Here is a 57,671-nt window from a genome sequence, read left to right as displayed (position 1 = left end):
TTGGGCCTTGCGCCGCCCGGCGTGGCAGCCGCAGGCGGGAGATGATTGGCGCGAGGTCAGTGATTGGGCCGCGTTGATTGAAGCGCTCAACCCCTTCAAGCATCCACTGTTCACGTTGGGGCGTGAGCCATTGCAGCACCTGGATGAAATCCCACCGGAGCAGTTCTGGACGCTGCGTGCACTGGATGTTTATCCGGGCAATGAACGCTGCGAAGTGATCGGCGCGCGCGGGCCGTTTTTGATCGAGGATGAGCGGGTGTTGTTCGAGCGGCGTGGGATTGATGTGCTGATCAGCAAGAACAGCGGTAGCACGGCAACGGAGCCGAAGCTGGAGGTGGCAAGGGAGCTTGGGGTGCCGGTGCTGGTGTTGAAGCGGCCCGTTCTGGCTCAGGTAGATCGAGAATTTACCACCATGCCTTCTCTACTACAGGCAATCAACACTCTCTAACCACCACAAATCCCTGTGGGAGCGGGCTTGCTCGCGAAGGCTGTGTGTCAGTCACCAAATCTATTGGCTGACACTCCGCATTCGCGAGCAATTGCGCCAGCTCAATCAATTGCGCAACGCCGAGCAATTCCTCTCGTTTCAAATAACCCGAAAAATGACCAACCATTTGGCCTTCTCATAAAAGCCGAATCCGCCTACAAACACTTCCGAACCAGCTGGCTGGCTCAGCCAAAAGCCCCCGCCCTAACCTCTCTCCTCGCGAATTCGCACCAGCATCCGCGATGGAGATGCACTGCTTTTGCAGCGCATCGCAACTTGCCATTCTGTATCCCAAGGAATACGATCAAACATGATTCGATTCAAGAGATCCGACGAGTTTCAAGAGTGGCTTGATTCGTCACGCAGCAGGCCAGCCCGCGGTCGTGTGTTGACAAGATTGGATAACGCAACGAGGGGTAACTTCGGAGACTGTGCACCCGTAGGAAATGGCGTATCAGAAATGCGCATCCACTATGGCCCTGGATACCGGGTTTACTTCACACGCGTTGATGAGGTGGTTTACCTGCTGTTGATAGGTGGCGATAAATCTACGCAAAAACGCGACATACAGCGCGCTAAAGAAATAGCCGATGAATTTGGAATAAGGAATGACTCATGACTCAATTTAAAGACTTCGACATAGCTGAGCACCTCAAGACTCCCGAGGACATGGCCGAGTACCTTGAAGCTTCTTTCGAAGAGGACTCCGGCGACGGCTTGCTGATTCGCTCAGCCCTGAACAACATCGCCCGCGCCCAGGGCATGACCCAAATCGCCCGCGACGCCGGCCTCGGTCGCGAAAGCCTATACAAAGCCCTCTCCGCCACTGGCAATCCCGAATTCGCGACTATCATGAAAGTCATGAAAGCGTTGGGCCTGAAGCTTCACGCCACCGCTATCTGATAGCACTGCGACACCAAACCACATGCCCTGTTTTTACTTATCCCCCACGATCAGGCTAAATACCCCCCTGATCGTTTAACCCTACGGATTGTCCGCCATGGCCCGTCAACGCTTTGCAATCGCCTGGATCGCCTGCCTCGCAGTGCTGTTCAACGCCTTTGCCATGCCGATGGCCAGCGCGATGCAACAGTCCCAGGACCCGGTGCAGCAGTTGTTGTGGGGCAGTTTCTGTTCCTCCAATGGTGCGAGTCTGAAGACCATCGCCCTGGGCCAACTGGAGATCCCGGCGCCGCAGCAGGACGATCATTCCACCATGCAGCATTGCTGGTGTTGCTCGGGCTCGGCGCCGTTGGTGGCGTTGCCGGGGCATGTGCCGCAGTTGTATCTCACCCAATTCAGTACCTCCCAGAGCTTGCCGTCGCCCCGGCTGCAAAGCCCGACCCCGCGCCAGCAATGGCCAAGCCTCAACCCCCGCGCCTCTCCAACGGTCTGATTTTCTTCGCAAGTGAACTGCGTTTAGAACCGTTCTGGAGAACTGCCATGCTTAAATCTTCCCTGCTTCTGGCTGCGTTGTTGCTGCCGGTGTTCAGTGCTGCCAATGCCGAGGACTACAAGGCCGGCGACCTGGTGGTCAGCGAACCCTGGTCCCAGGAGTTGCCGCCGAATGCGCCCACCGTCGCCGCGTATTTTGTGATTCATAACACCGGCGAATCCCCGGACCGCCTGCTCAGCGTCGAGACGCCGGTGGCGGACAAGGCCGAGTTGCATGAACACGTCATGCAGGGCGACCTGATGAAGATGCAGCAAGTGCCCAGCGTCGCCGTACCGGCCAAGGGTGACCTGACCTTCGCGCCGATGGCGTACCACGTGATGCTGCTCGGCCTCAAAGACCGCAGCCTGTTGGCCGACGGCAAGCAATTCCCGCTGACCCTGACCTTCGAAAAAGCCGGCAAGGTCGAGGTGGACGTGTCGGTGCAGAAAGTACCGCCGATAGCCGGCCACGAGCACAAGCACCCGTAATAGGCTGGCATTCGATGGGCGCCCCTCGCGCCAGGCTCTCCCCGCACGCCCGCGTAAGGCGCGGCGGTTGGATCAGCCTGTTCGCCATGCTGATGATTTTTATCGGTCCGCTGATTTCCCAAGCGATGCCGATGGATCATCACGCCGGTATGTCGATGGACATGCCGATGGACCACGGCGACTCCCATCACCCAAAAGCCCCTGATGAACACCACGCCCTCTGGTCCAAGTGCGGCTATTGCGACCTGCTCTACAGCTGCCCCGCCCTGCCCGGCGGCGTTTCAACCTTCACCCTGAGCAGTCCGCCGCCCGCCAACGCCCTCACCCCCGCCACGCGCCTGGGCCATGCCCGGCAAAGCATCTTCCCCGGCGCCCGCAGCCGCGCGCCACCCATCGCTTCGTAAGCACTTCACAGCGTTACTTCACCCCGGCCGACTTTAGACAGACAGCCGCAGGCTGCTGGCCGTGTTGTTTACGATTGATTGATGGAATTTGTCATGTCCAGGTTTTCTGCTGACACCCGTTTGGGATGTACTCCCGTGTTCGCCGTTCTGTGCGGCGCACTGCTGGCTCCGCTGGCTCATGCCGACGAAAATGAATTGAGCCCCACCGTCATTACGGCGATCGCCCCCAGCTCACCGCTGACTGTGATCACCAACCCGAAAGACCCGCGCCAACCGGTGCCCGCCAGCGATGGTGGCGACTACCTCAAGACCATCCCCGGCTTCGCCCTGGTGCGCAATGGCGGCACCAATGGCGACCCGGTGCTGCGCGGCATGTTCGGCTCGCGCCTGAATATCCTCACTAACGGCAGCATGATGCTCGGCGCCTGCCCCGGCCGCATGGACGCGCCCACCTCGTATATCTCACCGGAAACCTACGACAAACTCACCGTGATCAAAGGCCCGCAGACCGTGCTCTGGGGGCCTGGCGCCTCGGCGGGCACCGTGCTGTTCGAGCGCGAGCCTGAGCAATTCGGTGAGCTGGGCACGCGGCTCAACGCCAGCGTGCTGGCCGGGTCCAACGGGCGTTTTGACAAAGTTATCGACGCCGCCGCCGGTGGTCCGCTGGGCTATGTGCGGGTGATCGGCAACCAGGCACACGCTGATGACTATAAGGACGGCAACAATGACACCGTCGCCTCGCGCTACGACAAATGGAACGGCGACGTGGCTGTCGGCTTCACCCCCGACGCCGACACCCTGCTGGAACTCACTGCCGGCCGTGGCGATGGCGAAGCGCGTTACGCCGGGCGCGGCATGGATGGATCGCAGTTCCTGCGTGAAAGCCTGGGGCTGCGTTTCGAAAAGTCCAACATTGGCGACGTCCTCGACAAGGTCGAAGCCCAGGTCTACTACAACTACGCCGACCACGTGATGGACAACTACAGCCTGCGCACGCCCTCCGGCACCGGGATGATGGCCGGACCGATGGCGTCCAACGTCGACCGTCGCACCCTCGGCGCACGGATCAAGGCCACCTGGCGCTGGGCCGATGTGCAGTTGATCAGCGGCCTGGATGCGCAGACCAACGAACACCGCCAGCGCAGCAGCAGGGGTATCGATACCTACAAGGACCTGCCACGGGTCAAGGACGCCAACTTCCACAACTACGGCGTGTTCGGCGAACTCACCTGGTACGCCGCCGACCGCGAGCGGCTGATCACCGGTGCGCGCCTGGACCGCGCCTCGGCCAAGGACTTCCGGCAGAGCACCGGCTCCGGCATGATGACGCGGCCCAACCCGACCGCCGACAACACTCGCGCCGACACCTTGCCTTCCGGCTTCGTGCGCTATGAACACGACCTGGCCGACAGCCCCACCACCCTCTATGCAGGCCTGGGCCACTCGGAGCGTTTCCCCGATTACTGGGAGCTGTTTTCGCCCAACACCGGCGCGAGCGGTTCAGTGAATGCCTTCGACGGCGTGAAGCCAGAGAAAACCACCCAACTCGATTTCGGCGCGCAATACAAAGCTGAAGACCTTGAAGCCTGGGCTTCGGGTTACGTCGGTCGAGTGCAGGACTTCATCCTGTTCGACTACCGCCCCGGCATGATGGGCACCACCTCCCAGGCGCGTAACGTCGACGCACGCATCATGGGCGGCGAATTGGGCGCGGCGTACAAACTGACGCGCCACTGGAAAACCGACGCCACCCTCGCCTACGCCTGGGGCAAAAACAGCAGCGACGGCAAGGCGCTGCCACAAATGCCGCCACTGGATGCACGCCTGGGCCTGACCTACAGCGAAGATGACTGGAGCGCCGGCGCGCTGTGGCGTGTGGTCGCTGCACAAAACCGCATCGATCAGAACAAGGGCAACGTGGTCGGCAAGGACTTCGACAAGAGCGGCGGTTTTGGCGTGTTCTCGCTGAACGCGGCGTATCGCATCAACAAACACTTCAAGGTCAGCACCGGCGTCGACAACCTGTTCGGCAAGGCCTACGCCGAGCACCTGAACCTGGCCGGCAACGCCGGGTTCGGCTACCCGGCCAGTGACCCGCAAGCCATCAAGGAGCCGGGGCGCACGCTCTGGACCAAAGTCGATATGAGCTTCTAAAAGCATCACGGACATAAAAAATTAATGCCTTGCGGAGCCCCCGATGAGCACTCAAAAGATTTCCTTCTACAACCTGGCCTGGCGCTGGCACTTCTACGCCGGCCTCTTCGTCGCCCCTTTTATGGTGTTGCTGGCGCTGACCGGCATCATCTACCTGTTCAAACCCCAACTCGACCCGCTGATGTACGGCGACCTGCTCAAGGTCCAGACCGCCGAGCACGCCCTGAGCGCTGACGAGCAACTGCAACGGGCCAAAACCGCCTACCCCAGCGCCGCGATCAGCAAATACCTACCCCCCGCCGACGCCACCAGCAGCGCACAATTCGTGATGCACAACGGAGGCCGCGAAGTGACCGTGTTCGTCGATCCCTATCGCGGCACGGTCCTCGGCGAGCAGGACTCGAAATACAACCTGCAAGCCATCGCCCGCGCCCTGCACGGCGAGCTGATGATCGGCACCGTCGGTGACCGCCTGGTGGAACTCGCCGCCGGTTGGGGCGTGATGCTGGTGGTATCGGGCCTGTACCTGTGGTGGCCGCGTGGCAAGTCCTCGGCGGGTGTGCTGTGGCCGCGTTTCAACAGTCGTGGCCGGGTGCTTTGGCGCGATCTGCATGCGGTCACCGGTTTCTGGGGCGCATCACTCCTACTGGTGATGCTGCTCAGCGGCATGACCTGGACCGGTTTCTGGGGCAAGCAATACGCTGACCTGTGGAACACCTTTCCGGCGGCAATGTGGAACAACGTGCCGCAGTCGGACCAGCAGGCGCGCGTGCTCAATACGGCCAGTCAACAGACCGTGCCCTGGGCCATGGAAAACACGCCGATGCCGATGTCCGGCGACCACGCCGAACACATGAACCACGGCGCCATGCACTCAGGTCCGGCGGCGCCCACCTTGCGCTTGCAGCAGGTGGTCGACCTGGCCAACGCACGCCACGTCGAGCCCGGCTACAGCATCACCTTCCCCACCACCGCCGAAGGTGTATTCACCGTCGCGGTGTTCGCCAACGACCCCCGCAATGACGCCACCCTGCACGTGGACCAATACACCGGCAAGGTGCTGGCCGATGTGCGTTGGGAGCACTACAACCTCGTTGCACGGGCCACCGAGACAGGCGTGATGCTGCACGAAGGCAAGATGTTCGGCTGGGTCAACCAACTGATCGTGCTGCTGATCTGCCTGATGATTTTGCTCAGCGCCGTCAGCGGCGTGGTGATCTGGTGGAAGCGTCGCCCTCAAGGCGGCCTGGGCGTTCCGCCACTGCGCCATGACCTGCCGAAATGGAAAACCGCGATGGTGATCATGCTCGCCCTGGCGATCATTTTTCCGCTGGTGGGTGCCTCGTTGATCCTGGTGTGGGCATTGGACCGCCTGGTGCTGTCACGCTTTTTTGCACAACGTGAATCCGCCTCAGGTTCTGCATGAAACAGGCGAGATGCCCGGCACAGAGCCTTTCTGTAGCCTTGCGCGGACTTTGGCCGCGCAGCGAATAAGTGTTAACTTATAACACTTTCTGCGTTATCGTTGCTCGCCGCGCCCTGCGGCGAGTACTCCTCCTAGAAGACTGATCGACCGATGAACAAGTACCTTGCGTCCGGGCTGTGCCTGCTCGCTCTACATAACAGTGCCCAAGCCCTGACCCTGCCCGCCAGCCCCGTCACCGTGCCCGCTGTGGATGACGAACGCGTCGACCTCAAGACCCCGACCACCGCCGGATCGCGCTTGAACCTCACGTCGCTGCAAACCCCTGGCAGCGTCGAAAGCCAGACCGGCGCACAGATCCGCGAACGCGGCGATGCCAGTGTGCAAGACGCAATCTCCCGCGCCACTGGCATCAGCCGTACCGGCACGCCGGGCGATGGCGGCACCTCGTTGTCGGCCCGCGGTTTTACCGGGCAGGGTTCGGTGATGCAGCTGTACGACGGCAACCGCATGTACATGGGCATGGGCACCTCGACCTTCCCGGTGGACACCTGGTCGGTAGAGCGGGTGGACGTTTTACGCGGCCCAGCCTCGGTGCTGTATGGCGAAGGCGCCACCGGTGCAGTGATCAACACCGTGCCGAAAAAGCCGTTTGCAGGCGAGATCGAAAACCATATCCGCCTGGGCTACGGCTCTTATGATCGCCAGCAGCAAGCCCTGGACAGCGGCGGTTCGCTGACCGACACCCTGAGCTATCGCCTGAACCTCAATCGCCTGCGCAGCAACGGCTTCATCGACCGTGGCGACTCCAGCAGCGACTTCGTCAGCGGCGCCCTGCTCTGGCAGGCAGCGGATAACCTGAGCTTCACCCTGGCCAGCGACTACGGCGACCAGCGCCCGCAGAACGACTTCGGCACGCCGTTGATCAACGGCCAATTGCACAAGGGCCTGCGCGACAAGAACTACAACGTCAGCAACGACACCCAGCACTACAACGACCAATGGACGCGCCTGACCAGCGAGTGGCAGATCAACGACAGCGTCAGCGCCACCAACGAGCTGTTCTACCTGAAAAACCAGCGCCGCTGGCAGAACGCCGAGAACTACAACTTCACCAACGGCCAGCTCACACGCAGTGGCAACTTTGGTATCAAGCACAATCAGGAGCAGGTGGGCGACCGCCAGACCTTCACGTTCAAGCACACGCTGTTCGGCCTCGACAGCCAGACCGTGACTGGCGTGGAGTACAACCGGATTCGCTTCCGCCTGGCCAGTAACTCGCCGTTCAACGATGTACTGCCCAGCGGCCAGCCGATCGATATCAATCACCCGGCGCCTGCGCCGTTCAGCAGCCAAAACGCGTTCGCCCCGCTGTTCTCCACCACCACCAAAACCGTCGCCGGCTTCGCCGAAAACCGCCTGCAACTCACCGACCAACTGTCGCTGATCACCGGCATTCGCCGCGACTACGCCCACGTCGAACGTGAGGGCCTGCGCGATGGCAGCCAGTCCGACAAGACCCTCACCGGCAATAACTGGAAAGCCGGGCTGGTCTACGCGATCACACCCGACACCTCGGTTTACGGTCAGTATTCCACCAGCACCGACGGCGTCGGCGGCCTGATTTCCCTGAGCCCGAGCCAGCAGCAGTTTGACCTGTCCACCGCCAAGCAGACGGAGATCGGTATCAAGCAAGCCTTCTGGGACCAACGCGGCGAATGGACCTTGGCGGCTTATCACATCGTCAAAAAGAAACTGCTCACCGACATTCCGGGCGACCCGGACCATCAGCAACAAGTCGGCCAGCAATCCTCCCGGGGCCTGGAAGCCAGCCTCGACCTGCAACTGCCGCACGCCTGGGCCCTGCAAGCCAACGCCGCCATCGTGCATGCGCAGTACGACGACTTCAGCCAGGACGTCAACGGCGTGCAGGTCTCCCGCGACGGCAACCGCCCGATTGACGTGCCACGCCGTACCGCCAACCTGTGGCTGAGCAAGGCCGTGACCGACGACATCCGCGCCGGTGCCGGTGTGCGTTATGTCGATGCCCGTTATGCCGACATGGCCAACCAGAACGAGCTGCCGAGCTACACCGTGGTCGACGCCAGCGTGTCGTGGCAAGCCATGCGCAACACCACCCTGGGCCTGCAACTGAACAACCTGTTCGACCGCACCTATGCCGTCAGCCAGTACAACGACGGGCAACAGTGGATCCTCGGCGAGCCGCGCTCATTCTTCGTGACCGCGGACTACAGCTTCTGATGACTTCACTCACCCTCACCGATCTGGCCTGGACGCCGTCGGACCACGGCCACTGCCATCACCGGTTCCAGCTGCGTGATGCGAGCCTGCAGGTCGGTGCGGGGGAGTTCGTCGGGCTGATCGGGCCCAATGGCAGCGGCAAGACCAGCCTGTTGCGCTGCGCCTACCGGTTCAGCAAACCGGAACAGGGTGATGTGCGGCTGGAACATCAGAACCTGTGGAAGCAGAGTTCAAAATGGTGTGCGCAGCGCATCGCGGTGGTGCTACAGGAGTTTCCCGACGCCTTTGGGCTGCGGGTCGATGAAGTCGTCGCCATGGGGCGAACGCCCCACAAGGGCGTGTTCGATGGAGACACCTTGCATGACCGGCAACTGGTGCAAAATGCGTTGGCGTCCGTCGGCATGCAAGGCTTCGAAGACCACGCCTTCGCCACCCTCTCCGGCGGCGAAAAACAGCGTGTGATCCTGGCCCGCGCCCTGGCCCAGCAACCGCAACTGTTGATCCTCGATGAGCCCACCAACCACCTCGACCCACGCTATCAGCTTGAACTGCTGAGGCTGGTCAAGCGCCTCAACATCGGCACTCTGGCCAGCATCCACGACCTGAACCTGGCCGCCGCCTTCTGTGATCGTCTGTACGTGATCAACCACGGGCGCATCGTCGCCAGCGGTACGCCCCATGATGTACTGACCGCCGAGTTGCTGCGCGAGGTGTTTGCCGTGGAAGCACTGATCGACACCCATCCCTTGTCCGGCTACCCCCGAATCACCTGGATAACCCAACCATGATCCTGCGCTCTCTGCTGTCTTTCGCGTTGCTGTTCGGTTCTGCCCACGCGTTCGCCGAAGCGACCCATTACCCGGTCACCATCAAGAGCTGCAACCGCGACGTGACCTTCCAGGAAGCGCCAAAACACGCGGTCAGCCACGACATCAACATGACCCAGATGATGCTCGCCCTGGGCCTCAAGCCGCGCATGGCCGGCTACAGCGGCGTGACCGGCTGGAAGTCAGTCACCCCGGAAATGGCCGAGATCCTCGACGGCCTGCCGGAGCTGGCGAGCAAATACCCGTCGGTGGAAACCCTACTCAACGCCAATGTGGATTTCTTCTTCGCCGGCTGGGATTACGGCATGCGCGTGGGCGGCGACCTCACGCCGAGCACCCTGCAACCCTTGGGCATCAACGTGTACGAGCTGACCGAATCCTGTGCCTTCGTGATGAAACGCCCGGCCGCGACGCTGGAAGACACCTATAACGACCTGCGCAACCTGGGCAAGATTTTCGATGTGCAGGACCGCGCCAACACGCTGATCGCACAGATGCAGGCACAGGTCGACGAGGTGCGCAAAGACCTGCCCGCCGACAAGCCCCGCGTGTTCCTCTATGACAGCGGCGAAGACCGCGCCATGACCTCCGGCCGCCTCGGCATGCCCCAGGCGCTGATCGAGGCGGCCGGTGGGCGCAATATTCTCGATGACGTCGATGCCAGCTGGACCCGCGTCAACTGGGAAACCGTGGTGGAGCGCAACCCGCAGGTGATCGTGATCGTCGACTACAGCGAGATCACCGCCGAGCAGAAGCAGGCGTTCCTGATGAATAATCCGGCGCTGCAAGCGGTGGACGCGATCAAGAACCAACGGTTTATCGTGATCCCTTATGTGCAAGCCACGCCGGGCATCGATAACGTGCTGGCCGTCGAGACGCTGGCCAAGGGGTTCCACGGCGAATGATCAGCCGTCGCTATGCCTTGCTGCTCATCGTCCTGGCTGCGGTGCTGCTGGTCTCTTGTGTCATTTCGCTGGGCTTCGGCCCGGCGCGAGTGCCGGTGGAAGTTGTTTGGCGGATCATGGTGTACAAGGCCTTTGGCATCGGTGAGGTGAATTGGCCAGCGGGGCAGGAACATATCGTTTGGTTGATCCGAGTGCCACGCATGCTGCTGGGTGCGTTGGTCGGTGCGGGGTTGGCGCTGATCGGCGCGGTGCTGCAGGCGGTCACGCGCAACCCGCTGGCCGACCCGCACTTGCTCGGCGTGACCTCCGGCGCCACGCTGGGCGCAGTCATCGTGGTGCTGCATGTGGGTGAAATCGTCGGTGTGCTGACCTTGCCTATCGCCGCCTTCATCGGGGCATTGGCGAGCATGCTGGTGGTGCTGGCGGTAGCCAGTCGCAACGGTCGGCTGGAGAGTGATCGCCTGCTGCTGTGCGGCGTGGCGGTGTCGTTCGTAATGATGGCGGCGGCCAATCTGCTGCTGTTCATGGGTGATCATCGGGCTGCCTCAGCGGTGATGTTCTGGATGCTCGGCGGCTTGGGCCTGGCGCGTTGGGAACTGCTGTTGATTCCCGCCGCCACAGTGCTGATGGGCCTGTTGGTACTGGTGGGCATGGCCCGCCCATTGAATGCACTGATGGCCGGCGAACAGACCGCCGTAACCCTGGGCCTGAATGCGCGCAACGTGCGGCTGAAGGTATTTCTGGTGGCCTCGCTGATGACCGGCGTGCTGGTCTCCATCAGTGGCTCCATCGGTTTTGTCGGCCTGATGATCCCGCACATTGCCCGGCGCCTGGTGGGCGCCGAGCATCGGCGGTTACTGCCGGTGTGCGGGCTGCTCGGCAGCCTGTTCCTGGTCTGGGTCGATGTGGCTGCGCGCACGCTGATCGCCCCCGAAGACCTGCCCATCGGCGTGGCCACGGCGGCGATTGGCGGGTTGTTTTTTATCGGGTTGATGCGCAGGCGCTGAGATTAGAGTTCGTCTTTTGCACGCCCATACCAGGGCTCGCCGGCCTCCCCACCGACCGTTGCCCATTCGACCCCCAGCACCCCTCGCCTTTTCCAGAACGAGTCAGTGATCAATACCGACAAGCTGCCCAAACGGCACAAATGACTGACCAATGCACTGGGCGCAGGCGCAGGCCGAGCGCTAAGCAGTGTCGACTCCGCGCTCGACACTGCGGGTACGTACTTGAGCAGGCCACCCCCCCGGCAAGAGAGATAGATGCATTGGGCGTCGGGAAGATTGCTGATGTGCACAGACAGGTAACTGTTCAGGTCCTGACTGGAGACAAAATTGGGCAGCAGACTGATGTCCAGTGGTTTGAGACTGCTGGTGTACGGGATTGACTTGAAGAACGCATGCACCGCAGCAATTTTGTAGTCATGCAGGTCGTGACCCGCCGGTACGTCGAACCCGGCATGCCCAGGCCAGAAGAACCACTCAAGCGAACTGTTGCCAAGCCCGGGCCGGTCCTCCACCGGGTCAATCGCAACAAACCCCGATAGGCGCGGGGGCACCAGCAGGGCCCCCAGATACGTCTTGGCCTGAAACGGTGCGATCAACTGCTGGGCATAACGCGCGGCGTCGTCGGCAAAGAAGAACAGTGGCCCGCAGAACGAATGGAAATAGGGATCGCTGGTAAACGTGTGGGCCACCCGCTTGGGCTGCCACTGCGCAGTGACGCGCTCCTTGCGCCCCCATATTTCACTGGTGAGCCTGACTTGCAACTCACCGAGTTCAGCCAACTTGACGACATAGTCACGCACCGTCAGCGTGCCATCTCGCAGTTGCGTAGCGTCCTGACTCACCTTGCTCAGGCGTTCCGACACTGACGCCGTCTTGGGCACGCTATACCAGAGCAGTGCGCCGTCAGCACATAGCAGGTACAACGGCAACGTGTTCCCGTTACGAGGCGTGGTCATGAACTGCAGCGCTTGGGCAATCCTCGCCGGTGCGAAAAAACGCTGGGCCATTGCATCGTCAGCCGTAGCGATCGTTTCGGTCGACGCACACAAATACACGCCGACGATGGAATAACCCTGGGGTACTTTTCCATCAAGGAAAATCGCCCTCAAATTCTCATGACTATCTCTGAGCAGGGGCTGGGTGGCCATGTAAAACTCCCGCCCGAAGGCCTTGAGTACATAACCGATGGCAACACGCGCCTGTGGCTGCCAATGGCGCTGAATATGCCGCACGGCATCCAAAGCACGGGTAAAAGTCGGACCGCACGGCGCGTCAGCAACCGCCGAGATAACCTCCCATGGCTTGGCCTGATATTGATTCAGTGCAAACCTGGATCTTAATAGCCTGGGGCTACCCCACAAGGTATCGCCCTGCACCACGCGCAATTCGCCGGCGCGGACCACGCTCTCGACGAAGTCCTGAGGCAGCAGGGCTTGGGTACGCATTTTCTGTTCGGCGAAATTGTCAACGAAGTCGCCGGTGAAGCGGCCATTGAGATTCAGGCTTTTTTTGAGCTGCGCTTCATCAATAGTGTCTGACAACTGATAGCTGAGTATCGAACCGGTGGGGCCGAACACGTATTGACGTTTGATCTTAGTGGTCTGGCGCAGTAGATGAGCCAGTACCTCAGTGGGAATCATGCTTTGGTAAACGGCTTTTTGCGTCGGCGACAGCAGTATGGGCACCTCTCGCTCCGGCAACGATCGGTAGTTGGCAACGAGGGTACTGCCACCTGGGTAAAGCCCGGTAGCAATCGTAGCATCGGGGTAGACCCAACTCAGTGTCGCGCCCTGAGGAGGAATCAGCAGGGGCTCTGTCGCTACAAACAGCCCATTGACCAACTGCAGGACGACCCCGCCATACGTGCGTTTGTGCCCATTACCGACCAATGTCTGCGCGCAGCGCACGGCATCATCGGCAAACGCGAAACACGGGGTCAAACGGCGCGGCGCAATGTGTTCATAGCCGTTCCACTCAGTACCGACCAGCCCGACCTTGTCCCAGTAAAGGCTGACACGCACCACTTGCAGGTCGCCCCTGGCCGCCCAGTCCTGGATAAACGCCTGCGGTGTCTTCGCACCGGAAGCCAGTTGGGTTTTTGCCTCCCCCAGTAACCGGTCGGCCTCGCCACCCTTTTCCAGGTTTACAGGCGAGGGTCTGTACCGTAACAGCGCGCCGTCAAGCGTGGAAAAGTAAATCGCCATGCGTGCATTTTCATCCTCCAGGGCGCGAGTGAGCGCCGCCAACAATACGTCGGGCATGACGAAATGCTGTGTTAACCAGCCAGAGGCGCCCGACAGCCAGTGAGGCGACCATTGCTGCGAGCGGAATAAGGAATGCAGCCTAAACCCCTCGGGCAGTTGGTAGAGGTCCCGCCGGTGTACACGGGGAAACAGACGGTTCAGTTTGAACAAGCCTTCTACGGTGCGCGCGCCAACCACTTCGGTAGTGATGAACTGTGGCCGGCTTTCATGCTTGAGCACAAAGGCAAAGCACGCCTCTTCCGGCAACCGACGCCCCTGCACTCGCGATTGCACGTCTCGAGCCGCCTCATCGGCGCTGGTAAAGATACCGCCATAGGTTATGTAATCAGGCGGACCGGATCGTGGGGCGTAGGTAAAATTGGGCGACCAATCGCTGTAGACCACCGAGCGTGGCCCCCACAATGCATTGCCCTGAACGATCTTGAACTCCCCCGCCACGGCCAGGCGCCGCACCCAATCGCCCGGCCGGATCTCGCCGCGATCGAGGCGCCGCCCCAGGCTGTTCTCCCCGGCACCAGGGGCGATATTGGCCAGCAGCAACGCTTCCTCAGGCGACTGATTCGGCGTGTACTCCAACAGACAATCCTCAGCCCCGGACAAGTACGCCACCCGTCGATCCTGAATGATCGAGTACATCTCTTCGGTGGAAAACACCTGCAAGTTGATCAAGGCTTCGTCCCGTGACCAGCCCCGCTGTTTAACCCAATCGGGGTCGACCATCGACAGCGCCGTGTGGGAGCCGTAACGGGCATACAGCTCATAAGGCTCTGGCGGAATCAGCGGGCCTGGTTCGTTCACCGGAAAAAACAGCGTGGACGCAAAAGGATGCACGACACTTTCCAGCGGTTGGGTGATCACAAAGCGACCATCTGCGCCCCTTAGCACATACCCGCCATAGTAAAAACTGCGCTGTTGACCGACTTGCTCATGGGCATACACCGCCGCATCACGGGCGGAGAAAAACGAGTGACTCAGTGCGGCCGAGTAAAGTGGGCTCAACAACGCCGAGCGATTGTCCACCCTGCCCACTTCATGCCACAGCCCGCCGGACTGCACCACCCAAAGCGGCGTGGCGTCGATCACCCGGCGCACAAAGTTGCGCGGGCTCAAGGTGCCTGCAGCCAGTTCCGCCTGGGCGCCGTTATCATTGATCGTTCCGTCACTGGCGCGCTTGAACAGTTCGGTGGACAAGGCCGCCGAAGGTACGTTGAGTTGAAGCAGCGTGTTGTCCAAGGCGCGCATGTACAGGTCCAGCCCACGGCTCGGAGCGTGCAAGGCCTCAGTGCTTTGCCCCTGTTGAATCGCCGCGACCACCTGGGCCGGGGAGAAAAACGCACTGGCGAGCCAGCCCTCCAGGGCCGACACCTCCTCTTTGACATTCCAGGCGCTGAAGTAAATGGCCTCCAGGCGATAGTCGGCAGGCAATTGCGACGTGCCGTCAGACCCTTTTGGAAACACCGCATCCAGCGCAAACAAAGGTGCGCGCCTGGGGGATGCCAGCGTTGCCACGTAGCGTTCCTGGGTGAGGTGCTTGAGCACAAAACCGACCTGCCCCTCTGGCGCCGGCGAAGGCAGCGCGGCCATCACCGCCAGCTTCGCCTGATCAAAGACGCTTGAACACAACGGTTGCTCGGTTACCTCGGAGGAGGTAAAGGGTTCGAACACCACCCAATCCGCCGGTACGCGCCCGACGGAGCCGCCCCACCACTCGGTTGACACGATAAAGCTCAGCGAACCGAAGCTGGAAACCTTCTTGATGAACTCGTCAAAAGGACCATAAACCCCGACAGGGTTGTTGGCTGGTTTACCGGCCTGCACCCACAACGCAAAACTGAATTCCGCCGGCGAACCGCTGGGGGTGTGACGAATCAGCGAACCGTCCGGCCCTGACAAATAAGCAGAGGGAAAAAAATTGCGCTCATACACATCCGAGTAAAAGTCCGTACCGGAGAAAAACCCAAGAAATGCCTTGGTCATGCGCTCATCGAAACTGGGGTTTCGACTGCTGATATGCGCATGTTGAGCAGGATGGGAGTGGTAATTGGCCACACAGGTATAGCCCGACGGCTGTAGAAAGAGACCATCGTCTCCCAGCGCCAATATATCGCGCAGATCAAACTGCAGGGTGCCACCCTGGAACGGGTAACTGGCGAAATACAGGCCGGCTGAATCGCGCAGAATCACCCCGCCGTACTCCACATCACGGCGTTCGCCGATGTGCATATGCGCCCAGTAGGCCGCATCGGTTTCCTTGATAAACGCCGGGCTTAGCGTGGGCAACTTTTCAGCCCCACGGTTCGAACTGGCTGCCCGCTCTTCGCGTGACAATCTGATAGCCATGACCACTCCTTGAGATGATGCCAGGACACAATGTCCTGGCGCTTCATTCTCGGCACGGACACGACGTTAAATCGGTAGATAAGTAGTCCGGTTGTTCGTGGGCTGCTGGCGTGCGCCACACAACGTCAGCAGGCACCACAACAGCCCATCGCCGTGCACACGAGCGTTCAACAAGCGCCACAATGGTGCGCACCATGGCCCTTCCCGCCCCTCTCTGCCCCTCACCTGCCAGGCTTTGACAACTTCGGCACAGCCTTTGCTATCTCCTCGTTATCAGCCATCCAAAAAAAATCGGTCACGGAGATTGCACCATGAAGCGTCGCAGCTTGATCAAGGCTTTCACTCTCTCGGCATCCATTGCCGCCATGGGCATGACCTGGACGATCCAGGCCGCCGAGACCATCAAGGTCGGCATCCTGCATTCGCTGTCCGGCACCATGGCCATCTCCGAAACGTCCCTCAAGGACATGGCGCTGATGACCATCGACGAGATCAACGCCAAGGGCGGCGTGAACGGCAAGATGCTGGAGCCTGTGGTCGTCGACCCGGCCTCGAACTGGCCATTGTTCGCCGAGAAGGGCCGGCAGTTGCTGACCCAGGACAAGGTCGCCGTGGTGTTCGGCTGCTGGACCTCGGTGTCGCGCAAATCCGTGTTGCCGGTGTTCGAAGAACTCAACGGCCTGCTGTTCTACCCGGTGCAATACGAAGGCGAAGAGATGTCGCCGAACGTGTTCTATACCGGTGCAGCTCCGAACCAGCAGGCGATCCCGGCGGTGGAATACCTGATGAGCGAAGAAGGCGGCGCAGCCAAACGCTTCTTCCTGTTGGGTACTGACTACGTGTACCCGCGCACCACCAATAAGATCCTGCGTTCGTTCCTGCATTCCAAAGGCGTGGCGGATAAAGACATCGAAGAGGTCTACACCCCGTTCGGCCATGCCGATTACCAGACCATCGTGGCCAACATCAAAAAATTCTCCGCTGGCGGCAAGACTGCTGTGATCTCCACCGTGAACGGCGACTCCAACGTGCCGTTTTACAAAGAGCTGGCCAACCAGGGCCTGAAGGCCACCGACGTGCCGGTGGTGGCGTTCTCCGTGGGTGAAGAAGAACTGCGCGGCATCGACACCAAGCCGCTGGTGGGCAACCTCGCCGCCTGGAACTACTTCCAGTCGGTGGAGAACCCAGTAAACAAGAAATTCGTCGCCGACTGGAAAGCCTACGCCAAGAAACACAACCTGCCGGGCGCTGACAAAGCCGTGACCAACGACCCGATGGAAGCCACCTACGTGGGCATCCACATGTGGGCGCAGGCGGCGGAGAAAGCCAAGTCCACCGACGTCGACAAAGTGCGTGAAGCGCTGGCCGGGCAGACATTTGCCGCGCCGTCGGGCTTTACCCTGACCATGGACAAGACCAACCACCACCTGCACAAGCCGGTAATGATTGGTGAAATCCAGGCGGATGGTCAGTTCTCGGTCGTGTGGCAGACCCAGGAGCCGATTCGTGCACAGCCGTGGAGCCCGTACATTCCGGGCAATGACAAGAAGCCGGATTACGCCGTCAAGAGCAACTGATCCGAGGGGTGTCGGCACATGAGGCCGACACAATCCCTGTGGGAGCTGGCTTGCCTGCGATAGCGATGTTGACTGTCCCACCGCCATCGCAGGCAAGCCAGCTCCCACATTAGTTTGAGCAAGGCCCAAGACTATGCCCACTGCCCTGTACCGCTTCATCCTCGCCGCCCTGCTGTTGCTGCCTTTTGCAGCACACGCCAGCGACGCCGAAGACTTCCTGTCCGCCAACCCCAGCCAACAAGCCAAGCTGCTCCAGGACTGGGCCGCCCAGCCCGACCCGGCACGCATTGAGTTGGTGGACGCGCTGCAACAAGGCCAACTCACGGTCAACGGTGAAACCAAAACCATCCGCCTGAACAACCGACTGCGCAGCCTGATCGACAACGTTAAGGCCAGCCAGCAACTGCTCGCCGCCGACCCCACGGTACGCCTGGCTGCCGCGCAAACCCTGCAAAAAAGCGCACAACCTGCGCAGCTGAAATTCCTCGACCAACAGGTCGCCAGCGAGACCAATGAAGACGTACACACGGCCCTCAGTCTCGCCCTGGCCAACCTGCAACTGGTCGACCCGGATCCGGTGGTGCGCCTGGCTGCCGTTCGGTTGCTCGGCAGTACCGGCGACCCACTGGCGCGCACCCGCCTTGAAGCCTTGCTCGCCCCCGGCGTCGAAACCGATGCCGCCGTGCACACCGCCGCCGAAACCAGCCTGGCCCAGGTCAAACGCAAACTGATGCTGGGTGAGATCCTCGGGCAAGCCTTCAGCGGCATGTCCCTCGGTTCGATCCTGCTGCTGGCGGCGCTGGGCCTGGCGATCACCTTTGGCCTGCTCGGCGTGATCAACATGGCCCACGGCGAGATGCTGATGCTCGGCGCCTACTCCACCTATGTGGTGCAAATGCTGATGCAACGTTATGTGCCCGCCGCCATCGAGTTCTACCCACTGATCGCGCTGCCGGTGGCGTTTTTTGTCACCGCTGCCATCGGCATGGCACTCGAACGCACGGTTATTCGCCACCTCTACGGTCGACCGTTGGAAACCCTGCTCGCCACTTGGGGCATCAGCCTGATGCTGATCCAGCTGGTGCGCCTGGTGTTCGGCGCGCAGAACGTCGAAGTGTCCAACCCCGCCTGGCTGTCCGGCGGCATTCAAGTGCTGCCCAACCTGGTGCTGCCGTACAACCGCATCGTCATCATCGGCTTTGCGCTGTGCGTGGTGGTGCTGACCTGGCTGCTGCTGAACAAAACGCGCCTGGGCCTCAACGTGCGCGCCGTCACCCAGAACCGCAACATGGCGGCGTGCTGCGGCGTGCCGACCGGGCGGGTGGACATGCTCGCGTTTGGCCTGGGTTCAGGCATCGCAGGCCTGGGCGGCGTGGCGCTGAGCCAGATCGGCAACGTCGGCCCGGACCTGGGCCAGAGCTACATCATCGACTCCTTCCTGGTGGTGGTGCTCGGCGGTGTTGGCCAGTTGGCCGGTAGCGTGATGGCCGCCTTTGGCTTAGGGATAGCCAACAAGATCCTCGAACCGCAGATTGGTGCGGTGCTCGGCAAGATCCTGATCCTCGCGCTGATCATTCTGTTTATCCAGAAACGCCCGCAAGGACTCTTCGCACTGAAAGGACGGGTGATCGACTGATGAACCAGCCATTGATGCTTACCGCCACGCAAAAAGTCGGGCCCAAGGTGACGATTGCCGTGGGTGCGGTGATCCTGATCCTGCTGCTGGCGCTGCCGTTGCTGTCGCTGCTGCCAGCTGACAACGTCTTTAATATCTCCGCCTACACCCTGACGCTGGTGGGTAAGATCCTCTGCTACGCCATCGTCGCCCTCGCCTTGGATTTGGTGTGGGGGTATGCGGGGATGTTGTCCCTCGGCCACGGTTTGTTCTTTGCCCTCGGTGGTTATGCGATGGGCATGTACCTGATGCGCCAGGCGTCCGGCGATGAATTGCCAGCGTTCATGACCTTTTTGTCGTGGACCGAATTGCCCTGGTATTGGGTCGGCACCGAGCACTTCCTCTGGGCTATGTGCCTGGTGGTGCTGGCGCCGGGTTTACTGGCGCTGGTGTTCGGCTTCTTCGCGTTCCGCTCACGAATCAAGGGCGTGTATTTCTCGATCATGACCCAGGCCCTGACCTTCGCCGGGATGCTGTTGTTCTTCAGGAACGAGACCGGCTTTGGTGGCAATAACGGCTTCACCAATTTCCGTAGCATCCTCGGTTTCGGCATTACCGAACCGGGCACGCGGGCGGTGCTTTTTGTGGCGACGGTGCTGTTGCTGGTGACGAGCCTGTACATCGGCTGGCGCCTGGCACAAAGCAAGTTCGGCCGGGTGCTGACGGCCCTGCGCGATGCGGAAAACCGCCTGATGTTCTGCGGCTACGACCCACGCGGCTTCAAGCTGTTCGTGTGGGTACTGAGCGCAGTGCTGTGCGGGTTGGCAGGAGCGTTGTATGTGCCGCAGGTGGGCATCATCAACCCCAGCGAAATGTCGCCGACCAACTCTATTGAAGCCGCCGTGTGGGTCGCTCTGGGCGGGCGCGGCACGCTGATCGGCCCGCTGCTGGGCGCTGGCGTGGTCAATGGCATGAAGAGTTGGTTCACCGTGGCCTTCCCGGAATACTGGCTGTTCTTCCTCGGGGCGCTGTTCATCATCGTCACCCTGTATCTGCCCAAGGGCGTTATCGGCCTGCTGAAGAAATGAGGAACGTCATGCTTGAACCTATTTTCGATGCAGGCGCAGGCCGTGATGCCATCGGTATTGGCCAGGCTGCTGGCAAAGGTCTCAACACCCGCCACGGCACCATCCTGAGCCTGGAAGACATCAGCGTCAGCTTCGATGGCTTCAAGGCGCTCAACAACCTGAACCTCTACATCGGCGTCGGCGAACTGCGCTGCATCATCGGCCCCAATGGCGCGGGCAAGACTACGCTGATGGACGTGATCACCGGCAAGACCCGGCCCAGCCACGGCACCGCCTGGTTTGGCGAAAACCTCGACCTGACCCGCCTGAGTGAAGTGCAGATTGCCCAGGCCGGTATCGGCCGCAAGTTCCAGAAGCCCACGGTGTTCGAAGCCCTCAGCGTGTTCGAAAACCTGGAGCTGGCGCAGAAGACCGACAAATCCGTATGGGCCAGCCTGCGCGCACGCTTGAGCGGCGAGCAGAAAGATCGTATCGATGAAGTGCTCGACACCATCCGCCTGACCGCTTCGGCCCAGCGCCAGGCGGGGTTGCTGTCCCACGGCCAGAAGCAGTTCCTTGAAATCGGCATGCTGCTGATGCAGGACCCGCAACTGTTGCTGCTGGATGAACCGGTGGCCGGCATGACCGATGCCGAAACCGAATTCACCGCCGAACTGTTCAAGCGCCTGGCGGGCAAGCACTCGCTGATGGTGGTGGAACACGACATGGGCTTTGTCGGCTCGATTGCCGACCACGTCACCGTGTTGCACCAAGGCAGTGTGCTGGCCGAAGGGTCGCTGGAACAGGTGCAGGAAAACGAGCGCGTGATCGAAGTCTATCTCGGTCGCTGAGGAGAGCTGAACATGCTGCAAGTCGACAAGTTGCACCAGTACTACGGCGGTAGCCACATCCTGCGCGGGCTGTCGTTTGACGTGAAGATCGGTGAAGTCACCTGCCTGCTCGGCCGTAACGGCGTGGGCAAGACCACTCTGCTCAAGTGCCTGATGGGCTTGCTGCCGGCCAAAGAAGGCGCGGTGAATTGGGAAGGCCGCGCCATCACCGGGTTCAAGCCGCACCAACGCGTGCACGCGGGTATCGCCTACGTGCCACAGGGCCGAGAAATTTTCGGGCGGCTGACGGTGGAAGAAAACCTCTTGATGGGGCTCTCGCGCTTCCCCGGTTCAGAGGCCAAGGAAGTCCCGGCATTCATCTACGAACTGTTCCCCGTGTTGCTGCAGATGAAACATCGGCGTGGCGGCGATTTGTCTGGCGGCCAGCAGCAACAGCTCTCGATTGGGCGGGCGTTGGCCAGTCGTCCACGCTTGCTGATCCTCGACGAACCCACCGAAGGCATCCAGCCCTCGGTGATCAAGGAGATCGGCGCGGTGATCAAGAAACTGGCGGAGCGCGGCGATATGGCGATCCTACTGGTGGAGCAGTTCTACGACTTTGCCGCCGAACTGGCCGACCAATACCTGGTGATGTCCCGTGGTGAAATCGTGCAGCAGGGCCGAGGTGAAAATATGGAAAGCGAGGGTGTGCGCGGCTTGGTAACCATCTAATCTGTAGCCTCCTAACGATAAGCACTCTGCCATGAACCTGCCCGTTACTCCTGCCCTGTTCACCCCCAGCTGGCACGCCGAGCTGGAACTCGGCTACGCGCGCTTCGGCGACACTACGCGGCCGGTGATGCGCCGCCACCTCGGCCCATTGCGCGTGCAAAAACACCTGTATGCCGAAGGCCCCGAGGTGTGCCAGCACATCATCGTGCACCCGCCCGGTGGCATTGCTGGCGGTGATCGCCTGGACATCAGCGCCCATGTCGGCAGCGGCGCCTGGGCGCAACTGACCAGCCCCGGCGCGGCCAAGTGGTACCGCGCCAGCGGCCCGGCGTTCCAGCAGCTCGACCTGACTGTCGAAGCCGGCGCCACGCTGGAATGGCTGCCGCAGGAAACCATCGTATTCAGTGCCGCCCAGGCCGAACTCACCACGCGCATCGAACTGCAAGGCGATGCACGCCTGTTCTACTGGGACGTGGTTGCCCTGGGCCGCCCGGCCAGCGGCGAACGGTTCGACCTCGGCCACTTCCAATCGCACCTGGATATCTGCCGCGACGGCCAGTTGCTCTGGCATGAACGCCAGCGCATTGTCGGTGGCGATGGTTTGCTCGATTCGCCCATCGGCCTGGACGGGCAACCGGTGTTTGCCACATTGCTGCTGACGGGCGATATCGACCCTGAATTACTCGACACCTGCCGCGCCCTGCCCCACGCGGTGCGCGGCGACCTGACCCAATTGCCAGGCCTGCTGGTCGCCCGCTGCCTGGCCAGCGAGGCGCTGCATGCCCGCGCCTGGCTGATCGATTTATGGCGCCTGTTACGCCCCGCAGTACTGGGCCGTGAAGCCGTCCCCCCCCGAATTTGGAGTACCTGAACCATGGACCTGACCCCACGGGAAAAAGACAAACTGCTGATCTTCACCGCCGGCCTTGTGGCCGAGCGCCGTCTCGCGCGCGGCGTGAAGCTCAACTACCCGGAAACCATCGCCTACATCTCCGCTGCGCTGATGGAAGGCGCCCGCGATGGCCGCACCGTGGCTGACCTGATGCACTTTGGCACCACCCTGCTCAGCCGCGAACAAGTGATGGAAGGCATCCCGGAAATGATCCCGGATATCCAGGTGGAAGCCACTTTCCCCGACGGCACCAAGCTGGTCACCGTCCACCAGCCGATTGCGTGAGGCCTGATGATGATTCGTGACGCAACCCAAAATGATCTGCCGGCGATCCGCGATATCTACAACGACGCGGTCCTCAACACCACGGCGATCTGGAACGAACAACCGGTGGACCTGGGCAACCGACAGGCCTGGTTCAGTGCGCGGCATGCCCAGGGTTACCCGATCCTGGTCTCGGTGGAAAACAGTGAAGTCACCGGCTACGCCTCCTTCGGTGACTGGCGGCCGTTCGAAGGTTTCCGCTACAGCGTCGAGCACTCGGTGTACGTGCGCAGCGACCAGCGCGGCAAGGGCCTCGGTCCGTTGCTGATGGCGGCGCTGATCGACCGTGCACGCGCGTGTGGCAAACACGTGATGGTCGCCGCCATCGAAAGCGGCAACCACGCTTCGATCCGCCTGCATGAGCGCCTGGGTTTCATCACCACCGGGCAGATGCCGCAAGTGGGCATCAAGTTCGGCCGCTGGCTGGACCTGACGTTCATGCAACTGGCCTTGAACCCGGGCGCCGAACCGCCCAAGGAGTGACAGCGATGAGTGCTACGCAACTGCGTCGAGTCAATGCTGAAAGTTTCGCCCACTACCGCCTGGGCTTGATCGAGCTGTTGCTGGACGCGGTCAGGCACGGCGCTTCCGTGGGTTTCATGGGCGACTTCGACGAGGCCCAGGCCCGCGCCTATTTGAGCGGCGTGCAGGCGAGCATCGAAGACGCCAGCCTGCTGCTGTGGGTGGTGGTCCGCGATGAGCAAGTGATCGCCAGCGTGCAATTGGCGCTGTGCCAGAAAGCCAACGGCCGCAACCGCGCCGAGGTGCAAAAGCTGCTGGTGCACAGCAGCGCCCGCCGCCACGGCCTCGGCCAGCAATTGATGCACACCCTGGAACTCGCCGCGCGCCAACACAAGCGCGGCCTGTTGTACCTGGACACCGAGGCCGGCTCTGCCGCCGAAGCCTTCTACCAGTCGCTGCGCTACACCAGGATCGGTGAATTGCCCGACTACTGCCAAAGCCCGGACGGGCGCTACAGCCCGACCGCCATCTACTTCAAGACCCTGGGGCAACCTGCATGATTCCTGGTGAATATCAGATCCAGCCTGGCGACATCGAACTCAACGTCGGCCGCCGTACGATCAGCCTGAGTGTGGCCAACAGCGGCGACCGGCCGATCCAGGTGGGCTCGCACTATCATTTTTTCGAGACCAATGACGCGCTGACGTTTGACCGTGCGGCGAGCCGGGGCATGCGCTTGAATATTCCGGCGGGGACAGCGGTGCGGTTCGAGCCGGGGCAGAGTCGGGAAATCGAGTTGGTGGATTTGAGTGGGGGCAGGCGGGTGTTTGGGTTTGCCGGGCGGGTTATGGGTGATCTTTAGGGCCTCTTCGCGAGCAAGCCCGCTCCCACATTTGGAATGCGTTCTCCTGTGGGAGCGGGCTTGCTCGCGAAAGCGGTCTCACATTCAACACAACTATTTCAGGGCACACACATGAAAATCAGCCGCCAAGCCTACGCCGACATGTACGGCCCCACCGTCGGTGACAAGGTCCGCCTGGCCGACACCGAGCTGTTTGTCGAAGTGGAAAAAGACTTCACCGTCTACGGCGAAGAAGTGAAATTCGGCGGCGGCAAAGTTATCCGCGACGGCCAGGGCCAAAGCCAATTGCTCGCCCACGAAGTGGTCGACACCCTGATCACCAACGCGCTGATCATCGACCACTGGGGCATCGTCAAGGCCGACGTCGGCCTGAAGAACGGGCGCATCCACGCCATCGGCAAAGCCGGCAACCCGGATATCCAACCCGGCGTGACCATGGCCATCGGCGCCAGCACCGAGGTGATCGCCGGCGAAGGCATGATCCTCACCGCCGGCGGCATCGACAGCCATGTGCATTTCATCTGCCCGCAGCAGATCGAAGAGGCGCTGACCAGCGGCGTCACCACCATGATCGGCGGCGGCACGGGCCCGGCCACCGGCACCAATGCGACCACTTGCACCTCCGGGCCATGGCACCTGGCGCGCATGCTCCAGGCCAGCGACTCGTTCCCGATGAACATCGGTTTTACCGGCAAGGGCAACGCCAGCCTGCCGGAACCGTTGATCGAACAGGTCAAGGCCGGCGCCATCGGTTTGAAGCTGCATGAAGACTGGGGCACCACCCCGGCGAGCATCGACAACTGCCTGAGCGTCGCCGATGAATACGACGTGCAGGTGGCGATCCACAGCGATACCCTCAACGAGTCGGGCTTTGTCGAAACCACCCTCGCCGCGCTCAAGGGCCGCACCATCCACACCTACCACACCGAAGGTGCCGGTGGCGGCCACGCGCCAGACATCATCAAGGCCTGCGGCTTCGCCAACGTGCTGCCCAGCTCCACCAACCCGACGCGGCCGTTCACCCGCAACACCATCGACGAACACCTCGACATGCTGATGGTCTGCCATCACCTCGACCCGAGCATTGCCGAAGACGTGGCCTTCGCCGAAAGCCGCATCCGCCGCGAGACCATCGCCGCCGAAGACATCCTGCACGACCTCGGTGCGTTCTCCATGATCAGCTCCGACAGCCAGGCCATGGGCCGTGTCGGCGAGGTGATCACGCGCACCTGGCAAACCGCCGACAAGATGAAAAAACAGCGCGGTGCCCTGCCCGGCGATGGCCCCGGCAACGACAACTTCCGCGCCAAGCGCTATATCGCCAAGTACACCATCAACCCGGCGATCACCCACGGCATCAGCCACATCGTCGGCTCCATCGAAGTGGGCAAGTGGGCCGACCTGGTGCTGTGGCGCCCGGCGTTTTTCGGGATCAAGCCAACCCTGATCCTCAAGGGCGGCGCGATTGCCTCCAGCTTGATGGGCGACGCCAACGCCTCGATCCCGACGCCGCAGCCGGTGCACTACCGCCCGATGTTCGCCAGCTTCGGCAGCTCGTTGCACGCCACCAGCCTGACCTTTATCAGCCAGGCGGCCCAGGCTGCAGGCTTGCCCGAGGCCTTGGGGTTGAAGAAGCAGATCGCCGTGGTCAAGGGCTGCCGCGAGGTGCAGAAAACCGACTTGATCCACAACGATTACCTGCCGGACATCGAGGTCGACCCGCAGACCTACCAGGTCAAGGCCGATGGTGTGCTGCTGTGGTGCGAACCGGCCGAGGTGCTGCCAATGGCCCAGCGTTATTTCCTGTTCTAGGCCAACAACCCTGGCGTCCACGGCGCCAGGGTGTTGACCGGGAAGCGGCTCATCACCCGACCTGTCACGCGCGCCAGCACCGTGTTGCGCTCACGGCCCAGCACCTCCATGTCCGCATCGTATTGCAGGTCGGTCATCACCCGGCCCTCGCCCAACTGCTCATCCGTCATGCCCAGCAACTGGCCGGAAACACGGATGGTGTCGCGCAGTACCTGCTTTTGTGGCGCCGTCAACCGACCGTCCGCGCCCCATTCCCGCTGCGCCACCAGCAAGTCGGTCAGCGCCTCGATCTTGCGGTCAATGGCCTGGAAGTCTGTGGCGTAAGCCACCTGGATATAGTCGGACCAAAAGGTTTGCTCATTGACCCTGCTCCACAACAGGTCCCCCTGTTCAAGCCTTTCGATACGCCTGTAGGCGCTTTCAAGGTGAGACGGCGTGACATTCGGCTCGGCGAATTTCATGCTCCTCGATTGCCAGGGCAGCGCCAGCGGCATGGCCAGTTCGGTGTAGTACGCCAAATTGATCTCCACTTCATCAATGCTCCCGAGGATATTGCCGGCCGCATCATATTGAGGAATCACAAAGCGGTCCTCATCGTAGATCGGGTGGCGCATGCCCTGTTCGACAAGTTCCGCCACCCGCGCATTGGCGATCTTGCCCAACTCATCCAGGCGCGACTTGCCGATGGCCAGGTTCAGCAACGTGCGTGTACGCAAGGGTTCATCGACGATGGCGCGAGCCTGCTGCACCAGCACTTCGACCCCCATTGCATTGAACAACTGGGCGCCGGCATCCACACAGGTTGTCGGCGCCAGCGCCATCAGAAACAAGCGCTCGCGCAGGTCGGTATCGGCTGCCATCGCCTCCAGCATCTGCCAGACCTTGGCGGTGAGTTCCTCCTTGTTTTGCGGGTCATCGTTGTCTGACGATTCGCTGAGTTTGCGCAACTCATCAAAGAACGGCTCGGCCCCTTCCGCTTCTTCTACTGCGTCCCATAGGGGCTGTTTTTCCACCCATTGCTGCGCCGTGAGCCCGGCCATCCAGTGGGCGCTGTCCTGCGCCCCCCGAGGAGGAAGCCGACGGTTGGGGTCCAGCCCCACAGATTCGGTATAGAGCTTGAGCGCGTCCGACACCTGGGACGTAATCTGATCACGGGTGACGGCCGTCCTGGCCAGGATCTGGGCCCGGTCGGACCCTGGCGCCACGTCAGGGATCTCGCTGAGGGGGTTGGACGTCAGGTCGAGAATAAACCCCCGCGCCCTCGGCCGGGCAAACAAGCCCACGGGCCAGCGGGTCAGTTCACAACCTGCCAGAAACAAAAACCGCAGGTGGGTCATGCGGCTGATATCAGGCACCTGCCCCAGCGGGTTGCCCTCCAGGGACAGCATGTTCATCGCCACTTTTGCACCCAGGGCGGCCACCGATCCGGCACTCAGCACGATCTGGTTATCATCCAGGGCCAGATGTTCCAGGAATGGCATCCGCTCCACCACCGGAGGGATGCGAGTGAGGTCATTGTCGGAAAGATCCAGCGCCCGCAGGTTGCGAAACGTCGACAGGAACGCCGTACCCTCCTCGGTCAGGCTGCAATGGGCCAGGGTCACGCCAGTGACGTGATTGAAGTTGCCCGGCAATGCCGGCAGCGTTGCCAACTCGGCGCCCACCGTTTCACCCTCCAGCTGCAGGGCTTGCCCGCGATAGGCCCCGCGCAGGTCGACGTCCCAATGTGGGCTGCTGTTACGCCAGGCGTCGCGAAGGCTTTTGGCGATCATGCGGCGTGCGCGCAGCGAGGTGCGACCGGCGTCGGTCCACACCCACTCGGTCAACATGTCGTCGAGTCGTTTGTAGTCCAGCTCAAGCTCTAGCAGCCAGGCCGTGTTGTCCAAGTCGCGACCTTGCAGAAACTCATTCAGTGCCGCGTCGCTCATCGCCGGAAAGAGCCGACGTACCCGGTCGCCGACCGTGACGGCGCTGGCGCCGGCGCCACGCCCGGTCAAGGGGTAGCCGAGCCGGCCGGCACTGATCACCGGCGAGCGGAAAAACGAACGCTGCGGGGCACGCATATCCAACACGGCACGCAAGGCGTCACGGGGCAAGGCATGGGCGATGATGGCTTGCTTGAGCTGTGCACCTTGGGCGACATGGCCAAGCTCCAGGGCCTGGCGGTGACGGTCGGGCAATGCGTGCTGAATGGCCCCATACAGGTCGTCACTGCCGTGCAGGTGCTCGTCACGCACGTTACGCGCTTCGTAGCGACCGTCGCCCACCCGCACCAGAACCTTACGCTCGCTCGCATCAACTGCGCCGAAGCTGGCGCGCAGGGTGCCTTGCAATTCACCTTCGCGCACTTCAAGGCGCAAGTCGTCAGACCAGCCCGGCAACCGTTGCAGGGTATTGAGCACCAAGGCCTCGGTGTCCGGGTTGGCCAGGGCTTCCAGGTACAGCCCTTCGTAGGCGTGGGCCAGACGGGCCTGTTGCTGCAACAGCCGTGCTTTCTGAGCGAGGTCCAATGGCAGGCGGGAAGCGCGGTTGAGCGCCGTGCGTTGCAGGGGCATCAGCGCGTCAAGCATCTCTCGTACCATCAGCGTTGGCAGGTGCTGGAAGTCACGCTGGACCAGCGCCTCCGCGGCATCGGTCACGGGTTGCTGGTCGGCGTAGGCACTGCGCATCAGCCGTGCGCGCACCAGGAGCGCTCGCGCCTGCAAGCGGGACTTCACCGCGCCAATGCGCGCTGCGCGGTCGCGGGCGGTATAGCGTCCCACCAACTGGTCCATGCGGGTTTCGCCGAGAAAATCGGTGATCCGTTCAGGCAGCTTTCCAGACATCAGCTCGGCGCGGTCGACCTGCAAGGTATTCACCGGCAACGCATCCGCACTACCGTATTTAACCGATGCCCCGCTGAGCCCAGGACCGGTGAACGCCTCTATTGCATGGTCTGCCGGCCATCCCGGCAGCTCGACCGCCAGGGTCGCCGCATAGCCACAGAGCGCATCGGGCAACGCGTCGGCGCCAATGCCTTCGGCGACTTCGACCGCGCTGGCATAGGCACGGAACTGGCGCACGGTGTCGAGCAGGATCGTCGGTGTCGCGCCGCTGTCGGCATGCAGTCGGCGCAGCAGGTCTTCGTCCACCCCACTGACATGGCGGATCTGCTCCAGTTCGGCATCACTGAACCCCTCTACCACCGGCCCCAGGCGTCGCATCAAGCGTGGCCCGTGCCAGGTCTGGGGCTGCTCCAGCTCATGGCGCCAGGCCCCCTGGCCGTTGTGGGCCAGGCGCGGCCCATAAGCCCCCGCCCGTGAGGGATGGCGAATACGGTACTCACCCGTGGCGGGGTCCTGGCGCACCCGGTAATGCTGACCGTCGAGGGACAGCACGCTATACCCGTCGTCGGCATACAAGCCCAGGGCATTGGGTCGCGCGCCCTCGGGCAAGGTGACGGAGGCTCGATAGGGTTCAAGGTCGCGGCGCCACAATTTCTGTGCGCCACTGTCCAGGGTCACCGGTTGCAGCCCATCCACCAGGCTGGACAGGCGCACTTGCGGCAACACCTTGGCGCCGGTGCCGACAGCCGCGACATTCAGGGCAACGCTGGCAAAGTGCGCCCACATTTCAGTGAGCTCACCCTGTTCGTAGGCCTCAATGCCCTCGAACGCCTCGTCGGTCAACTGCGCCGCGCCCAGGGTCAGCATCAGCGGGCCGAGGCCGGGCACCACAAAGGCGCCCAGGTTCAGCAGGCCCACCACAGCGGCTGCATAGCTTTGCAAGCGTTCCAGACGGGCCTGGCGGTCTTCGTCGCCAGTGGGCACGACAACGCTGCGCGCATCGGCAAACGCTTTGCGCACTTGGGCCTGGCGCAACTGCGTCCAAAGGTTGCCGGTAATCGCCACCTCGTCCAGCGGCAGGCGCGCCAAGTTTGATGCCAGCGGAAAATCAACCGTGGCCGCACCGCCAGCGGGTTGATACAAGCGATTGAAATATTGGAAAACCGCCCCCTGCTCACGCACCGCAATATAGCCGCTGAAGAAACGCCGGTATTCAACGCTGTGCAGGCGGGCCCGCAGATCGGCCATGAACTCACCGCTGGAGGTGTACTCCTTGAGGGGTTGTTCCGGGTCATTGGGCAGGTAGACCACCAGCGGTTCAGGCCGGTCGCTGCCTTGGCGCGCGGGCCCGATCAGCAGTGGCCCTACCAGAACCGCGCCAAACAGTTTCACGGCGGCCACCGTCACCGGCCGCCCTTGCAGGGCCAAGGGTGCCTGGTCGGCCAGCAGGCGTTCGAGCAGGGTGCGCGCAGCGGCGCTGAGGTTGGGTGAATGCACCCGCTCCAGTTCCAGGCTCAACGCCAACTGGGCACGGTGATGCTGCTCCAGCTGCTGCTCCAGTGCTTCCCGCGCGGCCTTGTCGTCGGGCGTCAGCCGCGCCTTGATATGGGCCTGGTATTGCGCGCCCAGGTCCAGGGTACGACAGAGCCGGGCAAATGCATGGGGGGCAATGGCCACTGCGTGATCGGCCAACTCCGCGAAGGTGGGTGTGACCTCGTCGTCGTAGGAGCCCCAGGTGGTCAGGATCTGGCAATCGTCGCAAGCTGCCGGCTGCTCTTCACCTGGCGCGAAATTGGCCATTGCCGCTTCTAGCAGCGACTGACCCCGGTAACGGTAATCGAGCGTTGTATCGTGGGTATGCTCGAAACTGAAAAAACCGTACAGGTCATTACGGTTCTTGAACGCGTACTTGCGCGCGAAGTAGACGCGCCTGACATCCAGGTCCAGGTTGAACTGCTGCTTGATCGCGGCGCGAAGCTTTGGCTCGGCGAACGCAGCAGGGTCTTCAAGGGCCCCCAACTGGGCATCGAGGGTGTTCAGTGTTTCGCGCCAGTGGGTATGGCGCGCAACCAGGGCGGGCCCGGCGCTGGCGTACCAGGCTGGCAGGTGCAGTGGGTGATCGGCCAGCTCCTGTTGACGCTGTGCCGTCGCCTGGCTGAACCAGGCAGGGATACGGTCTTTGAGAAAGTCATAGTGAACACCCCGCAGGTCTGCGTTGAAGCTACCTGCGGGGGCGGAATCGGAAGCAAGCGTTTCTGCCATGTGGGCAATCCGTGTCGGGTAAAAACCTAGCCTAGCGAATGACCCCTGCCATAAAGCCTAGATAGTTATTGCCCGATCAACCCGCTGGAGGACCCGGCAGAGGATGGGCCTCCTGCTCGGTGCGCGTCAGGCGTTCAATCAGCTCTGCCTCGGCAATTGCCAACTGATCCTGCAAGGCTCGCGCCTGGGCTTCATAGCGTTGGCGGGGTAGTTGCCCGGCCTCGAACTGCTCCCACAACGCTGCCACCTGCTCTTGACAGGGCTTTTGCAGGGCCTCGAATTGTGGCTGATACCGGCGGGTCACGTAGTCCTTCCAGAAGTCCCTGGACAACAGCGCTTGCAACTCCTGCGGCGAGTTGTTCAAGGCCCGGATCCGCGTGCAGGTGTCATCCAAGACTGCCTGAGAGACCTTGCCCAGCGACGTAAAGCGCACCCGGTCCGGCTGCCCCGGCAAATCCAGTTGTTGCTTGCCCTTGAGCCCATGGCGATAAGCCAGGCGAATCTCCACCTCTTCAAGCTGCTCGATTCTGGCGAGCCGCGCCTGCTGAGACAGATCAGGTGCGTTGTTGATGAGGTCGGTGCGAGCAGCAATATCGGACAGCGCGGTCTTTTCCACTTCATCCAGACGAAACAGTCCACGGGCCAGCGTCAACAGTTCCCGGCCCTGCTCCGCCTCGGTCGCCAGGGCCTTGGCGCGGTAGACCAGGCGCATGATCTCCACATTACTGAAGGACAACGCCGCGCGGTCGCTGCATGCCGCGCGGCCGGCCCAAGTGAACATTTCCTCGCGCAAGGCTTCGGACTCGGCGCCGGGTTCGGTAATGCTGTCAATCACAGCCCAGACCCGCTGTTGCAGGTCATCGCGAGCGGCATCGGGGATGTCCAGGTCGGCGAGCATCTGGAAAAAACCGTCACTGCCCGGCCAATCGCGCAAGGTCTGCCATTGCCGCGTCCTGTCGACGACTTGCTCCGGACTGAACCCCCGTGCCCAGCGCTCGAACGGCGTCCCCAACACCCTGGTCGCCACCGGTGAGCGCAGGCCCAGCGCCGTGCTGACCAGACGCGGCGGTTGATGGTCATGCAGCAACCCGTCAGCTTGCAGACGGGCCGAATAGGCCCTGACCTGCTGCAAAGTCGTCTCGCTAAACGGGTTGTTGTCGACGCGCATGATAGAAGACAGACGCACCGAACGCAGGCGTTGTTGATCCGAGGGCGCAATGATGTAGTCGGGCAGCGTCGTCAGTTGGTTATTGCTCAGGTCAATGTCGTCCAACAGTGCCTGTGGGCCGAGCCCGACGGGCCAGTGTTCGATGCCGGTGCCATTGAGGTGCACGCTGCGCAGGTCAGGAATCAGGCTGAAATCGGGGACACTTCCCAGCGGGTTTCGATCCATCCACAGCGCCCTGAGCGTGGTGCGCTCGGACAAGATGCGTGCGGTGTCAGGCGTCAGGCGAATCTGGTTATTGTCCAGGAACAGCCGCGTCAAACCGTGCATTTCCCCCAGCGCAGGTGGCAGCTCACGCAGTTGGTTGTTCGACATGTCGAGCCAGCGCAACCCGCGAAAACGCTCGAGAAAACCCTCCGGCGAAGTGTTCAGGTGCATGCCCGCAAGCTTGAGCGAACCGACGTGATCAAGGTCGGCGTCCAGGTCCGGCAGAGTTGGCAGGGCCAGGTCGCTGAGGTCCAGCTCCTGCCCGAAGAGTGTCCCATCCGCCGCACGGCGTTGAGGGGTTTCCTTGCGCCAGCACGCCAGGATCCGGCTCCTGGCCAGGACGCGATCATCGCGCCCTGCAAAGTTTTCCAAGACCTGGGCCGCGCGCACGTAGCGCTGGCGCGCGCCCCCGCCCGAGAAGACCCACGCGTCGAGCTGCGCGTTGAGCCCGACAAACTCCCGGCTCATGCGGGCCAACTCGATTGATGCGCCCGGGCCCAGGCTCCAGATGTACTGCCGGCATTGGCCGATGTCGTAATTGGGAAACATCTGGAACATCTGGGTGATCGCAGGGGACATGACCGAAAAGCGGTCACCGCGACCATCGACCAGCAGGCGGGGGTGGGTCACAGACAGGCGGCGCCAATAATTGTCCAGTGCCTGTTCGGCTTCTGCGGACAACGGGTTGCCCATCAGTGACGTGACCTGATTGATCCTGATGATTTTCTCGGCGTCCTCAGGCAGTGGCTCAAGGTGGTCGGCAGGGATCGCACGCAGGAGGTTGTCCCGCAGGTTCAGTTCCTGCAAGTCCGCCTGCTCGCGCAAGCCGGTCGGCCACTGTTCGAGGCCGCTGCGACTCAGGTCCACGTACCTCAGGTGCGGCATGCCAGTGAAGTCTGGCGCCAGCCCGAGGGGGTTCTGCGCCAGGTCCAGTCGCTGCAGCCGGCTCAGGCCGCCCAATGCCTGGACGCTTTGCGCAGTCAAGCGGATCTGGTTTGCCCGCAGCTGCAGGTGGGTCAAGTTGCCCATATCACCCAGCGCCAGGGGCAGTTCCGAGAGCGCAGCCGCCTTGATACGCAAGTGCTGGAGTTGCTTGAAGTTGTTCAGAAAGGCGTTCGCGTCGGCGTCCCACTCAACGTTGTTCAACTGCAACTCTTGAACATGGCTGAAATCGGCCGTCAGCCTTGGCAGGTTCAGCGGCTGGCCGGGGTCGATTTTCAGCGTGTTTGTTTCCCGCCGCCAACAGCGCTTGATGGCATCGGCGTAGGCTCTGGCGAACCCACCCCGGCGTTCAAAGGCGGTGTCACTCAGTGGCGAGGCATTGGCGCGCACCCATGCCTTGAGGTCGCCCTTGAGGCTTGCGTATTCGTTTTCCAGGCGGAACAAGCCGCTGCGCACATCGCTCCCCAATGAAGCGATAAAGCTGGCGACTTCGGCGTCGTTAAAGGTCGGGAATAGCCGCCGCACGCGCTCGGTCGGCGCGCGAAACACATTGGCCGCCGTATTCGCCAACTGACGGATGCCGCGCCCACCGCCCAGCAGGCGCATCGAGGTGTCGTAGGCGGGTTTACGCAGGGGATGTTCCAGCAGGTGCGCACGCGCAGCTTCCCGTGACAAGGGTGAATGCTGGGCGAGCGCTTGCAGGCGCCGGGTGTCCGCATTGGCCAGCGACTCGATAAACAGCCCTTCATGGGCGCGGGTCAGGCGCAGTTCCTGCTGCTGCCATTGGGCCTGCTCTTTTACGCTTTGCGGCAATTGACCATCGCGGCGAAAGCCCGACAGTTGGTCCTCGCCGAGGTTTCTCAACAGCTGTTCGGCCATGGCGCTCGGCAAGCCTGGGTACTGGGCCTGCATCCGCGTGACGTCCGGGTCAAGGCTGGCGTTCCAGGCCCGGTAGCGCCCCTCCAGCAGATCGCCTTCAATGGCTTGGGCCTGCTCGCCAAGGTCGAGGCGCAGCAGGCGCGCCCGCTCGGGTAACGGATCAGTTGGCTGGCCGGGGAACTCCCTCAGCGGCGGATCATCGTCTTGCAGGTTTTCCAGCAGCACCTCAAGCAACTCACCACGCGCCAACGCGCCCTCTGGCAGCACCACGGCGCGTCGCGGCTGCCCTGCCGGGGCCGGGTCACGCCACAGGGATTGACCGGCGTATTCGAAGACCTCGAGCGGTGTGTCGGGCAGCATGCCCCGCCGTCGCAGCAAGTCCATTTGCAATGCGGGATCGGCCTTGGCGTACAGCGTCGGCTCAGCGGACTTCATCCGCGTGATGAAGTCGGCCAGCTCCTCTGCGAGCCTGAAGCGTTGCAGGGTATCGGCCAGCGCCAGGGGGATCGGCTCATGGTCCACATGCCCGGCGCGCAGCGCGTCAGCTTCAATGCCACACGCCTCGTGCGCCTGCCGTACGCGCTCGGGGCTCAGCCCCTCCACCGGCTGGCCGAGGCGGCGCAAGGTGGTGGTATCGTCCCAGGTCAGCGGCTCGTCGAGCTCATGCTGCCAGGCCCCTTCGTGGTTGTGTTCCAGGCGCGGTGCATACGCGTGCGGGCGTGTCGGGTGCTGGATGCGGTAATCGCCCGTCTCGGGGTCGTGTCGAACCTCGAAATGATCGCCCTCCAGCGGTAATACCACTCGCCCGTCGTGGGCATACAGCCCCAGGGCGTCCGGCGTGGCTTGCGCCGCCAATGGCGCCGGCACCTTGTACGGCGCCAGGTCTGGTTTCCACAGTTTTTGCGCGCCCGAAGGCAAGGCCACCGGCTTGAGCCCGGCAATCGCCGGCGGCGGGCTGAGCACTTTGCGCAAGCCCGCGCCACCGGCCGCCATCACCCCCACGAAGGCCAGGTTCTCGGCCACGTCGGTCAAGTGCTCAAGCGCCGCCTCACGGTCGCCCTGGTGCCATTCGACCACGCCTTCAAAGGTTTCGTAGAGCAACTGGGCCGCCATCACGCCCATCATCACTTCACCGAGGCCCGGTACGAACATCGATACCAGGTTCAATGCCAACAGCCCGGCATTTTCCAGGGCCGCAATTTTTCTCGCGCGGGCCTGGGCGTCCACCTCGGCGGTGGGCACGGCATGCCCGCGCGCATCAGCGATCAGTTTGTCGCGCAGCTTGTCGAAGTTATCCCCCCACAATTCCACGTTCTCTTGCCAGCGTTCGCGCTTGGCGATGACCTGGACATAGAAATCCGGGTCGTGGATGGGCTCCCGCACGGTCTTGGGCGCAGGCAGTTGATCAGGCCCCACCAGAACCGACAGCAACGGCGACGCAAACGGCAGCACATATTGACTGACGCGCAAGGCCATAAAGGGGTCGCGGGGCTGGTCAGCGGCTTCCTGGGTCAAGCGTCGCCAATAGGTCGGCTGGTCGCTGTAGGCGACGTAGTTGGCGAGGAACCGTTGGTAGCGACTCGGCCCGCTGCCGGCGGGTGCTTGCAGACTGCCGGCCATCAACTGGCGCGTCAGTTCGGCCTGCAGCTCATCGTGGCTGGCGTATTTCTTCAACGGGTGTTCCGGGTCATTGGGAATGTAGACCAGCACCCCTTGCGCCGACTGGTGTTTTTCCACCGCCACGAACGCCGTGCAGCCCGACAGGCGCAGGCCCATCAGGCTGATGTCGTTGAACCACACAGGCTTGCCTCCGTCGCGGATCTCGCGCCGGTCGGCGATCACCCCACGGATCACCGCGTAATCACCCACGCCGATATCACCCTTGAGCAGCGCCTGGTAGGCGGCGGCCTGCAATGCATCTTTCTGGGCCTTGATGACGATCTCACGCAAGCCGCTGGCCGATTGCAGAAATTGCTTCAGGTAGGCCTGGTATTTCGCCCCCACATCCAGGGTGCGGCACAGGCCGAGAAAGCCGGCGATGCTCATCGACAGGTCCAGGGTGGTGCCCCCTTCGCCTGGTCCGCGCTTGAAGCGCGAGCTGCTGGCGAAGGCCCCCGGGCGACACTCACTGTCTTCGAAGTTGTGCAACGCGGCCTGCAACAGCGACAGGCTCAACACCGAAAAGCTGCCGATACGGATACCCAGCGCGCCCAGCTCGATGGGGTTGCGCAGGTCCACATAGGTGGCGTCCAGGTCGGGTTCGAGGGCAAATTGCTGCTTGACCGCCGCAGCCAGCAAGGGCCTGGCGAACGCCTCGACCGTTTGAAGTCCGGCCATGGCCTGATCGAGGGCATTGTGGGAGTGTGCGCTGGCGTCGTTGTACGCCTGCAACATACGGCGCTCGCCGCCGGTGAGGCTGTCGAGCCAACCTATGGCATCGGTGGATACGTCGCCGAAGGCTTGGCGGGTCGCCGGGCTTGTGTGCACCAGCCACGGGGGGATTTTTTGTTCGAGCCACTCGTGGGATACGTCGGGCGATAGGGATGCAGGTGTTTCATCGGGCATGGTCATGCCTCCGGGATTCATGGGAATCCCCAGCAGACCATGCCCTGTGGAGGGCGCAGCGGTAGGTAGTTAGCCCGTCGTCGCACTGCCGGAAGTACCCGGCAGGTTCGGGTCGTGCGCCGCCGGGTTCAACGCGTGATCCGTCCGCCGCGACAGCGCCAGCAGGGTTTGCGTCTGATCGGCCTGCAACTGGTGCTCCAGCGTCTGCGCAGCGCTGACGTAGCCTTCATCGGTCACGCTGGCATACGCGTCTTCCAGTGCATCACGCTGCTGGGCGCTGCGTTGCTCGAGCGCGACGAAATCCTCGGGGTACTGCTCCTTGAGGTAGCTGACCCAGTAGTCGCGGCTGATCAGGTCCTCATAGAACACGGCGGTTTTTTCCAGGGCTTCAATGGCGCGTGCTTCTCTTTCCATCGCCGCACCGCTGATGGGCGTGGCATAACGCATGGCTTGCGGCACGCCCTTGAGGTCCAGACGGCGCTTGAGGCCTATCAGGTATTGCAGGCGCACCTCGGCCGGGTCCGAGTGCGCGTGGATATGCCGGGCCGCCAGCTGTTCCACTTGCTCCAGGCGGAACAGGTTGCGCGACAAGCTCAATAACGCAGGCCCCTTGTGCGCCAGGTCGGCAGGGTCAATGCCATTGAGGGTATTGAACTCCAGTACTTTGATCTCCAACCCGCTGAAGGTGAGGATACGGCCATCGGTACAGGTGCCATGGGTGCTGGACATGCCGAACAAGGTCTGGCGCAACTCGGTATTGCTAGCGGCGGCGTCCATCACCCGCCATACCCGTTCGGTCAGCGCGGCGCGCGCTGCGTCGAAGTCCTTGCTCTGGGGCAGCAATGACAACAGGTTGAAGAACGCGGCGTTGTCCGGCTCCTGGGCCAGTTGATCCCACAGTTCGATACGCCGGGCTTGCTCTTCGGCAGGCAGGTTTTTCAACCAGGGCTCGCGGTTGGACGCAGAGGTATGTGCATCGCCCAACACCTCGTCGGGCTGGGCGGGTGCAGGGTCGGGGGCATCTTCCTCACCACTGCTGAGCAGTGGCTGCTCCAGGTCATTGATCGATTGCTGTATATCCGCACTGCTCAAGCCCAGGGCGTTATCCCGCCCGACGCGCTGGGCGTACTGTTGCAGGCGATGGAGGTCATCCAGCGACAGGTTGAGGTTATCCGACAGATCAACGCCGGCCATCAGCGCGTCATGCCCCCCCTCAAGCACTTGGGGCGGGATCGACTCAAGCTGGTTGCCGCTCAAATCCAGGGTACGCAGTGACGGGGCGGAAAAGGCGCCTTCGGGCCAGGTACTCAATTCATTGTTGCTCAGGTTGAGATTTTGCAGGTTGTCGAAGCCGTCAAGCCGGAAGGTCTCGAGGTTGCCATAGCTCAGATCCAGCCACCGCAGGTTCCCCAACTGGGTGAGCGTCGGGTACAACAGCTCGGGATCACTGATGCCAACCCCGGACAGCTCCAGCCGCTCTAGCCTGGACATCTCGGTCAGGGCCAGTGGCAACGCTTGCAGCGCATTGCTGCTAAGGACCAAGGTATCGACCTCGGGAAAGGCTCTGAGGAAAAGGTTGGAACCTTGCCCAGTGAGCTGCACGCCGTTGAGGTTCAGACGCTCGATATGGTCAAGGGCAACAGGCAGCTCAGGCAGCTCGCCCAGAATCAGGCCGTGAAGGTTCAACTCGCGAGCGTCACCCTCGGGCACATCGCCAAGGCCGGCGCGCCAGCACTCCAAGATGCGCTGTGCCGCTATCCGGCGTGTGCTGGGCGTCACCAGCACATCACGGCGCGGGGCATACCGACGGACGAACACCCAACTGTTCAAGCGTCGCACCAGTGCGTTTTCCAGCGGGTCGCCCGACGACGCCGGCAACAGCTGGCGGACGATTGAACTGGCGCTGTCCAGGGGCGGGAATGCGTCGGGAGCAGGCTGCTGGGCAAACCGGCTGAGCGTCCCGTCCTCCATCCCCAGCGCCTGCTCGACGCGCTGATGGGCCGCAGCCAGATCGGCTTGCGCTTGCACACTCAGCGGCGCCCCCGTCAACTGGGTGTCCAGCAGCAGGCTGTCTTTGGCCAGTGCGGCAGACGGCACATCGGTGATGCGTGTGTCGCGCAGGTCCAGCCAGGTCAACTCAGGCAACTGCTCCGCGCCATTTGGCCAGGCATTCAAGCGGGTGCCCCGCAGGTTCAGCGACTGGAGTTTGCCCAGCCCGGCGACGTCCAGGGTTTCAAGCGCGGTATCACGCAGATTCAAATGTTCGAGCGCAGGCCACTGATCGGCATCCAGGCTCAGGTCGGACAACCCGCTGCCACTAAGATCCAGTGTTACCAGGCCACGCAAGCCACGAATGAAACGGCTCAGCTGTGGCGACGGCACACGGGCATTCTGCAAGCGCAGGTCCCGTATGTGATCGAACGCGATACCCGTAAGGTCTGGCAACTCACTGACTTGCAGGTCAGGCAAGCCAAGGCTCGACGACAGCTCGACCACGCCATAGCGCTGCATAAGGCCGTCGTACCAGCTATTGCGCAAGGTGTGGGAAACCTCCCCGCGACGTATCTGCTCCAGGCCGACGCCTTGCACCGCCTGCCAGGCATCCAGGCGCCGGGTAAAGTCTGCGAATTCGTTGCTCAGTCGCTCAATGGCATCGAGCTGGGCCTGGGCGCTGGGCCAGCGCCGGAAGAACAGCCCGGTGAGCTGACTGCTGGCCGCAAGGGCGGTGTACCGCGGGCGGCCAAACCCATCCTTGAGTTGCCCGGAGCAGTAGGCACGGACCATTTCGTCCTGGTCCATCACATGCTCAGGGCGCGCCTTCACATAGTCATATGCACGCTTGAAATGCTCGCGATTAAAACGCGACCAGTTCACCGAGAGCTGCGACCACCAGCGTTCCCGCCCTGGCTCGAACAATTCGGGCGGCAGGCTGCTGACAGCTGCCCCTTTCAAATCCAAACGCTGCAACTGGGCAAGCGTCAGCGCCTGTACCGGGAACTCCCGCTGTCCTTCGCCCGACAACGTGAGGCTGCGCAGGCGAGCCAGACCGCTGACGTTCAGTGGCCGAAGCGGTGTAACAGCCTGGTGCAACATCAACTCTTCAAGTTGGCCCAGGCCTTCCAGCCGGGCCAACTCCACCTCAGTCAAGTGGGCGACGGTTTCAATCTCCAGGCGCGTCAGTGCGCCCATCCCTTGCAATGCCCGGGGCACGCTGGCCTGCGCCGTCTCCGCGCCGGCCAGGGTCAGCGCCTGAACCTGCGGGAAATACCCCAGCACCTGTTCGATCTGCCCATCGATCAGCCGGCGCCCGCGTAACGACAATGTGCGGACATGGGAAAAATCGGCACTGAGCAGCGGCAACGGCATATCCCCTACCAGATTGAGCACGGCGCGTCCCGGCAACTCGGCCAACGGCGCATTGCGCCAGCAGTCCTTGAGCGCCTGCACCAAGCGGGGCCGCGAATCCATCTGGGGGTACTGCCGGACAAGCGAGTCCCTCGACTCCTCCCGTCGCCATGCATCCAGCGTTGATTCCAGTTGCTGCCACTCCCTCAGACGATTGGAAAGCAGACTATAAATCTGCCCTTCGGTCTTGCCCGCGAGCATTTGCTGGAAGATGAAGCCATTGGCCTGGCCCTCGGTCAGTTGCGGATAAACATCCTGTACGCGGCTGACCAGCGACGGGGACAGGCCCTGGCCGCGACCACTGGCGGGGTAGCCCAACAGGCGTGATGAAATACGTTGCGGCGGCTTGAACCATTGCGCTGGCGATGGCGCTTGCTCAACCACCTGTGCCGACTCCACACGGTGGTCGGTGGCATAGTCGATAATCGCCCGGCGCAGCTCCATGCTCTGTCCCACATGCGGCACCCCCAGCGCCTGGCGTACCTCGTCGGGCATGGCATGCATCAGGGAGGTGTAGAAGTTGTCGCCATGGCGCGGCAGGCTGTTGAGCGCCTCGCCACGTTCATTGAAGGCCTGGTACTGCGGCCCGCGCTTGACCAGGTATTTGCGCTGTGGCGCGGTGTCGCTGCCGATGCTGTCCAGCAGGCCCCCCGTGATGTCGCCGTCACGCACTTCAAGGCGCAGCTGATCCGACCAGCCTGGCAACTTGCTCAAGGTTTGCAGGGCCAGACGCTTGCTGTCGGCCGAGATCAGGTTCTCCATATGCAGCCCGGTATAGGCACGAACCATCTGCCCCTGGCTGGCCTGCCAGCGCGCATGTTCTTGCATGACCAACGGTACGCGGCCGGTGTGATGCAGGCGGCGCAAGTGTTCTGCGTCGGCGTCAGCGAGCACACTTCGCGCAGCCTGCTCGCTCAAGCCAGGGTACAAACGCTGTAGCTTGGCGACCGTGGGGTCGGGTAATTCGGTGCCCTTGTACAGGCTGTCAAACAATGCTGGCTGGCGCGTGCGGGCATATTCGGCCAGTTGCTTGCGCAGCTCTTGCGGTCGACTTTCCCGCACCCGAGCCGCCTCGCCACCGAGCATGCCGACGATCTCCGACTCATCGAGGGCGGCAAGAATATGCGCGGGCAACTGACTGCTCAGCACGTCGGCACGGCTGATGCGAATCGGCGCCTTGAGCTTGACACCGTGGTACAACCGCTCGACGCCGTAGCGCTGGGCCGGACCGGTAAGGCTCGGTTCGTCGAACACTTCCAGCACCCGCCCGATGGGCCAGCGCGGCATTTCCGCAAGCAGCGGCAGCGAGTACAGGTAGCGGCCATCCACCGCCTGGCCCGTGCTGACCTGCTCGATGACCTGCGCCACATCCTGGTCGGCCCGGAACAAGCGCAGGGCATCCGCCAGGGGAGCGGGCGGCGTAGCGTTATCCAGGTGCATCTGGCGCAACGTGGCATCGCTGGTAGCGCTGATCTCGGCGATTTTCAGCAATTGCTCATCGCTGAACCTGTCGACCCCATGCCCCATGCGGCGTAGCAACGTCAGGCGATCCCACGCCTGCGGACGCTCCAGGGTGTGGCGCCAGGCGCCCGCGCCGTTATGGCTCAACGGCGGCTGATAGGCGTCAGGGTCCGTAGGGTGCTGGATGCGCCAGCGCCCGGCAGACTCATCAAAGGCTTGTTCATACACCTTGCCCGCCTGGCGAATGTAGGTTTTGCCGCCCTGCAGGTACTGGCCCTGAGCATTGGGCGTCACGTCGGCTGGCAGGGTGACGGGGCTTTCATAACCCTGCAGGTCAGGCTTCCACAGCCGCGTTTTGCCGCCGGGCAGCACGACCGGGTCAAGCCCTTCGATCAGCGGCTCTGGCTTGGCTGCGGCCAGCGCCGCGACCCCTTTGCCGATGCCGGCCATGACCCCCAGGAATGCCAGGTTTTGCGCCACGTCCACCAGATGGGCCTTGGCGGCGCGCCGATCGCCCTCTGCCCACTCCACACTGCCCTCGAAGGTTTCATACAACAACTGGCTCGCCATGACCGCCATCATCACTTCGCCCAGTACCGGCACGAACATGGAGACGGTGTTCAACACCAACATGCCGATATTGAGCAAGGCGGCGATTTTCTCCGAGCGCACCCTGGCGTCCACATCCGCCGTCGGCACTGCATGGCTGCGGGCGTCGGCGAGGATCTTGTCACGGTGGGTTTCGTAGAGGTGTTGCCACAGGTCCGGATTATCCTCCCACTGGCCGCGACCCTTGATCAGGATCGAGCCGGGGTTGAGGTACGGATCCGGGTTGGGCACTTTGGCCCGCGCTGGTACGGGGGGCAGCTCGCGGACACCCGTGAACACCGAGAATACGCTGCTGCCCTTGACCAGTTCATTGATCAAGGACGCATAAGGCGCCAATGCACTACCGACGTTGGGAGCCGGCGCATCGTCGGTCAGTGCATTGAAGTAGGCCGGAAGGTCACCGTAGGCGACAAATTGGCTGAAAAACCGCTGATAGGCGGTCGGGCTGCCATCATCGGGGTCGGGCTGGTCGCGGGTGGTAAAGCGTTGCTTGAACGTGGCCGCCAACTCATCCCATGTAAAACGTTTCAATGGGTGATACGGATCATGGGGCACGTAAAGAATCATTTCGCTGGAATAACGGTACTTCTCGCTGATGACAAAGGCGACACAGCCGGTCATGCGCTTTTTCATCAGGCCGAGGTCGCGGAACCACACCTGTTTATCGCCAATCCGGGGGAACATCTCGCCGTTGACCACCTGGAGGATCATGCGGTAATCCGCCGGTTCGATATCCTGGTTCAGCAACGCCATCTGCGCCGCCGCCGCCAGGTCGGCCTTGCGCGCATTGATGAATTTGCGGCGCAGCACCATTTCCGACAACGCGTCGGTCGAGTGCACGACGCCTTTGAGGTAACGCTGGTACTGCGCACCGATATCCAGGGAGCGGCATAGCCCGGTGAACTGCGCCACCGTCAGCGTCGTGCTGACGGGCTCAATGTTATCCCGCGCAGCGGTCTGGGCGAAAAAACCCGAGGTGTCATGAAACGCGCCCACCTCGCACTCCGACGCTTCGAAGTTATGCAGCGCCGCCTGTAATAACGGAAGACGCAGCGCCTCGAAACTGCTGATATCGATGCCGAACAGTCCTATTTCCACCGGCTTCTTCAGAATCAGCAGCGTGTGATGCACATCCAGCTGCACCCCGAACTGCGCTTGAAGGGCGTTGACAAGCAATGGCTCGGCGAAGGTGTCGATGTCTTGCACCGACGCCATGGCTTTGTCGAGCACGGTCTGTGCGTTGAAGCTGACGGTAAATTTTTCGTGCAGTGCCTGGCGTTGCGCCGGTGTGGCGCGCCGATACCAATCGGGCACGGGTGCGGGGGCATTCTTGATCTGGGCCAAGCGCGCAGGCACAGCGTCGGTCAGCCAGGCGGGGCTTGCCTGTTCGAGGTATTCGCGGTGGATGCTGAGCGTTGCCGCCGGGAGGGCGGAAGGAAAATCGGCCATGATGTGGCTCCAGTGAAAAGGAGCGTCAGCACATCATGACCGATGGGTTTGACAGCGCTAGATAGTTAGCGCCTGGAGGCTATTTTCAGAAGCCTTCCCGAGGATTGAACGCCGCTTTTTTCGCCAGCTCCTGCCACAGCGCGATGGTTTCGTCATCGGCCTGCTTGGGCATCACGGCCTTGAGCTGGATGTACAGGAAGCCGCGTTCCCCAGCCTTGTTCAGCAGGCCATGGCCCTTGGCGCGCATGCGTTGGCCGTTCTGGCTGCCGGCCGGCACCTTGAGGTTGATCTTGCCGGTCAGCGTCGGCACGGCCACTTCGGCGCCCAGCGCCAATTCCCATGGCGCCAGCGGCAGGGTGATCACCAGGTTTTCGCCTTCGACTTCAAACTTCGAATGGGGCGCAAACTTGATGATCAGGTACAGGTCGCCATTGGCTCCGCCGCCAATCCCCGGTGCGCCCTGGCCTTTGAGGCGAATGCGCTCGCCGTCGGCTACGCCGGCGGGGATCTTCACGTTCAGGCTCTTGGTCGTATTGCTGACGTGACGACCCGAGGCGTCGTATTGCGGCACCTGGAAGCTGATCTGCTTGGACTCGGTGGACAGCGTCTCTTCAAGGGACACGGTCAACTGCATCTCCACGTCCTGGCCCTTGCGCCCGGTCGGACGGCGCTGGCCGCCGCCAAAGGCATCGCCACGGGAGCCGAAGATCGAGCTGAAGAAGTCCGAGAAGTCGCCCTGGTCCTGGCCGCCGCCAAAGCCGCCACGGCTCTGCCAGCCCGGTGGCCCCTGGAACGGCTGGCCATGCTGGCCGTATTTGCGCAGCTCGTCGTATTCGACGCGTTTGTCCGCGCTTTTGAGCGCCTCGTAGGCTTCGGACGCGTCCTTGAACTTGGCTTCGGCGTCTTTTTCCTTGCTCACGTCCGGGTGATATTTGCGCGCGAGCTTGCGGTACGCGGCCTTGATTTCCTTGTCGTCCGCGCTCGGCTCGACACCCAGAATCTTGTAGTAGTCTTTGAAATCCATCGGCGGTTCACCATCCTTAATCGAGATCGCACAGCCCGGGGCACAACGTGCGGTGGTTTGCACCTGTTGAGTCTTGTGGCCTGGGGGTGCGTCAAAGTGTTATCGGCGCTTGCCGTATGCAGCAGATGTGGGGGCGAATCCCCAGGTTTCAAGCAAGATTTAACAGATGGTCGGCCTACGCATCCGGCTTCGACTGACATACACTGCGCGGCCGTTTTTCAACCGGAACCTGATTGTCATGGAAAACTCATCCCCAGCCCGTGCCTGCGGCATCGACTTTGGCACGTCCAACTCCACCGTCGGCTGGATCCGCCCCGGCGAGGAGACGCTTATTGCGCTGGAGGACGACAAGATCACCCTGCCGTCGGTGGTGTTCTTCAACTTCGAGGAACGCCGCCCGGTGTACGGCCGCCTGGCGCTGCACGAGTACCTGGAAAACTACGAAGGCCGCCTGATGCGCTCGCTCAAGAGCCTGCTGGGTTCCAAGCTGATCAAGCACGACACCAGCGTACTCGGCACGGCGATGCCGTTCACCGACCTGCTGGCGCTGTTTATCGGCCAGCTCAAGAGCCGCGCCGAAGCCAACGCCGGCCGTGAGTTCGAAGAAGTGGTGCTGGGCCGGCCGGTATTTTTCGTCGATGACGACCCGATGGCCGACCAGGAAGCCGAGAACACCCTGGTGGACGTGGCGCGCAAGATCGGCTTCAAGGACATCTCGTTCCAGTACGAGCCGATTGCGGCCGCGTTTGACTACGAGTCCACCATCCAGAAGGAAGAGCTGGTACTGATCGTCGATATCGGCGGTGGTACGTCTGACTTCTCCCTGGTGCGCCTGTCGCCGGACCGCCGTCACAACGACAACCGCCAGAGCGACATCCTCGCCACCGGCGGCGTGCACATCGGCGGTACCGACTTCGACAAGCAGCTGAGCCTGCAAGGCATGATGCCGCTGTTCGGCTACGGCAGCCGCATGAAGAGCGGCGCCTACATGCCCACCAGCCACCACATGAACCTGGCGACCTGGCACACCATCAACTCGGTGTACTCGCAAAAATCCCAGCTGGCCCTGGGCAGCATGCGCTATGACATCGAAGACACCGGCGGCATCGACCGTCTGTTCAAGTTGATCGAACAGCGTGCCGGACACTGGTTGGCCATGGAAGTGGAAGAAACCAAGATACAGCTGACCCACGAAGACAGCCGCCACGTCGCGCTGGACCGCATCGAAGCGGGCCTGAGCGTGGACCTGAGCCGGGCGCTGTTCGAGTCGTCCATCGACGCCTTGCTGGAGCGCGTGCGCGGTAGCGTGACGCAGTTGCTCAACGACGCTTCGGTGAGCGTGGCGCAGGTGGACACGGTGTTCTTTACCGGCGGTTCCAGCGGCATTCCGGCACTGCGCCACAGCATCTCGGCGATGCTGCCGAATGCGCGGCATGTGGAAGGCAATATCTTTGGCAGTATCGGTAGCGGTCTGGCGATTGAGGCCAGCAAGCGGTACGGCTGCTGAGTTTTAGCTGAAAGACCGCGGTGCCCCTATCGCGGGCAAGCCCGGCTCCCACACTTGACCGAGTTCCAACTTTGAAATGCGGTCGAATGTGGGAGCGGGCTTGCCCGCGATGGCGTCAGCCCAGGCAACACAAGCTTTAAACCATCCCGCCCAGCTTCAGCTCACTCTTGAGATAAGCATAATAAATCGGCCCCGCCACCACTCCCGGCAAGCCAAACGCAGCCTCAAACACCAACATCGCCAACAACAACTCCCACGACTTGGCACTGATCTGGCCGCCCACAATGCGCGCATTGAGGAAGTACTCGATCTTGTGGATCACGATCAGATAGCCCAACGCCGCCACCGCCACCCAGATCGACAGCGACAGCGCGACGATGGTGATCAACGTGTTGGACATCAGGTTGCCGATGACCGGCAGCAGACCGAGCAGGAAGGTCAGCACGATCAGGGTTTTGGTCAGCGGCAGGTGAATCCCGCACAGCGGCAACACAACGGCGAGGAACACGGCGGTGAAGGCGGTGTTGAGCGCGGCGATCTTGATCTGCGCGAAGACGATATTGCGAAAGGCCTGGACCAGCAGGTGCAGGCGGTCGAACAGCGCGGCGGCCAGGGGTTTGCGTTTGGTCAGGTCGGGCACGCGTTGCAGGGCGATGATCGCACCGAGCACCATGCCGATCAGCAGGGTGACGAACATGTGGGCGGCGTCCTTACCCACAAGCTGCAGTTCGCTCAGGTGCTTGCTTAGCCAGTCGCCGATGGCCACGCGGAACTCGGCGGCACTGGCAGGCAAGTAAGCGTCGAGGAACGGCGGCAGTTGGCCGCGCGCGCGGTCGACCACACCCATGAATTTGTCCAGGGAAGCGCCAGGGTTTTCCGCTTCATGGAGCAGGAAGCTGATGGCACCGGCAAAGATCAGGGTCAGCACGCTGACGATCAAGGTGCCGAGCAGCGCCACCGCCAGCCAGCGCGCACGCCGACCTTCGATCAGCCGTTGCAGTTGGGGGGTCAGCATGTTGACCAGTTCGAACACCAGCAAGCCCGCCAGCAGGCTGGGCAGCAATTTGAGCGGCAGTACCAGCAGCAGTCCGCCGAAAATGATGATGTAGCTGGCCAGCAATATCACGTGACGCTGAGAAAACGTTGGCATACAGCCTCAAAACGAACGGCGTTAAAGGATGGGCAGTCTGCCAGCCTTGAGAGAATCAAGCGAGTGGGTCAGTGGTGAATGCGATCAAGTGTGGGAGCAGGCTGCCTGCTCCCACCTGTGTGATCAGCCTTTGAGGCAAGTGCTCATGAAGGTTTTGCGCGCATCGCCGGTCAGCGCCTTGGTTTTCGCTGAGGCATTGCAATCCTTCATCTTCTGCTGCTGCGGCGTCAGGGTCTTGGCGTCATTGGCCGCCGGTGCCGACAGGCAGGTCTTCATGAAGGCCTTGCGGTCATCACCCTTGAGCGTCTTGGTGGTGGCTTCGGCGTTACAGGTGGTCATTTTGTTTTGCTGGGCGGTGGCAGCAAAGCCTTGGGAACACAGCAGCAGGCCCATCATCAACAGCGGAATTCGCAGCATCTTCATGGAGTTTTCTCCCTGTTACCGTGCCGGGCGGCACGGCCTACCCAGCAGTGTAGTCAAAGCCTGTTACAACTTCACCGGCTACGGATATGCGTCCGTCGGTACTGCTCCGGCGTGCAGCCCGCCTGGCGCTGGAACATGGCAATGAAGGCTGACGCGGTGCTGTAGCCCAGGTCAAACGCCACGTGTTGCACGCTGCGCGGGCTGTCGAGGGCTTCGATGGCTGCCAGGTAGCGCAGGCGTTGACGCCATTCGCCGAAGCTCATGCCCAGCTCCCGCACAAACAGGCGCGCCAGGGTGCGTTCGCTCACGTGGACTTGCTCGGCCCAGTGCGCCAGGGGCCGGTTGTCGGCAGGGTCGGCCTGCATGCCTTCGAGTACGCCAAGCAAGCCGGGGTGACGGGCGTAAGGCAAAAAGCATTCGTGGATCGGCGCCTGCTTGAGCTGGTCCACCAACACCTGGGCCAGGCGGATATCGGACTCGGTCTGCGGCATGTTCACATCACGCTGGGCGAAATCGCTGAGGATGGCCTTGAGGATATCGCTGATCGCCAGGGTGCACGGCTGCTGGGGCAATTGCTCACAGAGTTCCGGCGCCAACCCGACCGAGTGATAGACGATCGCCTCGGCGTTGTAGGAACTGTGCTGCGTATGCGGCGGCACCCACACCGCGTATTGCGGCGGCGACATAAAGCGGTTGCCAGCCACTTCCATGCGCATTACACCGCTGGCCGAGTAGTCCAGCGAACCCCAGAAGTGTTGGTGCGGGGTGCACTCGGTATCGGGGGCGAAATCCGAATAACGGAAGTACACCGGGCTCGGCAGCTGGGGGAAATCTGCAAGGCGTACGTTGTGCTTGGCCATATTGTCTGGATACAGAGGTGGTTTGTCTGGATCGCAGTATAGGCTTCGATCCAGACAATGGATAATCCTGCCTCATCAACACACTGGGTTCCTTTCGATGCAATACGCGTATCCCTTGCTGGCCATTTTCATCTGGGCCGGCAACACCGTCGTCAACAAGCTGGCCGTGGGCGCACTGTTCCCGGCGGAAATCGGCTTTTACCGCTGGTTGCTGGCGGCGCTGTTGTTCACGCCGTTCATGATCAAGCCGGTGATCGCCAACTGGGCGTTGATCCGTCCGAACCTGGGCAAGGTGTTCATCCTCGGCGTGCTGGGCATGGCGGTGTACCAGAGCCTGGCGTACTACGCCGCGTCGCTGACCACGGCGACCAACATGGGCATCATCCTGTCGTTGATGCCATTGATGGCACTCACAGCAGCGATCATCAGCCTCGGCCAACGCCTCACCTACGGCGCGATGACTGGTGCCGTGCTGTCATTCGCCGGCGTGGTGGTGGTGGTCTCCGCCGGCAGCCTCGACGCACTGCTGCAACACGGGGTCAACCTGGGCGACGGCATGATGCTGGTCGCGACCCTGGCCTACGCGGTCTACAGCACCCTGTTGAAGAAATGGCAGCTGCGCCTGCCGCCGTTGGTGTTGCTGTATCTGCAGGTGCTGGTGGCGGTGGTGGTGCTGTTTCCGCTGTTCCTGTTCTCGGCGAAGGCCGGCTTGGGTTGGGCGAACATTCCTCTGGTGCTGTATGCGTGCCTGTTGGCCTCGATGGTCGCGCCGCTGGCGTGGATGCATTCGGTAAAGACCTTGGGCCCCAGCCGCACGACGTTGTTTTTCAACCTGCTGCCGTTGATCACCGCGTTGATTGCGGCCGTGGTGCTGAAGGAAGAGTTGGCGCTGTACCACCTGGTGGGCGGCTTGCTGACCTTGGGCGGGGTGATTCTGTCGGAGCGTTGGACCACGCCGGTGCGTTAAACCCCGGCCTCCTTCAAGCGTCGGGCATGCTCGACGAACAGTCGAATCGGCTCGGCGCCCTTGCCCACCAGGCCCAGGGATTGGTTGACGATATCGAAGTGGTCCAGGGCGTAGTCATCGCCGATCACCAACCCCAGGTGTGAGCTATAGCGCCCGACCATGCCGTCACACTGGCCCTTTTCGCGCACAAAGCTGCGGGCGAACAGGCGGCAACTGCGATGCGTGCCGTCGAACAGGTTGCGCCCCCGGTCGGTGATGCCCGGCTGCAAGGTGCCGGACCATGAGTAATAACGCACGCCGTTGACCTCTTCGGGCCCCTGCCCGCCCCATGTCGACGGCAACCCCTGTGGATAGCGCTGATTGAACAGCGCCACGCCCGCACTGGTCAGCGAATGATGGGACGCCTGCAAGTCCGCCTTGAAGCGTGGCCCGCGATAGCCGGTTTCCAGCACGCCCATCACCCCGGCGACCAAGTGAAACAGCGCGCTCATGATCCGCCCCTTCACGCCATCCACCGGGTAATTGAGGTGAATGTGGTCCGCCAGCTCCGAACCATGGTTGGGCCCGGCCACGGACGTGACCGACGCCACCCATTCCGGGCGCTTGGCCGCTGCATACCGCGCAGTGAGCGAGCCCTGGCTGTGGCCGATCAGGTTGACCTTGTCGGCCCCCGTTTCACGGCGAATGCGCTCGATCTGCAGCAGCAATTGCTCGCCACGCACTTCGCTGGAATCCAGTGGTGCAACCTGCACAGGAAACACCTGCGCCCCGCCTGTCTGTAGCGCCGGGACAATGCCGTACCAGTAAGGGAACCACCCCAGGCGCACAAACCCAAGCATGCCGGGCACCAGCACCAGGGGATAACGCGTGGCTAACGACTGCGGCATGGGCCGAACGTCCTTGATCAGGAAAGACCACCAGAGGCTAGCCCAGTCCCGCGACGCGCTGATGACATAAATCCGATAAAACTTTTTGCGTGACGCGGGACTCACAACTTGGAGCGATCACGCCGGCAGAGCGTGGCGCAAAACCGGATTAGTACCAGGAGATTGAGATGACCGAAACAAACTTGACTGACGTTGCGACCCTGCGCAGCCGCGCCCGCCAGAACGTCGAAAACGGTGCAGTGACCGAAGGTTATGACGCCGACCGCGAAGAAATCATCCGCCTGCTCAACGCATCGCTGGCCACCGAGCTGGTCTGCGTGCTGCGCTACAAGCGCCACTACTTCATGGCCAGCGGTATCAAGGCGTCCGTCGCCGCCGACGAGTTCCTCGAACACGCCACCCAGGAAGCCGAACACGCGGACAAACTTGCCGAGCGCATCGTGCAACTGGGCGGCGAGCCAGAGTTCAACCCGGACCTGTTGACCAAGAACTCCCACGCCCAATACGTGGCCGGCAAGGACCTCAAGGAAATGGTCTACGAAGACCTGGTCGCCGAGCGGATCGCGGTAGACAGCTACCGCGAGATCATCCAGTACATCGGTGATAAAGACCCGACTACGCGTCGTCTGTTTGAAGAGATCCTGGCTCAGGAAGAAGAGCATGCGGACGATATGGCGGATATTCTGGAAAGTCTGTAACTGCGAAACACAAAAGGGGGAGCTGGTTAGCCAGCTCCCCCTTTTGTTCGTCTGCCGTTTCAGCCTTTAACGGTTTTCGGCGCCTTGCCTTCCTTCATTTGCTGCAGCAATGGTGCACACTCATTCGGTTCACCACCACTCGGCGCGACCAATGCCAGCAACCCGGCCGCCGGCCCGGCGATCACACCCAGCGCCACCATACCCGCACCCCGCAATGCCAGCGGAATAGCTTTGACCCCCGCATTGGGCTTGATAAATGGCCCGTTGACGTACAACGGTGAACGCAGGGAGAACAGGCGGAAGCCTTTCGATTCGGGGGTAATGGTAAGGTCAAGTTGCTCGGTGGCCATATTCGCCGTGCCATCGATGTAGATGATGGCGTTCTCGGTATCGAACACAAACAAGCGCGTAGTCGCCAGGCCCGTCTTGATGCCGAAGTCCGCCGCCGCGCAGTTGATCTTCACTTCCTTGTCGCCAAACAAGCGGCCTACCACGTAGTTACCCACGTTGAGCCCGGCGATTTCCATCAGGCCACGGCTGATGGCACCGTCGTTGATCAGCATCTTCAGGTCACCGTTGGAGCTGCCCAACAGGGCTGCTACGGAGTTGCCGCGCCCAGAAATGTCGGCATCGCCATTGAGTTCACCAAAGCTGGTTTTCATCGGTTCGAAGGTTGGGAACAGCTGCTTGAGCTTGAAGTTGCGCGCGGTAAGTTTGGCGCGACCTTCCATTGGCGTGATGCGGCCATTCAAACGAATCTGCGCATCCAGCTTGCCGCCGGCCACACCGAAACGCAGGGGTTCGAGGCTCAATTCGCCGTCATTCAGGACCAGGTGGGTGTAGAGGTCGGTGAACGGCAGATCGGCACTGTGCACGATGCGCTTACCGGTGAATTCCACATCGGCGTCCATGACGCGCCAGCGCTCGGTGCGGAACTCTTCCACGGGCAGCACCTTGGTGGCCGGCTGTTTGCTGTCGCCACCACGGGCTTTTTGCTTGGCGTTGGAGTCGGCGCCGATCAGCGGGGCGAGGTCGGTCATCAGCAATTGGTTGGACACCAGCGCGCCACTGAGCTTAGGCCGTGGCTGGCTGGCGACGTAGGCGAGGTTGCCATGAATATCGCTGTTGCCGATCTTGCCGTTGAAGTTTTCATAGCGAAACGAGGCGCCGCTGGCTTCGTGCAGCTTGGCGATGAGGTGACCGTCGGTGGAATAGGCCGGCGAATCCGGCAGGGTCACGCCGGTCAACGGGTAAAGATTGCCCAGGCTGGAACCGGCGAGCTTCAGGCGCAAATCGAGCGCGCCGAGGTTCAGCGGATCGGTGAGCGTGCCGGCCAGGGCGATGCTGGTGTCGGCAATCTTGACCTGGGCTTGCAGCGGGAACGGCTTGGCCGCGTCCTGCAAGGCCAGCAGGCCTCCGATCTTGCCGCTGCCGTCGAGTTTCTGGCCGTGGTACTGGCCTTTGACCTTGAGGCCGAACGCATAATCCTGAGGTGCGGAGCCTTTCTCCAGGGCCTTCTTGGCATCGGCGTCGCCGACGATTTCGCCGAACGGGATGGGTTTGCCCAACGGGTCAATGATCACATCCAGTTGGGTCTTGAGGGTCTGGTCGTCGAGGGTTACGTGGCCTTTGTCGAAGCCGATGGCGCCGATGTCCACCACCCAGTTGGATGGCTCGGCGTTCGGGTCCTTGGGGTCGAACTTGAAGGTCCAGTTGGCGCGGCCATCGGCCAGGCGCTGCAACTGCGCGCTCGGCTCGGTGAGGTCGATACGCGGGATGACCACGCGCTGCACCAGCAAGGCCAGGGGCGAAATGCGCAGTTCGACCTTCTTGAGGGTGACCATTTGCGGGGTTTTCGACCAGTCCGGGTTGCCCAGGGTCAGGTCTTCGGCAATCACGTGGGGCCATGGCACCCAGGCGCGCCAGCCGCCTTCATCGGGCTCACGCGCCCACACCACCGCCAGGTTGCCGTTGATGGCAAACGGTCGATGCAACTCTTCGGAGACCTTGGCATTGAGGGGCGGCTTGATGCGGTTCCAGTCAAAGAACACCAGGACCAACACCACCACGGCGATTAACACAACGAAGCTGGCGCAGCTCCAAGCGACGATTTTACGAGTGCGCGTCATTGCACAGGACTCCTGAATACGACTGGCTGGGTGACAGCCTTTAAGGACAGCTTATAGAACTACGACTGGCAAACCGCCTGGGGGTTTAACCCGATCCCCGATTTGCCTGGAAAAACCTCAATTTCTGACCACTTCGACAGATTCCCCCTACGACTGCGCACCATTGTTACCCGCGCGCGTGTCGAAAATACCCACACCGGTGCAAAACCGCGTGCTTGAGAGGCCCGTTCTAGAGCCTCCGCCTAGAACAATCAATTCTGTTGATTATTACCATTGTGTTTATGAACTTTTATATCGACTTATCGAGAGTAGCATTAGCCCTGTACCCACTTTATCGCCCTCCCAAGGAGCAACCCATCATGAAACGCCAATTACTCGCTACCGCCCTGTTATCCATCCTGGCTTCCAGTGCATTTGCCCTGCCAGCCGCTGAACAAGCCACTCCACAAGTCAAAGCGGACGCCGTTCCGTTCAGCCAGACCGTCGCTCGCAGCGGTTCGCAAGAAGAAGAGAACCGTGACTACGCCAAAGGCGCTGTGGCTGAAAATGGTTCGGAACAAGCCAACAAACGCGCTTACACCGAAGGCCTGACCGAAAACGGCCGCAACCGCCTGGAACAAAAAGGCCTGGTTGAAGGTGGTGCTGATCGCCTGCTGGAACGCAACGCTATTGCCGAAGGTGGCCGTGATCGCCTGGAACAGAAAGGTCTGGTCGAAGGCGGCGCTGAACAAGCCAACAAACGTGCCTACACCGAAGGCGTTGCTGAAGGCGGTGCTGACCGTCTGCAAGAACTGCATCAAGCACAGAGCTAACCCCGTGGTGGCCGAGAAAAAAGCCCGATCTGCCGATCGGGCTTTTGCTTTCCTGTAGATCGCGTCACGCCCTTCCCCCGCCAAGTTCGACGCCAACAGACCTGTTTTGCTAGAGTGCGTCGCTGTACTTGCCGACAAAGCCCGCCCGCCCATGCTGCCCCGCGCCGAACAGAAGCAACAGACCCGCCTCGCCCTGATGGACGCAGCCCGCCATCTGATGGAGTGTGGCCGTGGGTTTGGCAGCCTGAGCCTGCGCGAAGTGGCGAAGACGGCCGGTATCGTACCCACCGGTTTCTATCGGCATTTTGCCGACATGGACCAGCTTGGGCTTGTGTTGGTGAGTGAAGTCGGCCAGACCTTCCGCGCCACTATCCGCCTGGTGCGCCATAACGAATTCGTGATGGGCGGCATTATCGATGCCTCCGTGCGGATCTTTCTCGATGTGGTCTCGGCCAACCGTTCGCAATTCCTGTTCCTGGCCCGCGAGCAATACGGCGGCTGCCTGGCCGTGCGCCAGGCCATCGGGGCGCTACGTGAAGACATCACCCGCGACCTCGCGGCCGACCTGACGTTCATGCCCAAACTGCAGCACCTGGATGCTGAAGGCCTGCATGTGATGGCCGACCTGATCGTCAAAAGTGTGTTCGCCACCCTCCCCGACATCATCGACCCACCGGCCCAGGCTTTGCCTGACCACCTCACGCCCCAGGCGAAGATCACCCAGCAATTGCGCTTTATCTTTATCGGCTTGAAGCACTGGCAAGGCCTGGGCAGTACCGAATAAAGCCATCAACCTGCTGTGTGAAAGCGCTTGGCGGTAGTGTAATTCTTGTTCCAGTAGCTGTTGCTCAGTGAATCGATGCGGATGCGCTTGCCGGTACGGGGCGAATGAATGAATTTGCCATCGCCTATATAGAGCCCCACATGGCTGACCTGGCCGCGCCCGTTGGCTTTGAAAAACACCGCATCGCCGGGCTTGAGCGCATTGCGTTTGATGGTCGCGGCCGTTGACCGCTGCATGGCCGCGGTGGTGCGTGGGATCTGAATGTTGGCTTCGGTCTTGAACAAATAGACCAGCAGGCTGCTGCAATCAAACCCCTGATCCGCCGAGGTGCCACCCCACTTGTAAGGCGTACCCAGCAGTTCGTGGGCGCGGTCGACCACATCCTCGATAGACGCTTGTTTCAGCGAAGCGCTGAAGGACGGGTGGGTCTTTAGATTGGCGGAAGCCGATGAAAGCGCGAAAGACAGACTGACAATAACCAGATAACAAAAAGACTTGAACATGATGAACGTCGCAGTGAATTAAACACGGCGCACAGCCTAATGACCTCGCAGGAAAGGTGATGAACGCCGATTCCCCACACCATGTAGGGAAAATCTGAAAACGCCCATCCCCCGTGCAACAAGAAACATTACGCACCAGTTTGGCGCACGCCGGGAATTCTGCCTCGCCCTGTTAGGTGGCACACCCCTCATTGCCTACAGGCAATTCCTACCTCGCATCCAGGTTGGCAAGCCCCTTGCTCTAGCTGTTTCATCGCTCATAGCTGGAAGCTTCCTGATGCTGGTGATCCACCGCCGAATCGCCCCCCAAGCCCTCTGGGCCGCCGAGTTGCTGCTGAACTTCGAAGCCCGCAGCAAAAGCCGCCTGCGCTGTTTCAGTGCCGACGGTGAAGACGTCGGCCTTTTCCTGGAGCGCGGCCAGCCACCGCTGCACGATGGCGAATTCCTACAGGCTGAAGACGGACGAGTCGTACGCGTGTGCGCCCGGCCTGAACAACTGCTGCACGTCACCTGCAGCAGCGCATTTGAACTGACACGCGCGGCGTATCACCTGGGTAACCGCCACGTAGCATTGCAAGTGGGCGATGGCTGGTTGCGCCTGCTCGATGACTATGTGCTCAAGGCAATGCTCGAACAGCTGGGCGCGCAGACGCAGACCCTCGAAGCGCCATTCCAGCCGGAACATGGCGCCTACGGCGGCGGGCATCATCATTCGCGCCATGGCGATGAAGATTTCAACTACCCGCCCAAGCTGCACCAGTTCGGCGTGCGCCTATGAACCCAGCCTGGGCGCTGTTGCGTCTGGCCAGTCCGCAATTGCCGATTGGTGGCTACAGCTATTCCCAGGGTTTGGAAATGGCGGTGGAGAACGGTCGCGTCAACGACGCTGCCAGTGCGCGACGCTGGATCAGCGATCAGTTGCTGCTCAACCTCGCACGTTTCGAGGCACCCGTTCTGCTCGCCCATTGCCAAGCCGCCTTTGAAGCCGATTGGCCGCGCCTGGCCCAGCTGTGCGACGAACATCGCGCCAGCCGTGAGACCCGCGAGCTGTACCAGGAGAGCCGGCAGATGGGCTACTCCCTGCAACAACTGCTCAACGGCCTGCCGGAACTGGACGACGCCGCCCGCCTATTTCTTCAACAGTGCGCCGAACCGCATTTGGCATTGGGCTGGGCCCTGGCCGCACGCGCCTGGAACATCAGCCCCGCCGACGCGCTTGCCGCCTGGCTATGGAGCTGGCTGGAAAACCAGTTGGCTGTGCTGATGAAAACCCTGCCCCTGGGTCAGCAAGCCGCCCAACGCCTCACCAGTGAACTGCTGCCGCTGCTGCAACAGGCCCAGCGGGACGCCAGCCGCATCCAACCCCAGCATTTCGGCAGCGCCGCGTTCGGCCTGTCCCTGGCGTGCATGGCCCATGAGCGCCAGTACAGCCGCCTATTCCGTTCCTAGGAGAAAACCCAGATGAACACACAACCTCTGCGCGTCGGCATCGGTGGCCCGGTGGGCTCCGGCAAGACGGCCCTGACCCTGGCCCTGTGCCTCGCGCTACGTGATCGCTACAACCTGGCGGTGGTCACCAACGACATCTACACCCGCGAAGACGCCGACTTCCTGGTGCGCAACCAGGCCCTCGCGCCGGAACGCATCATCGGCGTGGAAACCGGCGGCTGCCCGCACACCGCGATCCGCGAAGACGCCTCGATCAACCTGGAAGCCGTCGACCAGCTCAACCGTCGTTTCCCTGGCCTGGACCTGATCCTGGTGGAGTCCGGCGGCGACAACCTCTCGGCCACCTTCAGCCCGGAGTTGTCGGACCTGACTATCTACGTGATCGATGTGTCCGCCGGCGACAAGCTGCCGCGCAAAGGCGGGCCTGGCATCTGCAAGTCCGACCTGCTGGTGATCAACAAGATCGACCTGGCGCCCTTG

42 protein-coding genes (2 of these 42 cut by a window edge) are annotated in these 57,671 nt (G+C 62.0%); 31 read left to right on the top strand and 11 right to left on the bottom strand.

What is annotated here, in order from left to right:
* The 12 genes from ACP7BX_RS20815 to ACP7BX_RS20760 all read left to right on the top strand — a co-directional run.
* On the top strand, positions 1-448 hold the 3' portion of the coding sequence (locus tag ACP7BX_RS20815; RefSeq protein ID WP_426129153.1) for a cobalt-precorrin-6A reductase. The gene continues 272 nt to the left of window position 1, outside the view; the window shows 448 of its 720 coding nt (coding positions 273-720); its start codon lies beyond the left edge, outside the window; the stop codon is at positions 446-448.
* A 349-nt stretch (positions 449-797) separates the two neighbouring features.
* Complete coding sequence (locus tag ACP7BX_RS20810; RefSeq protein WP_061435131.1) at positions 798-1,106, top strand: type II toxin-antitoxin system RelE/ParE family toxin; 309 nt, start codon at positions 798-800, stop codon at positions 1,104-1,106.
* Positions 1,103-1,390, top strand: a complete 288-nt coding sequence (locus tag ACP7BX_RS20805) for an addiction module antidote protein (protein ID WP_233893633.1) — start codon at positions 1,103-1,105, stop codon at positions 1,388-1,390. Before ACP7BX_RS20810 ends, ACP7BX_RS20805 begins: the two co-directional genes overlap by 4 nt.
* 97 nt (positions 1,391-1,487) lie before the next feature.
* A complete protein-coding gene (locus tag ACP7BX_RS20800) occupies positions 1,488-1,883 on the top strand; it encodes a DUF2946 domain-containing protein (protein WP_426129156.1) in 396 nt (131 codons plus the stop codon).
* A gap of 47 nt (positions 1,884-1,930) precedes the next feature.
* Positions 1,931-2,410 (top strand): copper chaperone PCu(A)C, encoded by a 480-nt coding sequence (locus ACP7BX_RS20795; protein ID WP_426129158.1) that lies wholly within the window; start codon positions 1,931-1,933, stop codon positions 2,408-2,410.
* A 14-nt stretch (positions 2,411-2,424) separates the two neighbouring features.
* Positions 2,425-2,814: a DUF2946 domain-containing protein gene (locus tag ACP7BX_RS20790; RefSeq protein ID WP_016976979.1), complete on the top strand. Its 390-nt coding sequence runs from the start codon at positions 2,425-2,427 to the stop codon at positions 2,812-2,814.
* A 93-nt stretch (positions 2,815-2,907) separates the two neighbouring features.
* On the top strand, positions 2,908-4,968 hold the full coding sequence (locus tag ACP7BX_RS20785; RefSeq protein WP_426129160.1) for a TonB-dependent copper receptor: 2,061 nt from the start codon (positions 2,908-2,910) through the stop codon (positions 4,966-4,968).
* Between the two features lie 43 nt (positions 4,969-5,011).
* Positions 5,012-6,394: a PepSY-associated TM helix domain-containing protein gene (locus ACP7BX_RS20780; protein WP_426129162.1), complete on the top strand. Its 1,383-nt coding sequence runs from the start codon at positions 5,012-5,014 to the stop codon at positions 6,392-6,394.
* A gap of 150 nt (positions 6,395-6,544) precedes the next feature.
* A complete protein-coding gene (locus ACP7BX_RS20775; RefSeq protein ID WP_426129164.1) occupies positions 6,545-8,653 on the top strand; it encodes a TonB-dependent receptor in 2,109 nt (702 codons plus the stop codon).
* Positions 8,653-9,441, top strand: a complete 789-nt coding sequence (locus tag ACP7BX_RS20770; RefSeq protein ID WP_426129166.1) for an ABC transporter ATP-binding protein — start codon at positions 8,653-8,655, stop codon at positions 9,439-9,441. The genes ACP7BX_RS20775 and ACP7BX_RS20770 overlap by 1 nt, the downstream gene beginning before the upstream one ends.
* Positions 9,438-10,385, top strand: a complete 948-nt coding sequence (locus tag ACP7BX_RS20765) for an ABC transporter substrate-binding protein (protein WP_426129168.1) — start codon at positions 9,438-9,440, stop codon at positions 10,383-10,385. The genes ACP7BX_RS20770 and ACP7BX_RS20765 overlap by 4 nt, the downstream gene beginning before the upstream one ends.
* The gene (locus ACP7BX_RS20760) at positions 10,382-11,392 is read left to right on the top strand and encodes a FecCD family ABC transporter permease (protein ID WP_426129170.1); all 1,011 of its coding nucleotides are present in this window, start codon (positions 10,382-10,384) and stop codon (positions 11,390-11,392) included. The genes ACP7BX_RS20765 and ACP7BX_RS20760 overlap by 4 nt, the downstream gene beginning before the upstream one ends.
* A 2-nt stretch (positions 11,393-11,394) precedes the next feature.
* Here ACP7BX_RS20760 and ACP7BX_RS20755 read toward each other — a convergent pair whose 3' ends face one another.
* Positions 11,395-15,996 carry a DUF4329 domain-containing protein gene (locus tag ACP7BX_RS20755; protein WP_426129172.1) on the bottom strand — a complete coding sequence of 1,534 codons (4,602 nt, stop codon included), beginning with the start codon at positions 15,994-15,996 and terminating at the stop codon, positions 11,395-11,397.
* A 311-nt stretch (positions 15,997-16,307) separates the two neighbouring features.
* Here ACP7BX_RS20755 and urtA point away from each other — a divergent pair, with 311 nt between their 5' ends.
* The 11 genes from urtA (at position 16,308) to ureC (ending at position 26,169) form a co-directional block, all read left to right on the top strand.
* A complete protein-coding gene (urtA, locus tag ACP7BX_RS20750; RefSeq protein WP_095014510.1) occupies positions 16,308-17,573 on the top strand; it encodes an urea ABC transporter substrate-binding protein in 1,266 nt (421 codons plus the stop codon).
* Positions 17,574-17,706: 133 nt separating this feature from the next.
* Positions 17,707-19,209 (top strand): urea ABC transporter permease subunit UrtB, encoded by a 1,503-nt coding sequence (gene urtB, locus ACP7BX_RS20745; protein ID WP_426129174.1) that lies wholly within the window; start codon positions 17,707-17,709, stop codon positions 19,207-19,209.
* On the top strand, positions 19,209-20,276 hold the full coding sequence (urtC, locus tag ACP7BX_RS20740) for an urea ABC transporter permease subunit UrtC (protein ID WP_426129176.1): 1,068 nt from the start codon (positions 19,209-19,211) through the stop codon (positions 20,274-20,276). The genes urtB and urtC overlap by 1 nt, the downstream gene beginning before the upstream one ends.
* Positions 20,273-21,106 carry an urea ABC transporter ATP-binding protein UrtD gene (gene urtD, locus ACP7BX_RS20735; RefSeq protein WP_177074645.1) on the top strand — a complete coding sequence of 278 codons (834 nt, stop codon included), beginning with the start codon at positions 20,273-20,275 and terminating at the stop codon, positions 21,104-21,106. Before urtC ends, urtD begins: the two co-directional genes overlap by 4 nt.
* Positions 21,107-21,118: 12 nt before the next feature.
* Entirely contained in the window at positions 21,119-21,817 is a 699-nt protein-coding gene (gene urtE / locus ACP7BX_RS20730) for an urea ABC transporter ATP-binding subunit UrtE (protein ID WP_426129179.1), read from the top strand.
* A gap of 31 nt (positions 21,818-21,848) precedes the next feature.
* On the top strand, positions 21,849-22,688 hold the full coding sequence (locus ACP7BX_RS20725; RefSeq protein ID WP_426129181.1) for an urease accessory protein UreD: 840 nt from the start codon (positions 21,849-21,851) through the stop codon (positions 22,686-22,688).
* A 3-nt stretch (positions 22,689-22,691) separates the two neighbouring features.
* Complete coding sequence (locus ACP7BX_RS20720; protein WP_010213535.1) at positions 22,692-22,994, top strand: urease subunit gamma; 303 nt, start codon at positions 22,692-22,694, stop codon at positions 22,992-22,994.
* Between the two features lie 9 nt (positions 22,995-23,003).
* A complete protein-coding gene (locus ACP7BX_RS20715) occupies positions 23,004-23,516 on the top strand; it encodes a GNAT family N-acetyltransferase (protein WP_426129507.1) in 513 nt (170 codons plus the stop codon).
* Positions 23,517-23,521: 5 nt separating this feature from the next.
* Positions 23,522-24,055 carry a GNAT family N-acetyltransferase gene (locus tag ACP7BX_RS20710; protein ID WP_426129183.1) on the top strand — a complete coding sequence of 178 codons (534 nt, stop codon included), beginning with the start codon at positions 23,522-23,524 and terminating at the stop codon, positions 24,053-24,055.
* Positions 24,052-24,357 carry an urease subunit beta gene (locus ACP7BX_RS20705; RefSeq protein ID WP_426129185.1) on the top strand — a complete coding sequence of 102 codons (306 nt, stop codon included), beginning with the start codon at positions 24,052-24,054 and terminating at the stop codon, positions 24,355-24,357. Before ACP7BX_RS20710 ends, ACP7BX_RS20705 begins: the two co-directional genes overlap by 4 nt.
* Positions 24,358-24,468: 111 nt before the next feature.
* Complete coding sequence (gene ureC, locus ACP7BX_RS20700; protein WP_426129187.1) at positions 24,469-26,169, top strand: urease subunit alpha; 1,701 nt, start codon at positions 24,469-24,471, stop codon at positions 26,167-26,169.
* Here ureC and ACP7BX_RS20695 read toward each other — a convergent pair.
* The 4 genes from ACP7BX_RS20695 to ACP7BX_RS20680 all read right to left on the bottom strand — a co-directional run bounded on the left by ACP7BX_RS20695 (position 26,166) and on the right by ACP7BX_RS20680 (position 45,022).
* A complete protein-coding gene (locus ACP7BX_RS20695) occupies positions 26,166-31,256 on the bottom strand; it encodes a dermonecrotic toxin domain-containing protein (protein WP_426129189.1) in 5,091 nt (1,696 codons plus the stop codon). The two genes, ureC and ACP7BX_RS20695, sit on opposite strands and share 4 nt — an antisense overlap.
* A gap of 76 nt (positions 31,257-31,332) precedes the next feature.
* Entirely contained in the window at positions 31,333-37,074 is a 5,742-nt protein-coding gene (locus ACP7BX_RS20690) for an NEL-type E3 ubiquitin ligase domain-containing protein (RefSeq protein WP_426129191.1), read from the bottom strand.
* A gap of 69 nt (positions 37,075-37,143) precedes the next feature.
* Positions 37,144-43,998: an NEL-type E3 ubiquitin ligase domain-containing protein gene (locus ACP7BX_RS20685; protein ID WP_426129193.1), complete on the bottom strand. Its 6,855-nt coding sequence runs from the start codon at positions 43,996-43,998 to the stop codon at positions 37,144-37,146.
* 85 nt (positions 43,999-44,083) lie between these two features.
* A complete protein-coding gene (locus ACP7BX_RS20680) occupies positions 44,084-45,022 on the bottom strand; it encodes a DnaJ C-terminal domain-containing protein (protein WP_426129195.1) in 939 nt (312 codons plus the stop codon).
* Positions 45,023-45,260: 238 nt separating this feature from the next.
* Between ACP7BX_RS20680 and ACP7BX_RS20675 the strand changes: the two genes are divergently transcribed.
* Positions 45,261-46,529: an Hsp70 family protein gene (locus ACP7BX_RS20675; RefSeq protein ID WP_257782054.1), complete on the top strand. Its 1,269-nt coding sequence runs from the start codon at positions 45,261-45,263 to the stop codon at positions 46,527-46,529.
* Positions 46,530-46,665: 136 nt separating this feature from the next.
* On the opposite strand, the gene ACP7BX_RS20670 is transcribed toward ACP7BX_RS20675, so the two are convergent.
* The 3 genes from ACP7BX_RS20670 to ACP7BX_RS20660 form a co-directional block, all read right to left on the bottom strand.
* On the bottom strand, positions 46,666-47,679 hold the full coding sequence (locus ACP7BX_RS20670; protein WP_016976954.1) for an AI-2E family transporter: 1,014 nt from the start codon (positions 47,677-47,679) through the stop codon (positions 46,666-46,668).
* Positions 47,680-47,802: 123 nt separating this feature from the next.
* A complete protein-coding gene (locus tag ACP7BX_RS20665; RefSeq protein WP_005784310.1) occupies positions 47,803-48,102 on the bottom strand; it encodes a PsiF family protein in 300 nt (99 codons plus the stop codon).
* 71 nt (positions 48,103-48,173) lie between these two features.
* On the bottom strand, positions 48,174-48,962 hold the full coding sequence (locus ACP7BX_RS20660; protein WP_061435108.1) for an AraC family transcriptional regulator: 789 nt from the start codon (positions 48,960-48,962) through the stop codon (positions 48,174-48,176).
* 97 nt (positions 48,963-49,059) lie between these two features.
* Here ACP7BX_RS20660 and ACP7BX_RS20655 point away from each other — a divergent pair, with 97 nt between their 5' ends.
* Positions 49,060-49,929, top strand: coding sequence for a DMT family transporter (locus ACP7BX_RS20655; RefSeq protein ID WP_028615544.1), 870 nt, complete (start codon positions 49,060-49,062; stop codon positions 49,927-49,929).
* Here the strand turns inward: ACP7BX_RS20655 and ACP7BX_RS20650 are convergent.
* Positions 49,926-50,816 (bottom strand): esterase/lipase family protein, encoded by an 891-nt coding sequence (locus ACP7BX_RS20650; RefSeq protein WP_426129198.1) that lies wholly within the window; start codon positions 50,814-50,816, stop codon positions 49,926-49,928. The genes ACP7BX_RS20655 and ACP7BX_RS20650 overlap by 4 nt on opposite strands.
* Before the next feature lie 167 nt (positions 50,817-50,983).
* Between ACP7BX_RS20650 and ACP7BX_RS20645 the strand changes: the two genes are divergently transcribed.
* Positions 50,984-51,514: a ferritin-like domain-containing protein gene (locus tag ACP7BX_RS20645; protein ID WP_426129200.1), complete on the top strand. Its 531-nt coding sequence runs from the start codon at positions 50,984-50,986 to the stop codon at positions 51,512-51,514.
* 59 nt (positions 51,515-51,573) lie between these two features.
* Here ACP7BX_RS20645 and ACP7BX_RS20640 read toward each other — a convergent pair whose 3' ends face one another.
* Entirely contained in the window at positions 51,574-53,643 is a 2,070-nt protein-coding gene (locus ACP7BX_RS20640) for an AsmA family protein (RefSeq protein WP_426129202.1), read from the bottom strand.
* A 359-nt stretch (positions 53,644-54,002) separates the two neighbouring features.
* Here ACP7BX_RS20640 and ACP7BX_RS20635 point away from each other — a divergent pair, with 359 nt between their 5' ends.
* Both ACP7BX_RS20635 and ACP7BX_RS20630 read left to right on the top strand, forming a co-directional pair.
* Complete coding sequence (locus ACP7BX_RS20635) at positions 54,003-54,455, top strand: hypothetical protein (RefSeq protein WP_314524970.1); 453 nt, start codon at positions 54,003-54,005, stop codon at positions 54,453-54,455.
* 151 nt (positions 54,456-54,606) lie between these two features.
* On the top strand, positions 54,607-55,239 hold the full coding sequence (locus tag ACP7BX_RS20630; protein ID WP_025857330.1) for a TetR family transcriptional regulator: 633 nt from the start codon (positions 54,607-54,609) through the stop codon (positions 55,237-55,239).
* Positions 55,240-55,244: 5 nt separating this feature from the next.
* Here the strand turns inward: ACP7BX_RS20630 and ACP7BX_RS20625 are convergent, their stop codons facing one another.
* Positions 55,245-55,742: a C40 family peptidase gene (locus ACP7BX_RS20625; RefSeq protein ID WP_314524965.1), complete on the bottom strand. Its 498-nt coding sequence runs from the start codon at positions 55,740-55,742 to the stop codon at positions 55,245-55,247.
* 277 nt (positions 55,743-56,019) lie between these two features.
* On the opposite strand from ACP7BX_RS20625, the gene ureE reads away from it, so the two are divergent.
* The 3 genes in view from ureE to ureG are tightly spaced (at most 12 nt apart) and all read left to right on the top strand, a layout consistent with a single transcriptional unit that may run on beyond the window.
* The gene (gene ureE, locus ACP7BX_RS20620) at positions 56,020-56,520 is read left to right on the top strand and encodes an urease accessory protein UreE (RefSeq protein WP_177058928.1); all 501 of its coding nucleotides are present in this window, start codon (positions 56,020-56,022) and stop codon (positions 56,518-56,520) included.
* The gene (locus tag ACP7BX_RS20615) at positions 56,517-57,191 is read left to right on the top strand and encodes an urease accessory protein UreF (RefSeq protein WP_426129205.1); all 675 of its coding nucleotides are present in this window, start codon (positions 56,517-56,519) and stop codon (positions 57,189-57,191) included. The genes ureE and ACP7BX_RS20615 overlap by 4 nt, the downstream gene beginning before the upstream one ends.
* 12 nt (positions 57,192-57,203) lie before the next feature.
* Positions 57,204-57,671 carry the 5' portion of an urease accessory protein UreG gene (ureG, locus tag ACP7BX_RS20610; protein WP_028615537.1) on the top strand. The gene runs 147 nt beyond the window's last position, so 468 of the gene's 615 nt are visible here — the first part of the coding sequence; it begins with the start codon at positions 57,204-57,206; its stop codon lies beyond the right edge, outside the window.

It is taken from the genome of Pseudomonas sp. DWP3-1-3b3 (assembly GCF_049896305.1).
Taxonomy (GTDB): Bacteria; Pseudomonadota; Gammaproteobacteria; order Pseudomonadales; family Pseudomonadaceae; genus Aquipseudomonas; species Aquipseudomonas azotoformans_A.
Note: the sequence above shows the minus strand (reverse complement) of the source record. Positions and strands in the feature narration are given on the sequence as shown.

Bases quoted from the DNA above. Each gene is read 5' to 3' on its own strand.
- ACP7BX_RS20685 (WP_426129193.1), bottom strand. From the start codon at position 43,998: ATGGCCGATTTTCCTTCCGCCCTCCCGGCGGCAACGCTCAGCATCCAC.
- ACP7BX_RS20670 (WP_016976954.1), bottom strand. From the start codon at position 47,679: ATGCCAACGTTTTCTCAGCGTCACGTGATATTGCTGGCCAGCTACATC.
- ACP7BX_RS20810 (WP_061435131.1), top strand. From the start codon at position 798: ATGATTCGATTCAAGAGATCCGACGAGTTTCAAGAGTGGCTTGATTCG.
- ACP7BX_RS20675 (WP_257782054.1), top strand. From the start codon at position 45,261: ATGGAAAACTCATCCCCAGCCCGTGCCTGCGGCATCGACTTTGGCACG.
- ACP7BX_RS20705 (WP_426129185.1), top strand. From the start codon at position 24,052: ATGATTCCTGGTGAATATCAGATCCAGCCTGGCGACATCGAACTCAAC.
- ACP7BX_RS20770 (WP_426129166.1), top strand. From the start codon at position 8,653: ATGACTTCACTCACCCTCACCGATCTGGCCTGGACGCCGTCGGACCAC.
- ACP7BX_RS20720 (WP_010213535.1), top strand. From the start codon at position 22,692: ATGGACCTGACCCCACGGGAAAAAGACAAACTGCTGATCTTCACCGCC.
- ACP7BX_RS20775 (WP_426129164.1), top strand. From the start codon at position 6,545: ATGAACAAGTACCTTGCGTCCGGGCTGTGCCTGCTCGCTCTACATAAC.
- ACP7BX_RS20805 (WP_233893633.1), top strand. From the start codon at position 1,103: ATGACTCAATTTAAAGACTTCGACATAGCTGAGCACCTCAAGACTCCC.
- ACP7BX_RS20755 (WP_426129172.1), bottom strand. From the start codon at position 15,996: ATGGCTATCAGATTGTCACGCGAAGAGCGGGCAGCCAGTTCGAACCGT.
- ACP7BX_RS20635 (WP_314524970.1), top strand. From the start codon at position 54,003: ATGAAACGCCAATTACTCGCTACCGCCCTGTTATCCATCCTGGCTTCC.
- ACP7BX_RS20710 (WP_426129183.1), top strand. From the start codon at position 23,522: ATGAGTGCTACGCAACTGCGTCGAGTCAATGCTGAAAGTTTCGCCCAC.
- ACP7BX_RS20780 (WP_426129162.1), top strand. From the start codon at position 5,012: ATGAGCACTCAAAAGATTTCCTTCTACAACCTGGCCTGGCGCTGGCAC.
- ureC (WP_426129187.1), top strand. From the start codon at position 24,469: ATGAAAATCAGCCGCCAAGCCTACGCCGACATGTACGGCCCCACCGTC.
- ACP7BX_RS20680 (WP_426129195.1), bottom strand. From the start codon at position 45,022: ATGGATTTCAAAGACTACTACAAGATTCTGGGTGTCGAGCCGAGCGCG.
- ACP7BX_RS20665 (WP_005784310.1), bottom strand. From the start codon at position 48,102: ATGAAGATGCTGCGAATTCCGCTGTTGATGATGGGCCTGCTGCTGTGT.
- ACP7BX_RS20650 (WP_426129198.1), bottom strand. From the start codon at position 50,816: ATGCCGCAGTCGTTAGCCACGCGTTATCCCCTGGTGCTGGTGCCCGGC.
- ACP7BX_RS20655 (WP_028615544.1), top strand. From the start codon at position 49,060: ATGCAATACGCGTATCCCTTGCTGGCCATTTTCATCTGGGCCGGCAAC.
- ACP7BX_RS20690 (WP_426129191.1), bottom strand. From the start codon at position 37,074: ATGCCCGATGAAACACCTGCATCCCTATCGCCCGACGTATCCCACGAG.
- ACP7BX_RS20660 (WP_061435108.1), bottom strand. From the start codon at position 48,962: ATGGCCAAGCACAACGTACGCCTTGCAGATTTCCCCCAGCTGCCGAGC.
- ACP7BX_RS20765 (WP_426129168.1), top strand. From the start codon at position 9,438: ATGATCCTGCGCTCTCTGCTGTCTTTCGCGTTGCTGTTCGGTTCTGCC.
- ACP7BX_RS20625 (WP_314524965.1), bottom strand. From the start codon at position 55,742: ATGTTCAAGTCTTTTTGTTATCTGGTTATTGTCAGTCTGTCTTTCGCG.
- ACP7BX_RS20645 (WP_426129200.1), top strand. From the start codon at position 50,984: ATGACCGAAACAAACTTGACTGACGTTGCGACCCTGCGCAGCCGCGCC.
- ACP7BX_RS20790 (WP_016976979.1), top strand. From the start codon at position 2,425: ATGGGCGCCCCTCGCGCCAGGCTCTCCCCGCACGCCCGCGTAAGGCGC.
- ACP7BX_RS20715 (WP_426129507.1), top strand. From the start codon at position 23,004: ATGATTCGTGACGCAACCCAAAATGATCTGCCGGCGATCCGCGATATC.
- ACP7BX_RS20725 (WP_426129181.1), top strand. From the start codon at position 21,849: ATGAACCTGCCCGTTACTCCTGCCCTGTTCACCCCCAGCTGGCACGCC.
- ACP7BX_RS20640 (WP_426129202.1), bottom strand. From the start codon at position 53,643: ATGACGCGCACTCGTAAAATCGTCGCTTGGAGCTGCGCCAGCTTCGTT.
- ACP7BX_RS20795 (WP_426129158.1), top strand. From the start codon at position 1,931: ATGCTTAAATCTTCCCTGCTTCTGGCTGCGTTGTTGCTGCCGGTGTTC.
- ACP7BX_RS20760 (WP_426129170.1), top strand. From the start codon at position 10,382: ATGATCAGCCGTCGCTATGCCTTGCTGCTCATCGTCCTGGCTGCGGTG.
- urtA (WP_095014510.1), top strand. From the start codon at position 16,308: ATGAAGCGTCGCAGCTTGATCAAGGCTTTCACTCTCTCGGCATCCATT.
- ureE (WP_177058928.1), top strand. From the start codon at position 56,020: ATGCTGGTGATCCACCGCCGAATCGCCCCCCAAGCCCTCTGGGCCGCC.
- ACP7BX_RS20630 (WP_025857330.1), top strand. From the start codon at position 54,607: ATGCTGCCCCGCGCCGAACAGAAGCAACAGACCCGCCTCGCCCTGATG.
- urtD (WP_177074645.1), top strand. From the start codon at position 20,273: ATGAGGAACGTCATGCTTGAACCTATTTTCGATGCAGGCGCAGGCCGT.
- ACP7BX_RS20785 (WP_426129160.1), top strand. From the start codon at position 2,908: ATGTCCAGGTTTTCTGCTGACACCCGTTTGGGATGTACTCCCGTGTTC.
- ACP7BX_RS20695 (WP_426129189.1), bottom strand. From the start codon at position 31,256: ATGGCAGAAACGCTTGCTTCCGATTCCGCCCCCGCAGGTAGCTTCAAC.
- urtB (WP_426129174.1), top strand. From the start codon at position 17,707: ATGCCCACTGCCCTGTACCGCTTCATCCTCGCCGCCCTGCTGTTGCTG.
- ACP7BX_RS20800 (WP_426129156.1), top strand. From the start codon at position 1,488: ATGGCCCGTCAACGCTTTGCAATCGCCTGGATCGCCTGCCTCGCAGTG.
- urtE (WP_426129179.1), top strand. From the start codon at position 21,119: ATGCTGCAAGTCGACAAGTTGCACCAGTACTACGGCGGTAGCCACATC.
- urtC (WP_426129176.1), top strand. From the start codon at position 19,209: ATGAACCAGCCATTGATGCTTACCGCCACGCAAAAAGTCGGGCCCAAG.
- ACP7BX_RS20615 (WP_426129205.1), top strand. From the start codon at position 56,517: ATGAACCCAGCCTGGGCGCTGTTGCGTCTGGCCAGTCCGCAATTGCCG.